Below are 48,790 nucleotides of genomic sequence, written 5' to 3'. Positions count from 1 at the left end.
GTTTTGTCTTTGCGGAATCGAAAATGCAATACGCTCATCCGCCAACCTGCCCACGCTGCCCAATTTGAGCTGCCCCTGCTGACTTCGCAACCCGCACGCCGTGCTGAGTACGCAGGGTCGGCTGATCTCCTAGGCCGTCAAGTTGTCCGCTATCAACCTCAATACCCTGCCAAGAAGGCCCTTCAAGCCACGGCCAAGCCATCCACAAAGACCTTCAACTCACCCTGCCGGAACTCGACCCAGGATTCGTCTCTGGTTAAGGGCTCGGTGACGATGACTGCAGCACGGTCGCCCGGTGATGTACAGGTCGTCCAGTCGATGCTGATGTCCTCGTCAGCCAGTGTCGATTGCCCGAACGGCGCCGACCGTTCTAGGTAGTGCAAGCGCGTGGAGGCATGAGCCCAAAGGGCTTCGCCGTTGGACAGCAAGAAATTGAAGGTACCGTGTTTGGCAATGCGGGGAGCTAGCTCGCGCAAGGTGATCGTGAGCTCTTCTACAGAGGGCACGTTCGCATGCGATTTCGCCAGTTCCTGCATGATCCAGCAGAAGGCCAATTCACTGTCTGTGCTGCCAACTGGGCGGAAATGCCCGTGCAGCCTGGGCGAGAAATCCTTCAGATCACCGTTGTGGGCGAAGACCCAATACCGACCCCACAGCTCGCGCACGAAGGGATGGCAGTTCTGCAGATTCACGGCACCTTGCGTGGCTTTGCGGATGTGCGCTATGACATTGCGGCTTTTGATCGGGTAGCGTCGGATCAGCTGTGCGACCGCTGACTCGGCTGCTGGCTCATGATCCACAAAGTGGCGCAGCCCACGTCCCTCAAAGAAGGCGATCCCCCATCCGTCTGAGTGATGATCGGTACGCCCGCCGCGCTGGGAAAAGCCTGAAAAGGAAAATGTCACGTCGGTCGGGACGTTGCAGTTCATACCCAGCAATTGGCACATGGATCAGTGGTCCTTTGGATTCTTGTTGTTCGTGGCGTCGGGCGCTTCGCGCAACTGCCAGGCCGCAGCCATGGCGAGCAGACACAAGGCTGCAAGCAGCATAAAGACTTCGTCGAAGGCCGCCACCCGGGCTGCGCTGGTGACGGGGTTGCTCAAGGAGTCGCCGTGGGCTGCCAGCCGCCATTCGAGCACGATGCCACACAGGCTGACGCCAGCAGCACCGCCGAGCATGCGCAAGAAATTGATGCTGCTTGCGCCTTGGGGAATCAAAGCCTTGGACAAAGGGCGCATGGCCCCCAGGTTCAATGAGGGAAGGATGAAGCCCAATCCCACTCGTCCGAGGACGGCCAGCAGGGCGAGTTGCCAAAGAGCAGATTCCAAGGTCAGCACCACCATCAACGCGAAGGACGCGGCCAGCAAAGCCAAGCCAATGCTGACCAGCCAGTAGGTGGGTTGTTTGTCCGCCATGCGCCCCACCACCGCAATGGTTCCCGCGAGAACAAAGCCGGCGGGTAGCAAGATGGTGCCGACGTGAGAGGCCGAAATGTGCAGCGCCAATTGCATGTAGACAGGCAGCAGGTAGGTGGATCCGAACAAGGCCGTACCGTAAATCACGGCCACAATGCTGCCCATGGCAAATTGCCTGTAGCTGAACAGATGAAGATTCATCAGCGCCTCGCCGCCGCGTTGGGCGATACGGCGTTCCCACCAGATGAACAGGAACAAGGAAGCCAGGGCGGCCAGTAGCAGCATGACGGCTTGCAGACCTGACCCTCCTCGCAGATCGACCAGCCCGTTGAGCAGACACAGCGTGCCCACACTGCCCAGAAGCAGGCCACGCCAATCCAATCCCGCACCACTGCGGTTGGCGGCAACCCCACCGGGTGCCGTGGTCGGCACGAAGCGATGGGCCATCCACAAAGAGGCCAGGCAAAACGGCACGACCATGAAGAAAATGGAGCGCCACCCAAAAAGGTCGACCAGAATCCCGCCAATGCTGGGCCCAATGGCCGGTGCCAGCACCACCCCCATGCCAAAGATGCCGCTGGCCCGTCCTTGCTCATGCGGCGCAAAGGCGCGCAAGATGATGATGGCCGGGATCGGTTGAACAATGCCCGCGGCCAGACCTTCTGCCACCCGCGCGCCCAACACCAATGGGTAGACCTGGGCAAAGCCGCCTACAACGCCGCCGACCAGCAGCAGAGCCACAGCACCCGAATAGGTCCTTCGGTAGCCATACCTTGCCAGCAACCAGGGCGTGGTCAGCATGGACACGGTCATGGCCACCATGAATCCTGAACTCACCCATTGAGCCCGTTCCTGGCCCAGTGAGAAATGGTGGCTCATGGCCGGAATCGCCACATTGACGATGGTGGACGACATGATCGATGCCATCGTGCCGATCATCACAGACAGCAGCAACAACCACCGATACCGTTCCCCATAGCGTTCGCGCAAGGCCTGGGTGTGCAGCTCGTCTGCACTCGCGAGAGGGGCCGACATCCTTACTTCCTGCCGATCAGTCGCGCGCTTCGGGTCTTGGTGATGATCCCATCCACAGCCTCGGCTTCTCCGCCCAAGACCTCTCCCCTCACCCGGGTGACTTTAGCCACCAGCTTCGTATTGGGATTGATGGTGCGGCCTTCCATCATTTCCACGTGATCAGTGGGCATCGTGTGAATTGCTTGGGTTTCGAAAGGCTCAAATCATAGAAGGAATGAAACACGCGGGTGATCCGCCTTTGCGATCCCTTAGCCCGGCGCCTCAGACGGGTCGATCGGTGCATCCACTTGCGGCTGCATATGTGCGCATCGCGCGCAAATGCAGCGCAAGCCTCTTTCTTCTGCAGGCAAGCGCGCAAGAACATCTGCACCGATCGGGGTGCTCATGCACCAACACGCAGAGGCATTGCCCTGGCAGGCGCCGCATTCGTTGGGCTGACCGCACAGAGGGCACAGGTCAGCGCGCAGGGGTTCGGGTGGCAGGCTCGCAGTCATCACCGCATTGTGCCCTTCTGATCGCCCGGCCTGCTGGGCTGCCAGGCCAAAAAAAAGGGGCACCGAAGGTGCCCCTATTGGCAGTTCACGCCCCCATGGGGCGAAAGGTTCAGGCTTGTGCCTTCACCTTGAGACGCCAGGCGTGCAGCAGCGGCTCAGTGTAGCCACTGGGTTGCACCAAGCCCTTGAACACCAGATCCAGAGCGGCCTGGAAGGCCGCGCCTTGCGGGTTGGCGGCCAGGCTGATGTAAAGCGGGTCGCCAGCGTTCTGGGCATCCACCACGGCTGCCATGCGTGTGAATGTCTCGCGCACCTGGGCTTCCGTGACCACGCCATGCAGCAGCCAGTTGGCGATGTGCTGGCTGCTGATGCGCAGCGTCGCACGGTCTTCCATCAGGCCCACGTTGTGGATGTCGGGCACCTTGGAGCAGCCGACGCCCTGGTCCACCCAGCGCACCACGTAGCCCAGGATGCCTTGAACGTTGTTGTCGAGCTCTTGCTGCTTGTCGGCTTCGCTCCAGTTGGCCTGGGCGGCCACCGGAATGGTCAGCAGGTCATTCATCAGCGATTCGGGGTCTTGGCCCGATTGCTCGATGTCGGACTGCACCTGCGCCACATTGATCTGTTGGTAGTGCAGGGCGTGCAAGGTGGCTGCGGTGGGCGAAGGCACCCAGGCTGTGTTGGCACCCGCCTTGGGGTGGCCGATCTTCTGCTCGAGCATCGCGGCCATCAGATCCGGCATGGCCCACATGCCCTTGCCGATCTGGGCGCGGCCACGCAGGCCACACTGCAAACCGATCAGCACGTTGCGGCGCTCGTAGGCGGCGATCCAGGCGCTGCCCTTGATGTCTCCCTTGCGCAGCATCGGGCCGGCCTGCATGGCGGTGTGCATCTCGTCACCCGTGCGATCCAGGAAGCCGGTGTTGATGAAGGCCACGCGGCTGGCCGCTGCGGCAATGCAGGCCTTCAGGTTGACGCTGGTGCGGCGCTCTTCGTCCATGATGCCCAGCTTGACGGTGCTGTCGGGCAGGCCCAGCAGCTTTTCGACGCGGCTGAACAGCTCGCTGGCGAAAGCCACTTCTGCCGGGCCGTGCATCTTCGGCTTCACGATGTAGACGCTGCCGGTGCGGCTGTTGCGGATGCCGTTGGCGCCATGGCCTTGCAGGTCGTGTAGCGCGATGGCCGTGGTCACCACCGCGTCCATGATGCCTTCCGGGATCTCCTGGTTGTTGCCATACAGGATGGCGGGGTTTGTCATCAGGTGGCCCACATTGCGCAGGAACATCAGCGAACGACCATGCAGGCGCACCTCACCGCCCTTGGCGCCGGTGTACACGCGGTCGGGGTTCAGGCCACGTGTGAAGGTCTTGCCGCCCTTGCTCACTTCTTCGGTCAGCGTGCCTTTCAGGATGCCCAGCCAGTTGCTGTAAGCCAGCACCTTGTCGTCGGCGTCCACGGCGGCCACCGAGTCTTCCAGGTCGAGGATGGTGGAGAGTGCGGCTTCCAGCACCACATCGCTCACGCCGGCCGCATCGCTCTTGCCGATGGCCGTGTTGCGATTGATCTGGATGCCCAGATGATTGCCATTGCGCTTGAGCAGGATGGCGCTGGGGCTGGCGGCATCGCCCTGGTAGCCCACGAATTGCGCGGTGTCCTGCAGGGGGGTGTCGCTGCCATTGCTCAGCTTGACCAGCAGTTGGCCATTCACCACCTGGTAGGCCACGGCATCCTTGTGCGAGCCATTGGCCAGGGGGGCCGAGGTGTCCAGCACCTGGCGGGCAAAGGCGATCACCTTGGCGCCGCGCACGGGGTTGTAGCCCGAGCCCTTTTCGGCGCCATCGGTTTCAGGAATGGCGTCCGTACCGTACAGAGCGTCATACAGGCTGCCCCAGCGTGCGTTGGCGGCGTTGAGCGCATAGCGTGCATTGAGGATGGGCACCACCAGTTGGGGGCCGGCCTGCAGCGCCAGTTCGGCGTCCACGTTGGTGGTTGTGGCCTTGGCCTGCACGGGCTGTGCAGCCAGGTAGCCGATCTTTTCCAGGAAGCCACGGTAGGCCGGCATGTCGGTGATGGGGCCCGGGTGGGCCTTGTGCCAGGCGTCCAGCTCGGTCTGCAGGCGGTCGCGTTCGGCCAGCAGCGCCACATTCTTCGGGGCGAGGTCGGTAACGATGGCGTCAAAGCCTTGCCAGAAGGTGTCGCTGCTGACGCCGGTGCCCGGCAGAACTTGGTCGTTGACAAAGTTGTACAGCGAGGTGGCGACTTGCAGGCCGTGAACGAGGGTGCGTGCGGTCATGGTGAGGTCCTTGGGTTGAAAGTGAACGAGAAACAAAAATCGGGTGCGTGGTATGCCAGGCCATCCGGCGTGTAGCGGGGCGTCAGCCTGACGGAAAAAACGACAGCACGGCTTGCAGGCTGGTGCCGGTCCGGGTGGGTGGGGGGCCAATCTGTTCCGCTGGCCGATCGTGGCGGTTCACCCACAGCGTGTTGTAGCCGAACCAGGTGGCCCCCAGGGCATCCCAGCTGTTGCCGCTGACGAACAGCGTGTCGCGTGCCGCCACCCCCGTGGCTTTCGGGCCCAGGGCATAGGCATCGGGGTGGGGCTTGTACCGGCGCACCGCATCCACACTGATGATGTGGTCCAGCCAACTTGCCAGCCCGGCACTGCGCACGGCCACCGCCAGCATCTCGGGGTCGCCATTGGACAGGATGCCTGTGACGACCCCCTGCGTCTTGAGCGCCTGCAGCACCTCCCGGTTTTCGGGAAAGGCGCTCAAGGCGCGGTACTGGTTCATCAGCCGCAACTCCTGTGCCTCACTCAGCGTCAGGCCCAGATGGGCTGCGGCATAGCGCAGCGCGGCCTGGGTCAAGGCCCAGAACGGTTGGTAGTGGGCTCCGCCGTCGCAGGTCAGCAGTTGCGTGTACTCAATCTGTTTGTCGCGCCACAGCCGGCTCAGGGCATCCCCTTTGCCGGCATACAGCTGCTCGGCCAGCAGACTCACGCTGTAGACATCGAACAAGGTGCCGAACGCGTCAAACAGCACCGCCTTGGGCGGGCCGAAGGCGGGTGCAGGTGAGGCGCGACGTTTGTCCATGCTCAGACTTTATTCCACACTTAGACAATCATTAATAACTTGAAAATAGATTTATTTGTGACAAATTAAGATGTAATCTGCGCGATGCCAGCCCCTTACCCACTCGGCAGGGCGGCGGATGCCACCGTCGCAGCGCTTGGCGTGGCTTGTTGCGTCAAATTCGAATCGAATTTGACGGTAATAAGGGTTTTATCGGCTGAGGCTTTGACTTTTTGTAACGTAATCTGAGGCCCATGGACAAACTCAAGCAGATGGAGTCATTCGTGTCGGTGGCCACCCGGGGCAGCCTGACCGCCGCCGCCAATGCCGAAGGGGTGGCGCCCGCCATCATGGGGCGTCGGCTGGATGCGCTCGAAGAGCGCCTGGGCGTGAAGCTGCTCATGCGCACCACCCGCCGCATCACCCTCACCCATGAGGGCAGCGCCTTTCTCGAGGACTGCCAGCGCGTGCTGGCCGATGTGGCCAATGCCGAGGCCAGCGTCAGTGCCGGCGGCGTCAAGGCCAGCGGGCATTTGCGCATCACCGCCCCGGCCGGCTTCGGGCGTCGGCATGTCGCACCCCTGGTGCCGCGCTTTCGCGCCCAGCATGCCGAGGTCACGATCTCCCTCAACCTCAGCGATCGGGTGGTCGACCTGGCCGGCGAGGGTTATGACTGTGCGGTCCGGGTGGGCGATCTGCCCGACTCCTCCCTGGTCAGCGTGCGCATGGCCGACAACCGGCGCCTGTGCGTGGCCACGCCGGACTACCTGCAGCGCCACGGAACACCCCAACACCCCTCTGAACTATCCCGTTTCGATTGCCTGACCTTGTCGAGCGATGCCTCGCAGACCCGCGGCTGGGCCTTTCGCCTGCCCAAGGACGGCGGCTTCGAGTTGGTGCACCTCAAGCCAGGGGGGCCCCTGGACTGTTCGGATGGGCAGGTTCTGCACGACTGGTGCCTGGCCGGCTACGGCGTGGCGTGGCGCAGCACCTGGGAGGTTGAAACCGAAATCGCCCAGGGTCGCCTGGTGACCTTGCTGGACGAGTTTGCAGCGCCGCCCAACGGCATTTACGCCGTCTTTCCACAACGTAAACACCTGCCGCTGCGCGTACGTCTTTGGATCGATTTCCTCAAGCACAATTACGGCCAGCCCGATTACTGGAAGGTGTCCTGATCTTCCCGCTGCCTGGCGCCCCCTGAGGCGCAGGCCGGCCCTGGGCTGGAGAAAGACCTTTCCATGACCCTCGAAGCCCTGCTGGCCAGCTTTCATCTGCTGGCCATCCTGACCCTGGTGGTGTTCCTGTCTAGCGAGGCCGCCCTGTGCCGCCCCGAATGGCTGAATGCCGCCGTGGTCGAACGCCTGCCCCGGGTGGATCTGTTTTACGGGCTCGCCGTCGCGCTGGTACTGATCACCGGGCTGGCCAGGGTCTTCCTGGGCATCAAGGGCGCCGCCTGGTATGGCCCGCAACCCTTGTTGCATCTGAAACTGGGCCTGTTTGCCGCCATGGGCCTGCTGTCCATTTCACCCAGCCTGGCATTTCGCCGCTGGCGTCGTGAGTGCCGAGCCACCGGGGTGTTGCCCGATGCGGCCGAAGTGCGCCGGGTGCGGCGCCTGGTGATGTGGCAGGCCCATCTGTTTCCCATCATCCCGGTGCTCGCGGTGTTCTGGGCGCGGGGTTGGTGAGTCCAGCATGAAGTCCGTCATTCTCTGTGCCGACGATTACGCCCTCAACGAGAGCGTGTCGCTCGGCATCGTCGCCCTGGCCGAAGCCGGGCGCCTCAGTGCCACCAGCGTCATGACGCTGTCGCCGCGCTGGGCCATGGACGCGGCCGTGCTGGCCCCCTGGCGTGGCCGCATCGATGTGGGGCTGCACCTGGACTGGACCAGCGAATTCGCCCTGGCCGCTGGACACGGGGCGCCGCTGGGCGCTCTGATGCGCCGCAGTTGCTGGCCCGGGCTGGCGCCCGCCCAGGTGCGTGCTGAGGTGCAGCGCCAGTTGGACTGCTTTGAACAACACTGGGGTGCGCCGCCCGATCACGTGGACGGCCACCAGCACGTGCAGCAATTCCCAGGCATTCGCCAGGCCGTGGTCGACATCCTGGCTCAGCGTTATCCCATCGGCCCGCGTCCCTATCTGCGTATTTCGCGTCCGGTTGCCCGGCAGGGCGGGCTCAAGGGGCGGGTGATTGCGGCCATGGGCGCCAGTGCCTTGCAGCGGCTGGCCCAGTCCCACGGGCTGGCTGCTGCCCCTTTTCTGTCGGGCATCGACGATTTCAAGTCTGATGTGGCTGGCTACGCCCAAAGCATGTCGCGCTGGCTGGCCGAGGCACCTGAGGCCTGTCTCATCATGTGCCACCCGGCCCAGGCCGCCGAGCCGGGCGACGAGATCGGCCCGGCCCGGCTGCGTGAGTGGAGCTACCTGTCCAGCCCGGTCTTTGCGGCGGCACTGCGGCAGGCCCAGGTGCAGCTCGCCCGAGGCCAGACTCTTTTTGCGCCCACGCCTTGAGCGCGGGCCCCATCCTCCCGGAACCTAACGTGACCGAACGACAAAAATCCTGGGCCGGGCTGGCCCTTTTTTGGGGCCTGCTGCTGCTGTTGGCCGCCCTGCGTCCATTGGCCGTGCCTGATGAGGGCCGCTATGGCGAAATCGGGCGCTGGATGCTGCAAAGCGGGGACTGGATCATTCCACGCCTCGATGGCATTCCCTTTTTCCACAAGCCGCCGTTGCTGCATTGGCTCAATGCCAGCCTGATGGCCGTGCTGGGGGTGCATGCCTGGGTGGCCCGACTGGGGCCGGCCCTGCATGCCGGCCTGATGTTGCTGGTGCTGTACCTGGTGCTGCGCCGAACCCCGCCCTTGCCCGGGCTCAGCAGTGAGCGATTGGCCCAGCGTGCCACCTGGGTGCTGGGCAGCAGCCTCGCCTTTCTGATTGGCGGTCAGTACGTCAACCATGACATGCTGGTGGCCTGCTGGATCGGGGTTGCCATCTGGGCATTTGCGTTGGCCTTTCTGCAATCCAGCGACCGTGTGCCCGACCCATGGCTGGCCCGCGCCGGCTTTGTCGCCTGCGGCCTGGGTGTGTTGAGCAAGGGGCTGATCGGTGTGGTGCTGCCGGGCCTGGTGCTGTTCCTCTGGCTGTTCCAGACCCGGCAATGGCACAAGGTGCTGCGCCTGCCCTGGCTCAGCGGTCTGGCCTTGTTCGGCTTGATCGCCGTGCCCTGGTTTGTGCTGGCCGAACGCCGGGCGCCGGGCCTGCTGGCCTATCTGTTCGGAGACCAGCAGTTCAACCGCTACACCGCCACCACCTTCAACAACGGGCGACCCTGGTGGTTCTACCTGGCCGGCCTGTTCCTGCTGATGTTCCCCTGGACCTTTCTGGTGCTGCCTCAGGTGCTGGCCTGGTTGCGCCGCCGGGCCTTGCCTTTGCCCGCCGGCTTGGGGCCCTGGGTCTCGCTGGCCTGGATCTGGCTGGTGGCCATCATCGGCTTCTTCTCGGTGCCACATTCCAAATTGATCGGTTACGCCTTGCCGGTGATGCCCCCCCTGGCCTTCCTGGCCGCCCTGGGGTTTGAGCAGACGCTGGCCCGCCGATCCCACGCCGGGCGCTATTTCGGGGGCCTGCTGGCCTTGGCGTTGCTGGTGGCGTGCGGGGTGGAAGTGGCTGCCGCCCGCTACACCGAACGCCGTGGCAGCGCCGATGTGGCCGCGGCGCTGGCCTGTCAGATGGCGCCTTCCGACACCGTGCTGGCTGCCGGCGATTTCCCCTATGACCTGCCTTTCGTGGCCCGGCTGCCGCAGGCCATGGTCGTGATCCAGGACTGGGAGTTGCAGCGCCGCGAGGCCGGGGACAACTGGCGCCGTGAGCTGTTCGAGGGGGCCGATTTCGACCGCCAGGCAGGCCAGGTTCTGCAGGGCCCGGACACCTTGGTCCAAGCCGCCCAGAAGCCGGGCCAGTGGCTGGTGGCCCCCCGTGGATTCGAGGTGACGGGCTTTGCGACTGTCTTTGAAGGGCGGGCCTGGGTTCTGTACCGCAGCCCGAGCACGGTGGCCGGTGCGGGTTTGCCGTCGTGTCGGAGATAGCCGGACCGCGAGCCCTGACTTCGTTCAGGCCTGAGGGGGCGGCAGCCCCTGGCCGTGTCGGGCCTTCATCAGGTAGGTGGGGCGGCGCTTCACTTCTTCGTAGATGCGCCCGATGTACTCGGCCAGCACACCAATCGACAAGATCTGAATGCCGCTGAGCAGCATCATGCCGGCGGCCAGCGTGGCGTAGCCCGGCACATCGATGCCGTACACAAAGTACGACACCACCACCCACAGGCCATAGCTGAGCGAGGCCAGCGAAATCAGCAGCCCCACCACCGCCAGGGCCCGCAAGGGCAATGACGAAAACGCCACCAAGCCTGTCAGGGCCAGAGAGGCCGCGCTGCGCAGGCCAAAGCTGCTTTGGCCATCGGTGCGTGGCAGGGGCTCGTATTCGAGGGCCGTGCTGTTGAAGCCCACCCAGGCATACAGGCCTTTCATGAAGCGGTTGCGCTCGGGCAAGGTCTTGATGGCTTCCACCACGGCCCGGTCCATGAGCCGGAAGTCTCCGGCATTGGGCGGAATCTTCACCCGGTTGTTGTGGTTCACCAGGGTGTAGAACAGGCCGGCCAGGTTGGCATGCAGCCGGGTCTGGTCGTCGCGGGTCTTGCGCACGGCGTACACCACGTCCATGCCTTCGCGCCAGCGCTGCAGCATCTGGGCCATCAGCGACACCGGGTGCTGGCCATCCGAATCCATGAGGATCACCACCTCGCCGCGGGCGGCCTCCATGCCGGCGGTCAGGGCGGCCTCTTTGCCAAAATTGCGTGACAGATCGATCAGTACCACTTCAGGGTGCTGGCGGGTCAATTCGATGGCCGCCGCTGCGGTCTGATCACGGCTGCCGTCGTTCACGATCACCACCTCCACCTGGGGTGACAGGGCGCGCAAGGCCTCCAGAACCTGGGGCACGAAGCGGCCCAGGTTGCCGGCCTCGTTGTAGGCCGGCATCACGCAGGAAATGGACGGGGTGGTGGTGGCTCGATCAAGCATGGCCGCGATTATCGATCAGCGGCGTGGCGGCCGGCAGCCCCCGCAGAGCGCAACCCCGGGGTCAGGACGCCTTTTTCGGCTTGCGCAGGCACTCGCTCATGAAGGCCTTGCGTTCGCTGCCCGGGCGACCCGTGGCCTTGAAGTCGGCGCTGCAGCGCGACATCCGGTTTTGCGGCTTGGCCTGTGCCCCATCGCCTGCCTCGGCTGCCTTGCCCTGGGCCAGTGCGGGCGTGGCGACCAGGCTCAGCGCCAGGCCTGCGCCCAGGGCGCAGGCGCGGAGGAGTGAAGGCCAGGCATGGCGGGCAGGTGACGGGGCCGGTGCGCCTGGAGCGGAGAACATCTTGGACATGGTGCAAACTCCCTTGGAATGGTGGGACGCCGGCGGCGCCCTGCCCAAGATTCGACGCTGAAACCACCTTGTTCTGGCCTCCATGCACCCAGGTGTCCGCGCCGTTCAGGCACCGCCCCGTAAAATCACCCCCATGCTTTCTGTCAAACACGATTTGCTCGCTGCGCTGGCGGCCGAGCTCGAGAAACTCTCCCCCGGTGCCGGTGCCAAGGCGGTCTTCGAGTCCCCCAAGGTGGCGGCGCACGGCGATTTCGCCTGCACCGCGGCCATGCAACTGGCCAAGCCCCTCAAGCTCAACCCGCGCCAGGTGGCCGAATCCCTCAAGTCGGCCCTGATGGCCACCCCGGCCTGGGCGCAGTGGGTCGACGCCATCGAGATCGCTGGCCCGGGCTTCCTGAACGTCCGCCTCAAGCCGGCGGCCAAGCAGGAGGTGGTGCGCGAGGTGCTCCAGGCTGGCGAGCAGTTCGGCTGGCAGTCGGCACGCAACGAGCGCGTGCTGGTCGAGTTTGTCTCGGCCAACCCGACCGGCCCGCTGCACGTGGGGCATGGGCGCCAGGCCGCCCTCGGCGACGCCATCTGCAACCTGTTCCAGACCCAGGGCTGGGATGTCTGGCGCGAGTTCTATTACAACGACGCCGGCGTGCAGATCCAGACCCTGGCCAACAGCACCCAGTGCCGTGCCAAGGGCCTCAAGCCCGGGGACGCCGGCTGGCCCGAGTCGGCCTACAACGGCGACTACATCGGTGACATCGCCACCGATTTCCTGGCCGGCAAGACCGTCAAGTCGGACGACCGTGAGTTCACCGGCAGCGGCGATGCCGACGATCTGGACGGCATCCGGCAGTTCGCCGTGGCCTACCTGCGCCATGAGCAAGACCTGGATCTCAAGGCCTTCCAGGTCAAGTTCGACAACTACTACCTCGAGTCCAGCCTGTACACCAGCGGCCGGGTGGAGGCGGCGGTCAACAAACTGATCGCAGCCGGCAAGACCTACGAGCAAGACGGTGCCCTGTGGCTCAAGTCCACCGATTACGGCGACGACAAGGACCGCGTCATGCGCAAGTCCGACGGCACCTACACCTACTTCGTGCCTGATGTGGCCTACCACATCACCAAGTTCGAGCGCGGCTTCGGCAAGGTGGTCAACATCCAGGGCACAGACCACCATGGCACCATCGCCCGGGTGCGCGCCGGCCTGCAGGCGGCCAATGTGGGCATTCCCCAGGGCTACCCCGACTACGTGCTGCACACCATGGTGCGCGTCATGCGCGGTGGCGAAGAGGTCAAGATCTCCAAGCGCGCCGGCAGCTATGTCACGCTGCGCGACCTGATCGAATGGACCAGCAAGGATGCGGTCCGCTTCTTCCTGTTGTCGCGCAAACCCGACACCGAATACATCTTCGACATCGATCTGGCCCTGGCGCAGAACAACGACAACCCGGTCTATTACGTGCAGTACGCCCACGCCCGCATCTGCTCGGTGCTGGCGGCCTGGGGCGGGGATGTGGCCTCGCTGGCCAGTGTCGATCTGTCGCCACTCGAAGGCCCTCAGGCCCAGGCGCTGATGCTGCAACTGGCCAAGTACCCCGACATGCTCACGGCGGCCGCGCAGGATTTTGCGCCCCATGATGTGACTTTTTACCTGCGCGACCTCGCGGCCAGCTACCACAGCTACTACGATGCCGAGCGCATCCTGGTCGATGATGAGCCGGTCAAGCTGGCGCGTCTGGCGCTGGTCGCGGCCACGGCCCGGGTGCTGCACAATGGTCTGGCTGTGCTGGGCGTATCGGCACCTTCGAAAATGTGAGCGACAACATGAAAAGACAAGGCGGCGGGACCTTTCTGGGTCTGGTGCTCGGGATCGTTCTGGGCTTGGGGGTGGCGTTGGCCGTGGCGGTCTATGTGACCAAGGTGCCGGTGCCTTTCCTGAACAAGGGCCAGACCCGCTCGGCCGACCAGGACGCCGCCGAGGCACGCAAGAACAAGGACTGGGATCCCAACTCCCCCTTGTACGGCAAGAACCCCGCGCGCCAGTCTTCGGGCGGCGCCGTGGGCGCCGATGCCTCTTCCGATGCGGCCAAGGCCGACGACAAGTCTTCCAAGCCGGACAGCCGGGCGGATGCCAAGCCTGACAGCAAGGCCGACGCGAAAGCCGATGCCAAGCCTGACAAGCCCGATGTGCGCGCCGACAAGGCCGATCGCCCGGATGTCAAACCCGTCACCAAGGGCAGCGACACCAAGGCCGCCACCTCGTCGGATCCGCTGGGTGATCTGGCCAAGGCCAAGGCGGCGGCCTCCAGCTCGGGTGTCGATCCTTTCGACTACTACGTGCAGGCCGGTGCCTACCGCACCAATGAGGATGCCGAAACCCAGAAGGCCAAGCTGGCCATGATGGGCTGGGAAGCCCGTGTCACCGAACGCGAGCAGGCTGGCCGCACCGTGTTCCGGGTGCGGGTGGGCCCCTTCTCCAAGCGGGATGACGCTGAACGCATCAAGGAAAAGCTCGACAACGCCGGCCTCGACACCACCATGGTGCGGGTGCAGCGCTGAGTTCGGGGCTGAAGGCGTCAACTTCCAAGCCGTGAACTTTTTGGTGTCCGCTCCTTCTGAGTGACGTGACCCCCCCCTTTTGAAAGAGGCTTTCTGATGAAACGTCGTGATTTTTCGCTGGCCCTGGCGGCCACTTCCACCGCCGCCGCGGGCCTGCTGGGCACCTCGTCGGCCCAGGCTCAGGCAGCCTTCAAGGCCGGCAAGGACTTTGTGGCCTTGAGCACGGCCGCCCCCGTCGATGCGCCGGCTGATCGCATCGAGGTGGTGGAGTTCTTCTCTTACAACTGCCCGCACTGCGCCCACTTCGAGCCCGAGCTGGAAGCCTGGCTCAAGAAGCTGCCCAAGGACGTGGTCTTCCGGCGCCTGCCGGTGCCCTTCCTGGCGGACTTCGAGCCCAAGCAGCGCATGTATTACGCGCTGGAGGCCATGGGCAAGGTCGACGAGCTGCAGCTCAAGGTGTTCAACGCCATCCATACCGAACACCTCAAGGTGGTGGGCGACGCTGCCATCATCGATTGGGTGGCCAAGCAAGGGGTGGACAAGGCCAAGTTCACCGAGTTCTTCAAGTCCTTCTCGGTCACGGGCAAGGCCACACGCGCCAAGCAACTCGTCGACGCCTACAAGCTCGACGGCGTGCCCGCCATGGGCGTGGCTGGCCGCTTCGTCACCGACGGCACCATGGCCGGTGGCATGACCCGCGCCTTGCAGGTCACCGATTTCCTGATCGCCGAAGCGCGCAAGTCGCGCTGAGCTGTCCACGGTCGCTGAAGCAGCCCGCCTCGTGCGGGCTTTTTCTTGCCCCTGTCGGCGAACCGGGCGCATGCATCGGTACAATCAATTGCAAGAACCATGCCTTTATGAAACCTGCTTTTGTATCCTCATTGCTGATCGCGTTGGCCTTTGGGCTGGCCCCGCAGGCCTGGGCCGAGCGCGCTGACCGCAGCAAGCCCATGAACATCGAGTCGGACATCCTGCGCCACGATGATCTCAAGCAGGTGAGCGTGTTCACGGGCCGGGTCGTCATGACCAAGGGCACCATCATCATCCGTGGCGCCCGCCTGGATGTGCGCCAGGACGCCGAAGGCTACCAGTACGGGGTGGTGACAGCCGAGCCCGGCATGCGTGCCTTCTTCCGCCAGAAGCGCGATGGCGGCGAGGAATACATTGAAGGCGAGGGCGAGACCATCGAATACGACGGCCGCGCCGACAACGTCAAGTTCATCAAACGCGCCGAACTGCGGCGCTACCAGGGCACCACCCTCAATGACCAGGTCACGGGCGATGTGATCGTCTATGACAACGTCACCGATGTCTTCAACGTGGACGGTGCCCGTCAGGCGCGCAATGTGAGTCCCGCCAACCCTTCGGGCAACCGAGTGCGGGCCATGCTGTCGCCGCGCAATGCGGCCGCCCAGGACGGTGCCCGGCCCGAAGCAGCCAGCCCGGCCAATGTGGCCCCAGCCCTGCGGCCCTCCGGCGCACTCTCGGGGGACAAGCCTTGAGCGCTGCGGACCTGACAGAAGGCATCACCAGCCGCCTGGAGGCACGCCACCTGCGCAAGGCCTACGGCAGCCGCAAGGTGGTCAAGGACGTGTCGCTCTCGGTTGACAAAGGTGAGGTCGTGGGCCTGCTGGGCCCCAATGGCGCCGGCAAGACCACCTCGTTCTACATGATCGTCGGGCTGGTGCGCTCCGATGCGGGCGAGATCCTCATGGATGGCCAGCAAGTGGGTCACATGCCCATCCACCGCCGTTCGCGCCTGGGCCTGAGCTACCTGCCGCAAGAGGCTTCGATCTTCCGCAAGCTGTCGGTGGCCGAGAACGTGCAGGCCGTGCTGGAGCTGCAACAGGACGAGGAAGGGCGCCCGCTGGGCAAGGCGGTGATCGCCGAGCGGCTTGACGCCCTGCTGCAAGACCTGCGGGTGGAGCACCTGCGCGATTCCCCCGCACTGGCTTTGTCGGGGGGCGAGCGGCGGCGTGTCGAGATCGCCCGGGCCCTGGCCACCCAGCCACGCTTCATCTTGCTGGACGAGCCTTTCGCCGGTATCGATCCGATCGCGGTGATCGAGATCCAGCGCATTGTCGGGTTTCTCAAGTCGCGCGGCATCGGTGTGTTGATCACCGACCACAACGTGCGTGAAACCCTGGGCATCTGCGACCACGCTTTCATCATCAGTGATGGCCATGTGCTGGCCAAGGGCACCCCGTCCGAGATCGTGGAGAACGCCGATGTCCGGCGTGTCTACCTCGGCGAGCACTTTCGAATGTGAGCATGAAACAGGGTTTATCGCTTCGCGTTTCGCAGCATCTGGCGCTCACGCCGCAATTGCAGCAGTCGATCCGGCTGCTTCAGCTTTCCACGCTGGAGCTGAGCCAGGAAGTCGACCAGATGCTCGACGAGAACCCCTTCCTGGAGCTCTCCACCGAAGAAGCCGCACGCGAGGAGTTCGGCCTGGCGCAGGCCGATGTACCGGCGCGTGACGACGAGGTGTCGTCCTTCGACGAGCTGCCGGCCTCGGCGCCCAAGGAGCAGGCGGCGGCCACCGAAACCAGCACCGCAGAGCTCGACCCGGCGCCCAGTGCCCTCGAAGACGAGCCCACCTGGGACGGTGACGGCCAGGTCGAGATGGCCCCCGACGACAGCGAATGGGGTGGTGATGCCCCCCCCAGCCGCAACAACCTGGGTGAAGACGGCGAAGTCGATGCCACCGAGCTGGCGCGCAGCCAGGAGTCATTGCAGCAGTTTCTGCACCGCCAGGCCCTGGCGCTGCGCCTGTCGCCCGAGGATTCGGCCGCGCTGCGCTTCCTGATCGAGTCGCTCAACGACGACGGCTACCTCGAAGACCCGCTGGAAGATCTGGCCCGTGGGCTGGCCGGTGACGATCTGGAGCAGGTGGAAGAGCTGGTGCACCACTTCACCGTGGCGTTGCGCCTGTTGCAAAGCCTGGAGCCTGTCGGGGTCGGGGCCCGCGATCTGCGCGAATGCCTGAGCCTGCAACTGCGCCAGCTCCAGTCCGATGAAGGCGGCGTGGACGACATCCTGCCCGACACCCTGGAGGTGGCCATCAAGCTGTGCGGGCAGTCCCTGGAGCTGCTGGCGCGGCGCGACATCAAGCGCCTGCAGCAGCTGTGCGGCGAAAGCGATGAGCGCATCCGTGCTGCGCTCAGCCTGCTGACCCGGCTGGAACCCAAGCCGGGCCGCCGCTTTGTCGATGTCGAGCGCAACATCATCGTGCCCGATGTCATCGTCACCAAGATCGGGCGCGGGGCCCAGGTGCGCTTCCGGGTGCAGCTCAATGCCGATGTCATGCCCCGTCTCAAAGTGCATGACATCTATGCCAGCGCCTTGCGCTCGCACAAGGGCGAAGGCCATGCGGCGCTGCAGCAGCGGCTGCAGGAGGCGCGTTGGTTCATCAAGAACATCCAGCAGCGCTTCGACACCATCTTGCGCGTGTCCAACGCCATCGTGGAGCGGCAGAAGAACTTCTTCGTGCATGGCGAGCTGGCCATGCGCCCGCTGGTCCTGCGTGAAATCGCCGACGAACTGGGCCTGCACGAGTCCACCATCAGCCGCGTCACCACGGCCAAGTACATGGGCACGCCCTTTGGCACCTTCGAGCTAAAGTACTTCTTCGGCTCGGCCCTGGGCACCGAGACGGGGGGCAACGCCTCCAGCACCGCGGTGCGGGCGCTGATCAAGCAATTCGTGGCCTCCGAGAGCGCGAAAAAGCCTTTGTCCGATAACCAGATTTCTGAAATGCTCAAGGAGCAGGGCATTGAATGCGCGCGCCGCACCGTGGCCAAATACCGCGAAGCGCTGCGCATCGCCCCTGCCAACCTGAGAAAAGCCCTCTGACCCTGTCTTGCGCACGGCGCGGCGCCTGGGTCAGCGTTCGTCGGTCGTGCCGGAGTGAAACACCGTGAACCAATTGCAACTTTTCATGCCCTGCGCCGCCGGCGTCGAGGGCTTTCTGGCCGATGAGGTCCACCGCATCACGGGGCTCACCGGGGAGGATCTGCTGACCGGTCGGGGCGGCGTGCTGGCGCGGGCCTCCTGGCGCGACGCCATGAAGCTCAACCTGCACAGCCGGCTCACCCAGCGTGTGCTGGTGCAACTGTCCCACACCGGCTACCGCAGCGAGCGCGACCTGTACGAGGCCGCCAGCAACGTGGCCTGGGAAATCTGGTTCACCACCCGGCAAACCTTCAAGATCGAGATCACGGCCCAGCACAGCCCGCTGACCAGCCTCAATTTTGCGGCGCTCAAGGTCAAGGACGCGATCGCCGACCGCTTCCGCCACAAGACCGGGGTGCGCCCTGACGTGAACACGCAGTGGCCCGATGTGCGCATCTATGTGCACCTGACCACCGACACCGCCACCCTGTACATCGACACCTCGGGCGAGCCCCTGTTCAAGCGCGGCTGGCGCGAGGACAAGGGCGATGCGCCGCTGAAGGAAACACTGGCGGCCGCCATGATCGCCGCCAGCGGCTGGGACCCGCTGGGTGACGCCCCGCTGCCCCTGTACGACCCCTGCTGCGGCAGCGGCACCATCGCCATCGAGGCGGCCCAGATGGCCTGCAACATGGCGGCGGGCGCCCAGCGCCGCTTTGGTTTCGAGAAACTGCTGCCCTTCCAGTCGCATGTCTGGAATGCCCTGCTGGGCGAAGCCCGGGCCGCCGAACGGGCGCCCACTGTGCCCGTGTTCGGCAGCGATGTGGCCTTCCGCATGGTCGACTTTGCCCAGCGCAACGCCGAGCGTGCCGGCGTGGCCCATGCCGTGCAGTTGCGCGGTGGCGATGCCTTGCAGCGCATGCCGCCTTGCGAGCAGCCCGGTGTGATGCTGCTCAACCCGCCGTATGGTGAGCGCATCGAGGCGGCCGGTGTGGCGGGGCAGCGCGCCAGCCAGCGCGCGCCGCGTGGCGGCCGCGAAACCGCCCAGACCGAAGATGGTGGCGAGTTCTTCGTGCAGTTGGCCAGCCATTGGAAGAAGAACTACGCCGGCTGGCAGGCCTGGATGCTGACCCCCGACCTCAAGCTGCCCGGCCGCATGCGGCTCAAGGAGTCGCGCCGGGTGCCCATGTGGAATGGCCCCATCGAATGCCGCCTGTTCCGCTTCGACCTGGTCCGCGGCAGCGTGCGCGACAAGCCCGCCCGCCCCGAGGCCTCCGGCCCTGCGGGTGACGCGCCACAGGGGGCCTGAAGTGGGTGAGCCCTGTGCACCGGCAGCCGGCCAGGTGGTGCTGGACACCAACATCGTGCTGGACCTGTTTGTGTTTGCCGACCCGGCCACCGCCCCGCTGCGCGCGGGCCTGGAGGCCGGCACCCTGCATTGGCACGCCACAGGCGCCATGCGCGACGAACTGGCCCGGGTGCTGGGCTACCCGCAGATCGTGCGCCGACTGAACTTCTACACCCGCACGGCCGAGCAGGTGCTGGCCGCATTCGATCGCCATGCGCAGTCGATCGAAGTGCCTGCCAAGGCCCCCTGGACCTGCAAGGATGCCGATGACCAGAAGTTCATCGACCTGGCCGTGGCCCTGGGCCATTGCACCCTGCTCAGCAAAGACCAGGCCGTGCTCTGCATGCGGCGCCGTCTGGCGGGCGCCGATGTGATCGTCAGCCCCGCCTGGGCTGACGCCTGCGCCGTCTGAGTCAGCACGGCCTCCGGCGCGCGGGCTTTGCAGCACGCCATCACAGTTCTTACGTGTTCACTGTGCAAGGTTGAACATTCATTCAAGTTCGCTGCCCGGGCCTTTCTCATGATCAGGTTTCTGGTGTGTTGCGGGCCTCCCCTGCTCGGTAGCGGGCCGTCCGCCGACGCACCGTCTCCGCCCCGATGCGCAGTGCATCGCGCGGTCACCGAGTTGCTGAAGGCTGCGAATGAATCACAACACCTCACCCTGCCTGGTCGCAGGCCAAGCTCCGCCCCTCCGGGCCCTGATGTCTGAACTGCCGATGCGTGGGCTTTCGTCGCAGAGGTCCCATGTTTGACGCCACCCAACGCATGCGTGACTTCACGCTCCAGGTCTATTCGAGCATGGGGGTGAGCGCCTCTGCCGCATTTGAAGCGGGCAAGCAAAGCCGCGTCATTTCCCGCAAGGCGGGCGACCTGATCTGGCGCACAGGCGCCCCCATCACCCATTGGCACCACATCATTGAAGGCATGGTGGCCGAGCAGGTCACCATGGACCAGGGCCTGAGCTACCCGCTGACCTTGCACAGCCGCAACAGCTGTTTCGCCAAGCACGATCTGCTCGGCGACGGCAAGGCCCAGGTCGACTACCTGGCCGTCACCGACGTGGAGCTGCTGACCCTGCCGGCCTCGGCCTACCTGGCCCTGGTGCGCAGCGATGCCGGCTTTGCGCAGCACCTGCTGGGCGAGCTGTCCTCCCAGATCCGGCAGCAGAACAACCAGTTGATCGTCAACAAATGCAGCAATTCGGCCCTGCGGGTGATCGGTGGCCTTGCCTTGTGCGCCGAGGGCCTGTGCCTGGCGGCTGAAGCCTCCGCGTCACCCCCCCCGCCCGAGGACGACAGCCTCATGCTGCCCTTGTCGCAACAGATGATTGCGCGCCTGTGTGGGGTCTCGCGCACCCTGTTCTCGGAGTACATCGGGCAGTTGGAGGAAGGCAACTGGGTGCGCCTGCAGTACCGCGGCGTCGAGTTGCAGAACCTGAGCGCCTGGCGCGGTGTCTTTGTGCGCCTGCACAGCCATCAGGTGTGGCGCCGCAACCCGCCGGTCGAGGCCTTGCTGAGCCTGCTGGCCGAATGCGCCGCCGACCGGCAGCCGCGCTACGCGTGACGGCCTAGGGCGGCGAAAAGCTGTTTGCCTGGGCCAGGGGCCAATATTCGCGGAACAGGTTCGGCAGGCCCTCGATCGGGCCCAGCAAGGCACCGGTGGGCACCTGCATCACCAACTGGCTCAGCAGGCGCACCTCGGTGTCCGACACCCGGCGAACAATGTGGTGGGCGGTGATGTCGTTCGGGTGGTGCAGGCCGGCGGCCTGGATCAACTCCTTCAGGGCGTGCAAGGTGCTGTGGTGCAGGTTCTTCACCCGGGTGGCCTTGTCGGGCACCACCAAGGCCTGTTGGCGCAGCGGGTCCTGGGTGGTCACGCCGGTGGGGCATTGGCCCGAATGGCAGGTCTGGGCCTGGATGCAGCCCAGCGCCATCATGAAGCCCCGGGCCGAGTTGCACCAGTCGGCGCCCAGCGCCATCATGCGCGCCACATCGAAGGCCGTGACCACCTTGCCCGCACAACCCAGGCGGATGCGATCGCGCAGATTCACGCCCTTGAGCGTGTTGTGCACCAGCAGCAGCCCCTCTTGCAAGGGCGTGCCCACGTGGTCGCTGAATTCCACCGGTGCGGCGCCCGTGCCGCCTTCGGCCCCATCGACCACGATGAAGTCGGGGGTGATGCCGGTCTCCAGCATGGCCTTGACCATGGCAAACCACTCCCAGGGGTGGCCGATGCACAGCTTGAAGCCCGTGGGCTTGCCGCCACTGAGCTCACGCAGGCGGGCGATGAAGTGCATCATCTCGACGGGCGTCGAGAACGCCGTGTGGGCCGATGGCGAGATGCAGGCCTCGCCCTGCGGTACGCCCCGGGCCTCGGCGATCTCGGCCGTGACCTTGGGGCCGGGCAGGACGCCGCCGTGGCCGGGCTTGGCGCCCTGGCTCATCTTCAGTTCGATCATGCGCACCTGGGGGCTGCGTGCGTTCTCGGCGAAACGCTCGGCATTGAAGCTGCCGTCGGGGTGGCGGCAGCCGAAATAGCCCGAGCCGATCTCCCAGATCAGGTCGCCGCCGTGCACCCGGTGGTGTTGCGAGATCGAGCCTTCGCCGGTGTCGTGGGCAAAGCCCCCCTGCTTGGCCCCCAGGTTGAGCGCCAGGATGGCGTTGGCCGACAGGGCGCCAAAACTCATGGCCGAGATGTTGAACACGCTGGCGCTGTAGGGTTGGGCGGTGTTGGGCCCGATGGTGATGCGGAAGTCGTGGCTGGGCAGTTCGGTGGGGGCCACCGAGTGGTTGATCCATTCGTAGCCGCGCTGGCCCACGTCGAGCAGGGTGCCGAACGGCCGGTTGTCGGGGTCGCCCTTGGCGCGCTGGTACACCAGGGTGCGCTGGGCGCGGGAGAAGGGGCTGGCCTCGTTGTCGCTTTCGATGAAGTACTGGCGGATCTCGGGCCGGATGTACTCCAGCACAAAGCGCAGATGGCCGATCACAGGGTAGTTGCGCAGCACCGAATGCCGTTGCTGCAGCAGGTCGTACACCCCCAGGGCAAACAGGGCCCCCGACAGCACGGCCCACTCGGGACCCAGGGCCTGCTGTTGCCAGGCGAACAGGCTCAGGGCCAGGGCCCCTGCGCACAGAGCGAAGGCGGTGTAGCGCACGGGGTAGATGGCGTTGAGCTGCTTCAGCATGGAGGCTCCTGAACGGGTTTGGCGCGTGCCCGGAGGGCAGGGCCGGTAAACTGCTGCACCAACGCGGTGTTTTGTCCCGGCCCCTTGGCCGACCGATCATACGGTCTGTCGCCGAGGATTCGGGCGCCGCCCGCTCTGTTCATCCTGATGCGTCTTGACGCCCCCCGACATGTCTTCTGACCCCCAAACCGATACCCCCACCGAAGCCGCTGCCGTGCCCGTCTACCCCGTGCCCGGCGAGCGCCTGCCGCCCGAGGCCTTTGATGAGCTGGACGCCATCCTGGACGACCTGCGCAGCCGCGAGGACGAGATTCCCCAATGGGAGTTCTGCGAAGGCTTCATGGCCGCGGTGATCTGCAACCGCCGCCCCCTGCCGCCGGCCGAGTACCTGCCCATGCTGCTGGGCGATGGCATCACCGCAGAAGACACCGATGCCGAGGGCATTCCGGCCCTGTCGGCCTTTGCCGATGCGGCTCAGCAAGCCCGTTTCATCAGCCTGTGGCAGGCGCGCTGGAACGAGGTTCAGACGGCCCTGGACACCAAGGTCGACAGCCTGGGCGACGAGCGTTGCTACGAACCCGAGGTGATGGACATGCGCGGCGCCATGGCCACGCTGTCGGAAGAAGAGTTGGCCGAACTGGGCGACCAGGAAGTGCCTTCCTTCGGCCAGATCTGGGCCCTGGGCTTCATGTTCGCGGTGGAGAACTGGCCCGAGGAATGGGCGGCTCCGCGGGACAAGGAAGCCGCCGAGTGGCTGGACGACGCGCTCAACCGTATCGTGGCCCTGACCGAAGACGACACCGGCAAGCCCGAGCTGTCGATGTTTGCCGAAGACGGCCCGCCCAGCCTGAGCCAGGCCCGGCTCGATGCCTTTGGCGACGCCATCTGGGCGGTGTACGACCTGCGCCAGCTCTGGAAGAGCTTCGGCCCCCGCGTGGAAACCATCCGCAAGGAAGCGGGCCCGGGGCGCAACGACCCCTGCCCCTGCGGCAGCGGCAAGAAGTTCAAGAAGTGCCACGGCGCCTGAGCACCGTCGCATGACGGAGCCGGTCAGGTCGGCCCGTCTCGGGCTCAGCCCAGAAACTTCTTGAGGTTGGCTGCTGCCGTGCTGCGCACCTTGCGCTTGAGTGAGGGCGACCAGCCCAGCAGCAGGCCCGGCAGCCCCAGGGCCTGGCGCGCCCAGCGCCAGAACCCGAAGCGGTCGCGGTGGCTGGCGATCAAGCCCTCCGGGGTGAAGGTGAAGCGCGCGTCGATGATGTTGTGCACCGGGCGGCCGGTGGCGCTGAACACGTAGTGCGCCTCCCAATGGGCCTGGCCGCCCTGGTCATCGGCCTGGACGTCGCTGAATTCGATCCGCCAGGCCCCGGGCTTGCTCTTTTGGGCGGCACTGCACAGCATGCGCCACATGCCCGCGATCTGGGCCTGGCCCTGCAAGGAAAACGCTTCGTCGTCAAAGCGGGCATCCGGCGCATAGCACTGCGCCATGGTGGCGTGGTCCAACTGGCTGAAGGCCGTGTAGAAGCGCTGCAGCGTCTCGGCGTTGCGGTGGGTCATGGTGCGGTTTCCTGTGGGTAGGCCGAAGGCTGGCGCGGCATCAGAACTGCCCGGGCATCTCGGCGGCAAGGAAATCGTACACCGTCCGGATGCGACGGCTGGTGCGGATCTCTTGGTGAACGGCCAGCCACATGGGCAGCGCAGGAATCGGCAATTGCGGCAGCACCCGCTGCACCCGCGCGTCCTGGCGCAGCAGGTACTGCGCCGTGAAGCCGATGCCCAGGCCCGCGCGCACAGCCTCCCAAGTGGCGATCAGGTCATCGGTGCGGAACGCGAAATGCGCCGGTGTCACCGGGTAGCCCATGGCCGCAAAGCCCTTGAGCAGCAGATCCTGCCGGTCGCTCCCGATCAACTCGTGGCCGAGCAGATCGGCGGGCTCCAAGGGCGTGCCACGCCGCTGCAGGTAGCCTTGGCTGGCGCAGGCACACAAGGGCACCTCGCCAATCAACTGGGCCACCAGGCTGCCCTGGTCGGGGCGCACCATGCGCAGCGCGATGTCGGCCTCGCGCCGCAACAGGTTGGACACCTCGTTGCTGGACACCAGTTCCACCTGGATCCCGGGGTGTTGCTGCCTCAGGCGCGCCAGCACGGGTGGCAACAGGTAGCAGGCCACCGGCTGGCTGGCCGTGATGCGCACCGTTCCCGAGATCATCTCGTCGGTGCGTGAGGCTGCCCGTGCCAACTGGTGGGCTCCGGCTTCCATCAGCCGGGCGGACTCCGCCAGTTGCCGTGCCGCCTCGGTGGGGCGCAGGCCGCGCCCGGTGCGCTCAAACAGCAGCACCCCCAGCTGCGACTCCAACTCGGCAATGTGCCGCCCCAGGGTCGGCTGGCTGGCCTGAAGCGCCCGAGCCGCACCCAGCAGGCTGCCGTGCTCCAGGGCCGCGAGGAAGGAGCGCACCAGGCCCCAGTCGAAGGAGGTATTCAAAATTGAATTCCTGTTATGAATCGATAGGCAATTGTGTGATCTCCTGGGGTTTTCAACAATCGCTCCATTCCCTCATCGTTTCTGGAGCGTTCACATGACCCGTCCTTCCACTGTTCTCATCCTGGGCGCCCGTGGGCGCCTGGGCCTGGCCGCAGCCCGCGCCTTTGCCCAGGCCGGTTGGCGCGTCTTGGGGCAGATCCGACCCGGCGCCACCGCGCCTGTCGTGCCCGGGGTGCAATGGTTGGCCCACGATCTGCAGGACACGGCAGGCCTGACCGCAGCGGCCCGCGGCGCCCGGGTGGTGGTGCATGCCCTGAACCCGGCCTACACCGTGGCTGCCTGGCGTGAGCAGGCGCCGCGCCTGATGGCCGCGGCGTTGGCGCTGGCGACCGAGTTGCGCGCCACGCTCATGCTGCCGGGCAATGTCTACAACTACGGTGAAGACATGCCGGCCGTGTTGCAGGAAAGCACCCCGCAGCGCCCCCGGCATGAGCTGGGGCGCATCCGTGTCGCCCTGGAGCAGCAGATGGCCCAGGCGGTCAAAGACTCGGGCGGCGCGATGCGGGCCGTGGTGCTGCGGGCCGGCAACTTCTTCGGTGCCAGCGAGGGCACTTTCCTGGACAAGATGGTGGCCCCGCAACTGCCGCGGGGAAAGGCCTCGTGGATGGGCGACCTGGACGTGAGCACCCCCTGGGCCTACCTGCCCGATCTGGCCCGGACCCTGGTGATGCTGGCCGAGCGCAACGATCTGGCGCCTTTCGAAACCTTCCATTTTGCCGGGCACCAGGTCAGCGCCCGCCAGTGGCTGGCGGTGCTCAGCCAGGTGGCGCAGGAGCAGGGCTGGTTGCAGCCTGGGCAGGCCCTGACGGTGCGTCGCGTGCCGGTGTGGTTCTTTCGCCTGTTCGGCCTGGCCTCGGCCACCCTGGCCACGATCGCCCAGACCAGCTACCTGTTCAGCACCCCGCACCGCCTGGACAACAGCCGGCTGGTGCAGCGGCTGGGGGCGGAACCCCGCACGCCCTTCGAGCTGGCCGTGCGCCAGTCGTTGGTGACGATGCGCTTGCCCCTGGCGGAGGCGCCTGAGGCCCTGGCGGCCTGAGCCCTGAAGGCGCGCAGCGGCTCAGCCGCTGTGGGCGCCCAGCAATTCCAGCAGGCGCTGCAAGGCATGGGCCACCGTGGCCTGCCGCACCGCCGCCCGGTCGCCATCAAAGCGCTGAACCTCGCTGTGGGTCTGGCCGTGCACTGAAAAGCCGAACCACACCGTGCCCACCGGTTTGGCCGCGCTGCCGCCGCTGGGGCCGGCCACACCGGTCACGGCCACCGATACCTGGGCCCTGCCATGGCGCAGAGCCCCTTCGGCCATGGCCCGGGCCACGGGCTCGCTGACGGCCCCGTGCTGGGTGATCAGCGCCTCGGGCACGTCCAGCAGTTCGGTCTTGGCCTCGTTCGAGTAGCTCACCATCCCGCGCTCGAACCAGTCGCTGGAGCCGGCCAGCTCGGTGCAGGCCGCCGCGATCAGGCCGCCGGTGCAGCTTTCGGCAGTGGCCAGCTTCAGGCCCTGCTGGCGCAGGATTTGGGCCAGCGCCGCGGTGGCGGCCTCGTGGTTGAAAGTGATCGGCGGTGTCATGCAAAAAACCTCCAGAGGGCGATGACCAACAGGGTGCAGAACGCCGCCACCAGATCATCGAACAGGATGCCGAAGCCCCCTTTGGGCCCGAAGCCATGCCACAGATTGTCGGCCCAGCCCACCGGGCCGGGCTTGGCGGCATCAAAGAAGCGGAACAGGGCGAAGGCCACCAATTGCCCGACCAGGCCGGTGGGCATGACCAACCACAGCACCAGCCAGAAGGCCACCACCTCGTCCCACACGATGTTGCCGGGGTCCAGGGTGTTGAGATGGCGCGCCGTGACGGTGCAGGCCCACCAGCCCACCACGGTGGACACGGCGATCAGCACCCCGATCTGCCCCGGCGTGAGCCACAGCTGCAGCAGCAGGTAGGCCGCCCAGGCCCACAGCGTGCCCACCGTGCCCGGGGCCACCGGGCTCAGGCCTGAGCCCAGACCGAGCGCAATGATGTGGGCCGGGTGCGACCCCATGAAGCGGGCCGTGGGGCGCACGGCGGCGCCGGGGTCAGGCGCTTGCCAGGCCTGTTGATTGGGATGGGATGTATTCATGGCGCAGTGGAGCGAGTCGGTGCGGGTCTCGAAGAGGTCGGGGCGTTTCAGGGCTGGGGTGGCAACAGGGTCTGAAACCACTGGCTCCAGTAGTTCAGGCAGGCCTGGATCTTGGGCAGGTGGTGGCGCTGCGGCATCAGCAGGGCATAGATGGGGAAATTCTGCACATCCACCCATTTTTCCAGCACGGGCAGCAGCTTGCCCTGGGCCACCAGGGGGGCGGCGATCAAGGTGTTGCAGCGGCAGATGCCCAGGTCATTGAGCACCATGGTCATCATGATGCCGGTGGAGTTGGCGCGGTAGTGGCCCTGCACCGGCCGCTCGATCGGGGCGCCGTCGAGGATGAAGGGCCAGCGGTTCAGGTGCTGGGCCGCGCTGTTGGTGATCAGGCGGTGGCTCAGCAGCTCATCGGGGTGGGTGGGGGTGCCAAAGCGGGCCAGGTAGGCCGGGCTGGCGTACAGCGCACGGCCGTGGTGACCGATCTGGCGCGCCATCATCGACTCGGTGTGCGGGGCGCCGCTGCGCAGCGTCAGGTCCACGCCCTCGAGCGCCATGTCGATCAGGCGGTCGTCGGAGTGCAGCTCGATCTGCAGGCGCGGGTGGCGCTCGTACAAGCCGGCCAGGCTGGGCACGATGATGAAATGGCCCAGTGCCGGGCTCACCGCCACTTGCACCGTGCCGCTGACCTCGCGCGTCTGGTGGGCGAATTCGGCCTCGAGCTCTTCCAGGGTGCCGGTGATGCGCTGGCAGTAGCCCAGGAAGGTCTGCCCTTCGGTGGTCAGCGACAGCCCCTGTGTGGAGCGTTGCACCAGGCGCACGCCGCACTGTTTTTCGATGCGGCTGAGCGAGCGGGACACCTGGCTGACCGGCACGTTGCGTTCGCGCGCCACGGCCGACAGCGTGCCACGTGTTGCCACGCGCACGAACAGGGCCATGTCATCAAAGTCCAGATCTTTCACGGCTCCGATGTTAGCCGGGGCTTTGTCATGCCCGCGCCGTGCTGGCAGACGCCGTGCGTGTTGCAGGGTTTGCAACACCGGTTTGCCCGGGCTGCTGTTTCGCTGGCGCCCCGGGCTCCCTAAAGTCGGTCTTCAAATTCATCCGCATCAGCGCTTGCGCGCCGAAAGAGACAAGCCATGACTTCCATGCACCTTCAGGTGGCACCCTTGCAAAACCCCGAGCGTTACCCCCTGCTGGCCCAGGCCCTGACCGATCTGGCCGAGCGCTGGCTGGGCGCAGCCCGGGAGACGGTCGTGGTTCTGATTGACGACCTGCCCGCAGCGCGCTGGTATGTGGCCGCACAGCCCGTGGACCGGCCTGCCGCCCAGTTGCACATCAGCCTGCCTGCCGGCCAGGCGGGCGACGGGCAGAAGACCGAGTTCATCACCCAGGCCCTGAAGGCCCTGCAGCGCCAACTCGGCCGGGGCGAGCCGCTGGCGGTGGGCAGCGGCGTGATCGTGCGCGAGGTGCCGCCTCAGCACTGGGGGCACTGCGAGGGCACGGCGGTGCAGGCCCAAGGCGTGGCCTGAGGCCCCGTGCGCTGGCCGCTTCACTTGAAGTGGTCGAAGCTTTCGTCGCGGCGGTCCATCAACTGACCACGGGCGTCGAGCAGGCGCAGGCCGGGCTGTTTTTCGATGCGTCCGATGCGGGTCACCGGGGTCAGGCTGTTGCGGCTGGCGGCCTGCACCGCTTCGCGGGCCGCGGCAGGGGCGGTGAACACCAGTTCGTAGTCATCGCCGCCCGCCAGCACCAGGCCCAGCGCGGTGTCATCGTCCAGACCGAGGTTCTCGGGGCCTGAACGGGCCGCCAGCAGGCTCAGGGCTCGCTCGGCGTCGATGCTGGCGCCGACGCCGGAGCGGCGCAGGATGTGGCCCAGGTCGCCGACCAGCCCGTCACTGATGTCGGCAGCGGCCGAGGCGATGCCGCGCAGGGCCTGGCCCAGGGCGACCCGGGGGGTGGGGCACTCCATGCGGGCCCGCGCGGCCTCAAAAGCCGGGCCGGGCAGGTTTTGCGTGCCGCGGAACACTTCCAGTGCCAGCCGGGCATCGCCCAGCGTGCCGCTCACATACAGGTCGTCGCCGGGGCGGGCACCGCTGCGCAGCAGGGCCTGGCTGCGCCCGTCGACCACGGGCACCTCGCCCATCACGGTGATGCAGAGGTTCAGCGGGCCCTGGGTGGTGTCGCCACCGATCAGCTCGCAGCCGTGCGCATCGGCCAGGGCCAGCAGGCCCTGGGCAAAGGGTTCCAGCCAGCGGGCGTCAGCACGCGGCAGGGCCAGGGCCAGGGTGAAGGCGACCGGGGTGGCGCCACAGGCGGCCAGGTCGCTCAGGTTGACGGCCAGGGCCTTGTGGCCCAGGCGCGCGGGGTCGACCGTGGACAGGAAGTGCCGCCCCTCGACCAGCATGTCGCTGGAGATGGCCAGCTGCGTGCCCGGCGAGGCCTGCAGCAGCGCACAGTCATCACCCACGCCCAGTCGAACCGGGCCACCCGCGCGGGGCGTGCGGGTGAAAAAACGGGCAATCAGATCAAATTCACCCATGCGGATTCCTCAAGAAGCCGCAAGCATAAGGGCTGGCCAGACGCCCCGAGCGCTGGTCGCCTTTTCTTCATACCCTATTTGCGGGATGGTCAACCGAGTGGATTTTTTTTAGCATTCCGTCCATGGTTGAACAATCGTTCGGCCGTCTGTCAGCTGTCACACCACAAGGTTGCTGTCAGGGAGGAAAGAAGAGTTTCAGGGTCAGGAAGACGCGCCTCTCGCGGGGAGTGAGATGAGCAAGGGATGGGAGTCGCGAGAGGCGCGTCGTTCTTGACCACGGAAACCACAGGCTCGGCCCCGGGGGCTGGCGCAAGTCAACACCCGGCGGCCCGTGTCCTGGCTCTGGCGGGCGCACTGCGCGCCCGTTTTCAATTCATCGGATCGACATCACCCGCCGCACCAGATCAACCTGGCGGTGCAGGGCCTGCTTGTTCAGTGCGCTCTTGACCTGGCTGCGCACCGTGTGGATGGACAGATGCGTCATCTGAGCAATGCGCTTGAGGGGGTGCCCTTCGGTGAGCAGCACGGCCACCCGGGCTTCGGCGGGGGTGAGCTTGAGCGTCGAGCAGATCTTGGACATCTGGTCGCTGCGATCGAGCAGGCTGGCGATCGAGGCCTGGGGGGCTTCGGGCCACAGCTGCTCGGCCGCCATCACCCGCTCGGTCACGTTTTCCACCTGCGACATCACCGATTCCACGCGGCCGCTCGGGTCGAGCAGGGCCGAGTTGAACCACACCGTGTGCAGCGTGGTTCCATCGACACGCTGCACGGTCAATTCGGAGCGGTTCTGCAGTTCCTGGCCACTCTGCAGCCGGCCCAGTGCCTCGCCCAAGGGGGTGTTGTCCCAGCGGGCGGGCAGCAACTCGGGCAGGCGGCGTCCGCGCACCTCGTCCAGGGCCCAGGCAAACCACTGGCTGGCGCGGCTGGAGCAATGCAGCAGGCGCAGGTTGGCGTCCATCTCCAGCACCGCCAGGGGGCTGTTTTCCATGTGCGAGGCCAGGCGTTGATTGGCCGCGCGCAGGGCATCGGCGGTGATCTTGAGCTCGTGCACACGCAGGGCGATGCTGACAAAACCGAGCACCTGGCCCTCATCGTCCAGCCAGGGGCTCAGGCTGACGTTGTGCCATTCAGCCTCGCCGGCCTGGGTGCGAATCTGCCGCTGGTAATGCGCGGTTTCGCCGCTCAGGGCCCGGTCGATGTGGCCCTGGATCTGGTCCAAGGCCTCCGCCCCCTAAAGATCGACCAGCGTGAGGCCGGTGACCTCGGCCGGTGTGCGCTGGAACCAGCGCGCAAAACTGGCGTTGACGTAGACGACACGCAGCGCGCTGTCCACCACCGACATCGGTGCATTCAGGGCGTGGGTGACCAGCGTCTCGACCTGGTCAGCACGAAGTCGCGGGGTGGTGGAGCGGGTAGGCGTTTGGGGTTGAGCAGACATGAGACTGGGCACAGCGTGACAGGATCTGTGCCTGCTCTATTGTGCCTTTGACATTTGGTTACATGGGCCAGAAGAAGCTGCCCGGGGCACTGCGCAAACGGGCCCGGATGGCCTGGTTGATGCGCTGGCGTTCCACCCGGCCCACGTTGTGCGCACGCAGCGCCAGCCGGAAGGCCAGGTAGAAGCTGACGGCCAGGTTCAGCGGGCCGATGGCGAACAGACCGGCGATGGCCCACCAGAACTCGGCGTGGCGCAGCACGTCCAGCCCCAGGGTGGCTGCGGCGGCACTCACCTGGCCGGTGGACAGGGTCACGTGACGCACCTCCAGGCCCAGCCCGAAAAAGGCCGCGAAGGCCGGGATCAGCCCCAGCATCATGCCCAGCGAGATGTTGGCCGCCAGGCCTGAGATGTTGCGGCGCAACCACAGGCCCCAGCGGCGCGCACGCAACGGTCCCAGCCAGCGGGTGAAGCGGGGGTTGTAGGTCAGGGCGGAGTCCAGCCGGTGCAGCACGAACCAGTTCTCCACCCAGCCGGCGATGATGCTGGAGGCAAACAGCAGCACCCCGGTGAAGGCGGCGAACAAGGCGGTCGGCCCGAGCAGGCTCAGGTCGTGCAAGGTGTGGTGCGCATGCTCGGCATCGACCATGGGGCCCAGGCCGGCGGCGTGCAGGCCGGCGCAGATCAACAGCACCCCCGGAATCACCAGGCCCAGGTTGCCCACAATGGCGGCGAACTGCGAGCGCAGCAGGTGGGCCACTTCGTCGACGAAGCGCTCGATGGCGTCGGGCGCACTCATGTCCTTGAGCTTGGCGGCCATGGCGGGGGCGGTGACGGCTGGCTGCTTGGTGGCCACCGTCCAATGCAGCAGCATCACCAGCACGAACGAGGCGGCGTAGTTCAGGCCCGCGGCAAATCCGCTCCAGAAGGCCGACAGGCCCAGGCCGTAGATGGCAAATTTGGCCCAGGTGGTCAAAGCGATGACCGAGCCGCCACCGGCTGACGCGCGCAGCATCTCGCGGTATTCGGTGGCATTGCGGGTGATGTAGTGCTCGCCACTTTCGGCGCTGCGTTCGGCCACCTTGGCCGCCGTGAGGTGCGAGCTGGCGGCGATCAGGGCGCGGATGCTGCGCCCTTCTTCGCTCACCAGCACCAGCCGGGCCAGCAGTTGGGCCAGATCGGCCGAGGGGGTTTCGCTCTGCAGGCAGCTCAGCAGATCGCGGATGCGCACCACACGCTCGCGCAGCTGGCGCAGGCGGAACACGATGCCCACCGAGATCCCGTGCTCTTCGAGGTGGGTGTAGACCGTCTGGGCGGCACGCCGGCAGGCCTCCAGTTGCTGGCGCAGCACATCCGCCGCCTGCAGTGCGGCCTCGCTGCGCGGCCCTTGCTGCAGCACGGCCTGGCGCAGGCGCTCGAAATGCGCCGGCAGTTCGTGAAAGGGGCGCTCGTTCTGCGCCTGATCCGACATGCGCTGGCGGATCTCGGAGGCAAAGCCCGTGGCGCTGACCTGGCCCACGCTGTAGGTCAGGGCATCGAGCAGCAAGGACTGGCCGCTGCCCAAGGGTGGGGCGAGGCTGTCTTCGCTGGGGGCGGGGGCTGTGAACAGCAGGCGCTGCACGCGCAGCAGGGTGTCGGGGTCGATGGCGCGCAGCCACTCGGCATCGAAGGGGGTGGGGGCGAGCAACTCGAACAGCTCGCCCAGGTCGGTGGTCTCGGGGGTCTGCGGCAGCAGCTTCTTGCGCAGCCGGTTGCCCAGCTCGCTCATGAAGGCCGGCCTCGGGGCAAAGCCGTGATCGGCCAGCAGTGAGGTGGCATCCACCGCGCCCAGGAAGTTGGCCCACCACAGCTGCCAGTCGGCCTGCCAGGTGGGGCGTAGCTGGATGGCGTCGAGCATCAGCCGCAGGCGGGCCACGGCGGCCGGCGCATCGTCTGCCCGACCCCGTATCCACTGCAGCAGGCTCATCAGCCACAGGTGCCGCTGCACCAGTGAGGCATGTGGGTTGAGGGCGTCGAGGATCTGGGGCAGGTCAGGCGTGGTTGGATTCATGTGTACGTGGTGAAGCCGGCCGGTGGCACCGAGTCAGCTCAGTGCAGCACGCGGGTCGGCGCATGGGCGCTGGAGGTGGCCTCCAGCAGAAACAGCGGGATCGGCACGTCAAAGCGCTCGCCGTCCTCCGCCACGAAAAAATAGCTGCCATTCATGGTCCCGCTGGGGGTGCGCAGGCGGCAGCCACTGGTGTATTGAAAGGCCTCGCCCGGTTTGAGCAGCGGTTGCTTGCCCACCACCCCCAGGCCTTTGACCTCTTCGCGGTGGCCGGTGGCATCGTGGATCTGCCAGTGGCGCGAGATCAATTGGGCCGGCACGTCGCCGGTGTTGGTGACCGTCACGGTGTAGGCAAAGGCATGCACGGACTGCTCCGCATTGGACTGGTCCGGCAGGTGTTGAGGCTCTACGTGAACGTGAATTCGATAACTGGGCATGGTGGATGGACAAACAGTAAGAAGGCCGAGGGGCTTTGAAGTTCCCGCATTCTGTCATTCGTGACGCGCTTGTGCAGGGTTTGGCATTTCTGACGGGTATTGGCCCCGTTGGCTCCAGGGACGGCGCTGCTGCGACAATTGGCACCATGAAGACCTCCGCTCCCACCCCCTACCGCATTGCCCCCTCGATCCTTTCGGCCGACTTCGCACGGCTGGGGGATGAGGTCCGTCAGGTGATCGCCGACGGCGCCGACTGGATCCACTTTGACGTGATGGACAACCATTACGTGCCCAACCTGACCTTCGGCCCCATGATCTGCCAGGCCCTCAAGCCCCATGCCCGCACGCCCGATGGCGAGGCCGTGCCCATCGATGTGCACCTGATGGTGCAACCGGTGGATGCCCTGGCCGCTGCCTTTGCCGAGGCCGGTGCCGACTACATCAGCTTCCACCCCGACGCTTCGGGCCATGTGCACCGCAGCATCCAGGCCATCAAGGCGCAAGGCGTGAAGGCCGGCCTGGTGTTCAACCCGGCGCAAACGCTGGATGTGCTGGACTGGGTGATTGAAGACCTGGACCTGATCCTCATCATGAGCGTCAACCCCGGCTTTGGCGGCCAGAGCTTCATTGACTCGGCACTGCGCAAGATCGAGGCCGTGCGCCGCCGCATCGACGCCAGCGGCAAGGACATCCGCCTGGAAGTGGATGGCGGCATCAAGGTCGACAACATCGCCCGTGTCGCCGCCGCCGGGGCCGATACCTTTGTGGCGGGCAGTGCCATCTTCGGCAAGCCTGACTACCGCGCCGTCATCGACGCGATGCGCGTTCAGCTGGCCGGCTGAGCGATCGGGGCCGTCCGGGCGCGGCCTTTGTCATCCTGGCGCGCGGCGCCGCTCACGGTGCTTCGGGTCGGTGCTTCAGCGCATGCTGGGCTTCGCGCCAACGCTCTGCCTCTGAGTCGGCCTGGCGGTGCAGGCCCAGTTCCGCATGGGTCTGGGCCAGCAGCAGTTGCAGGTTGGCTTCCGGGTGGTCCTGCTCAGCGGCGCGCTCGAACCAGGCCCGGGCTTCCATAGGATCGGCTTTCACGCCCTGGCCATGGAGCAGCATCTGTCCCAGCAGGAACTGGGAGTCGGCCCAGCCTGCCTCGGCGGCCCGCCGCATCCAGCGGGCTGCCGCCTCGGGGTGAGCCGGGGTCTGGGGGCTGCCGTTCTTCAGGATCAGCGCGATGTAGTGGGCCGCCGCCTCCTGGCCCTGATCGGCCGCCTGCTTCAGCCAGGGCAGGGCCCGGTCGGCATCGGCCGGCAGGCCGGGCGCCCCCTTGAACCACAGCTTGCCCAGTTGCAAGGCGGCCGTGGTGTCGCCAGTCTGGGCGGCGCGCTGCAGCCAGTCGCGGCCTTCGGCGACCGAGCGGGCATCCCCGCGTTGCACCAGCACCCGCCCCAGCAGCGGCATGGCCGGTGTCAGCCCATTGCGCGCCAGATTGCGCAGCACGGTGGTGGCGTGTTCGTCGCGGGCCTGTGCCTGGGCACCCCAATGGATCAACTCGGCCTCTGACGGGGCCGTGTCGACCTGGCCGAGCAGGCCCCAGACCCCCCAGGCCGCCAGTAGCAGGGGCAGTCCGGCCACGGCCCAGACCCGCAGCGGGGTTGACTGGGCCGATGAGGGCGCTGGGGAGGGCGCTGATGAGGCCGCAGACAGCGTCAATGCGGCGTTCATTTGCTCAGGTCGATCGCGTAGTCGGCCAGGTTCTTGCCGCTGCCGTCATCGCTGTTGATCGCGCTGATGCCGGTCAGACCGGCGGCTGTGGCCAGGGCCAGTTTGCCGGGGGCCGATTTGAAGGTGACCCGACCGGCCGTGCTGACCGGTGTGAAGCGCCAGCTGCGGTCGCTGCCATTGCTGGCCCGGGTGATGGTCTTGGTGGTCTTGATGTAGTTGATCAGCACATCGCGGTTGGCGTCCGGCGAGGCGTAGATCGTCTTGCTGCCGTCCAGGCCCGGGAAATTGCCGCCACCGCTGGCGCGGTAGTTGTTGGTGGCCACGATGAAGTAGGCCGCCGGGTCGATGGCCTTGCCTTTGTAGCTCAGGTTCTTGATGCGGCTGCCCTGGGCCTGGGTCACGTCGATCTCGTAGCGGATGTCGGGCGAGGTGAACATGTCGAAGTTGTAGCCGGGGTAGCTGCTCACCAGGGCCTGATCGGTGCTCAGGGTGGGATTGATGCGGTTGAAGCGGGTGGCGGCGGTTTCGAGCCAGGCTTTGATGTCGCTGCCCTGCACCCGCACGGCGTACACAGTGTTGGGGTACAGGTACAGGTCGGCCGCGTTGTTGATGGCCACGTTGCCGCTGGCCACGTCGGTGAAGTCGCTGCCGCCGGCAAAGCCGCTCTTGAAGGGGGCGCTGACCGAGAGCACCGGCAGCGAGGCGTACTGCGGCAGGTTGGCCGCCACATAGGCCGCCACATACGAGGCCTGGGCCTGGTTCACCACCTCGATGGCGCCGGGGTCGCCCACGTCGGCGAAATAGGACGCCATGTTGAAGTCGGTGCTGCCGATGGGCGTCTTGACGTACTGGATGGTGGCGGCATGCTCGCTGGCGATGGCGCTGGCCACGGCAGGGTCGACGGCCACGTAGCTCTTGTCGGCGTTCTGGGTGCTGCGGGCTTCGACGGTGGTGCCGGTGGTGTCCACGGTCCACTTGCTGCCGTTGTGCACCAGTTGCAGTTTGATCACCCCCAGGTGCTTGCCCCAGAAGTTGGCCATCACGGTGGGCACGCCGTTGACCGTGCCCTTGACCTTGTCCACGCCGGGCAGGTTGAACTGGGCCACGGTGCTGGTGGCACTCGGGAAGATCTGGTGCGAGTGGCCGATCAGCATGGCGTCGATGCCGGGCACCTTGGAAAGGTGCCAGTTGCCGTTTTCCATCGTGGGGTCATAACTGCTGTTGTCCAGCCCGCCGTGCGAGATGGCCACCACCAGATCGGCCCCCTTGCTGCGCATTTCGGGCACGTATTTCTGGGCGGTTTCGACCAGACCTTCGGTGTAGACCTTGCCGTCCAGCCAGCGCTTGTCCCAGGACAGGATGGTGGGCGGGGTGAACCCGATGATGCCGATGTTGACCGGGACCTGCACCGTGCTGCCGTCGGGGGCGGTGGCCGTCAGGGTCTTGGTGATGATCTGGTAGGGGTTGAACAGCGGGGCCTTGGTCTTGGCGCTGTACACATTGGCCAGCACCTGCGGGAAGTTCGGGCCGGCACAGCGTGTGCTGCCATTGCTCACGCCGTCGACCTGGAAGGCGCTGCCGGTGACCTGGTTCAGGTAGGGCAGGCCGTAGTTGAACTCGTGGTTGCCGATGCCGCCGCCGTCGTACTTGCTCTGGTTCATGACCTTGTAGATGGCCAGCGACTGGTTGCAGGCCACCGGGTTGATCAAGGCCTGGTAGTCGGACAAGGCGGTGCCCTGGATGGTGTCGCCGTTGTCCAGCAGCACCGTGTTGGCGAATTCGGCGCGGGCCTTGTTGATCAGGGTGGCCACGCGCTCATAGCCGAGCGAGGTGTCCTCGGCCAGCTTGAAGTAGTCGTAGCTCATCACGTTGGTGTGCAGGTCGGTGGTCTCCAGCAGGGCCAGGCTGGCCTTGGTGTTGGCTGCCACCACGGGGCCGCCGCTGGAGCCGCCGCAGGCGAGCAGGGCCAGGGTGCTTGCGCCCAGCAGGCCTGCGGTGCAGGCGTGGCGCATCGAATGAGCAACAGGTTTGTACATCTCGCATCCCTCCGGGTTTTGTATCCAGTGCGTAAAGAACTGGACTGTGGTGGGTCTGCGTGACATGGCTTTGACGGGCCGATGACACGGGCCGAATCAGATGACCGTTTCGGCCGGCCGTGTCGGGCCTGTCGCACAATGGCTGCTTTGCTTGCGCCTGAGTGGGCGCCTCGATGCCGTGTCTTCTTCTCTTCTTTCATCCACGCCGTTTGAAGCCGCCATCCTCGACCTGGATGGCACCTTGGTGAACACCCTGGGCGACTTTGCCGAGGCCCTCAACCGCATGCTGGCCGAGTTGCAGCTGCCCGCCATCGAGGCGCAGCGCATTGAGCACATGGTGGGCAAGGGCTCGGAGCACCTGCTGCGCACCGTGCTGGCCCATGTGCTTGGTGAGGGGCCGGCCGGCGCTGGCCAGGTCGAGTCGCTGTACCCGGCCGCCTGGAGCAGCTACCAACGGCATTACCTGGCCATCAACGGCTCGTATTCGAGCGTCTACCCGGGTGTGCTGGCGGGCCTGGACGAGTTGCGGGCGCGGGGCTGGCGCCTGGCCTGCCTGACCAACAAGCCCTTGTCCTTTGCCCGCCCCTTGTTGCAGGCCAAGGGGCTGGACGGTTATTTCAGCGAGGTGTTTGGCGGCGACTCCTTCGAGCGCAAGAAGCCGCACCCGCTGCCGCTGCAGAAGACCTGCGCCGCCCTGCGCAGCGAGCCGGGCCGCACCCTGATGGTGGGCGACTCGAGCAACGATGCCCAGGCGGCCCGTGCTGCAGCATGCCCTGTGGTACTGGTGACCTACGGCTACAACCACGGCGAGCCCATCCGGGCTGTTGACGCGGATGGGTTTGTGGATGCTCTGGACCAGTTGAGCGCCTTGTTGGGCTGAGGCCTTGCTCGCGCAGGCCGCCCTGGCTCAGAAGCTGGTCCAGTCCTCGTCGCCACCGGAGGCGGTCTTGGTGGCCGCTGCAGGTTCGCTGGCCGCAGCCTTGCTGCCGGTGGGGGTGTCGCTGTTGCGCGCGGTGGATGCTGACGGGCCGGCGGCGCCGGTGCGGCGATCCGAGTCGGGCTGTTTGCGGCGCTCCTGACCCAGGTAGGGGGTGCTGGGGGGCACCGCCGAGCGGGTTGCCCGGGGCGTGCTGACCTCGATGGCCCGTCCCTGGTGGGTGCTGAGCTTGAACACGGCCACGGCGTCCACCAGCAGGCTGGCCTGGTTGCGCAGGCTGGCGGCGGCGGCGGCCGATTGTTCGACCAGGGCCGCATTTTGCTGGGTGGCCTGGTCCATCTGTGTCACCGCCTCACCCACCTGGGCCACGCCCGAGCTTTGTTCGGAGCTGGCGGCGCTGATCTCGCCCACGATGTCGGTCACGCGGCGGATGGCCGAGACCACCTCGGTCATGGTGGCGCCCGCCCGGTCCACCAGGTGGCTTCCTTGCTCCACCCGCTCCACGCTGGCGCCGATCAGGCTCTTGATCTCCTTGGCGGCGTCGGCGCTGCGCTGGGCCAGGCTGCGCACCTCACTGGCCACCACGGCAAAACCGCGGCCTTGCTCGCCAGCACGCGCGGCCTCCACCGCTGCATTCAATGCCAGGATGTTGGTCTGGAAGGCAATGCCGTCGATCACGCCGATGATGTCGGAGATCTTGCGTGAGCTTTCGTTGATGCCTTTCATGGTGTCGACCACCTCGGCCACCACCTCACCGCCCTGGGTGGCCACGGTGGAGGCGTTCACTGCCAACTGGTTGGCGGCCCGGGCGTTGTCGGCGTTCTGGCGCACGGTGGAGCCCAACTCTTCCATCGAGGCTGCAGTCTGTTCCAGGGCCGAAGCCTGGTGTTCGGTGCGGGCCGACAGGTCATGGTTGCCTTGCGCGATCTCTGCGCTGGCCGTGGCCACCCCTTCGGCATTGCGGCGCACGTCGGCCACCAGGGCGGCCAGTCGGCCTTGCATGTCGGTCAGGGCCCGCAGCAGCTGGCCGGTTTCGTCCTGTGCCCCGGTCGGAATCTGATGCGCCAGATCACCGTGGGCAATGGCGGTCGCCGCATCCACCGCTTGCTGCACGGGGCGGGTGATGGAGCGGGTGGCGGTCCAGGCCATGAAGGCACCCAGCACCACGGCCAGTGCGGCGGCGGCCATCAGCAGGATGCGGCTGGTCTGGGCCAGTGCGGCATTGCGTTCCTGCCCTTGGGTCAGTTGGCTGGCCATGCGCTTGCGCAGACCATCCAGTTTGGCCAGGTAGCCGTCGGCCATCGGGTGCAGCTGCGAATCGATCATGCTGTTGATGTCTTCACCCATGGACTGCAGCTTGGCCAGTTCGACCCGCTTGTTGCGGTAGGCCTCCCGAACCTGGCGGATGTCAGCCAGCTGGGCCTTGCCCTCGTCGTCCTGCAGCAGTTCTTCCAGCCGCTTGATCTTGCCGGCCGTGCCGCTGGAGGTGGCTTCGATCTCCTTTTTGAGGCGCTCGATGTAGGTGCTGTCCACGGCACGCAGTTGGGCTTCGGTGCGGGCCCAGTTGATGCGGATGTCCGAGGCCCAGTCGTCCACCAGGGTCTGCTGCTCCATCTCGACCGTGGCGACGTGCTCGCCCGCTTGCTGCAAGGCCGTGATGCGTTGCACGCCAAAGCCCGCCACCAGCAAGGTGATCAGCAAGATGGTGGCAAAGGCGATGGCCAGGCGGGCGCCGATTTTGAGGTTGTTGTAGTTCATGGTCTGACAGCGGTAACGGGCAAAGAGACGAGCGAAGTGATGGGTTCAGACGGCGGGGATCAGGAAGGCTTGCCCAGGAGCGCATCCTTGAGTTTCCAGTCGGCCGGGTTGGGCCCCAGCCAGATGCGCAGCAAGGCATTGAAGAAGGCGGCCTCTTTGAACGGCGCCCCTTGGACCTTGCCGCGCACCGTGAGGGTGGCGCCGCTGTCGGGCAGCCAGTCGACCGTGAAGGTGTCGCCCGCGGCGAGCTTCTTCTGCTCGCCAAAGATCTCGCCCATGCGGATCAAGCCGGGGATCAGGTGCGACATCTCGCCCTTGGGGGCGTTGTCTTCCACGCCGCGGGTGAACAGCTTGCCCAGTTCGTTGGCATCGATCTCACGCAGCATGGTGATGCTGATGCGCTTGGCACCAGGGGCGGCCAGCACCTCTTCGGGGCTGCTGGCTTTGCGTTCCAGGTACAAGCCCATGGCATAGACCTTGAAGACGGCCTTGTAGCGGGCCCCAGCGCCATTCAGGCTCAGTTTGTGCCCTTGCAGTTCAATGGGGTCGTCGAAACTGACGCCCTGCACCGTGGTGGGGGCGGCCTGCAAAAGCAGCGGCCAGGCCAGGCAGGCGCTCAGGGCGATGGTGTGGAAGCGGAGGCTCATGGGTGTTGATGACGGAAGATCAGCCCGGATCGGTGGGCCTGATCGCTGAGTTTGCAGTCTCCCAGCGCCGGTCGGTTTGACGCAACAGGGTTTTCGATGGGAACGGGCGTCGCCTGAGCGACTGGCGCGCCGGAGTGGCTGGCAGGTTTGCTACACTCTGCCGACATGTTCATTCACCGCACGTTCATCACAGGTTGCAGCGACCGGGGAGCCTGGCCCTGGCGCAAGCCATTTCACGTGCACCACTGACCAAGCATGTCCGGGCAGCGCCGGCATGCGCCCGGGGGCTCCTTTTGGCGGAGCCTGTTGAGATGAATGAACGCGGCACCTTTCCTTTGAACTGCGGTGCCGCCAGAGCTGGAGGCTCATTGCCGTGATCACCGAACTTGAATTCAAAAGCCTTGCCTTGCAGGGCTTCAACCGCATCCCTTTGATTGCCGAGGCGTTTGCGGATCTGGAAACCCCCCTGTCCCTGTACCTGAAGCTGGCCCATGCCCGTGACGGAGGCCGCTACAGCTTTTTGCTGGAGTCGGTGGTGGGGGGCGAGCGTTTCGGCCGCTACAGCTTCATCGGCCTGCCTGCCCGCACCTTGCTGCGGGCCAGCGGCTTTGGCGATGAAGCCAAGACCGAGGTGGTGCGCGATGGCGTGGTCATCGAGACCGCCCAGGGCAACCCGCTGGATTTCATTGCCGAGTACCAGAAGCGCTTCAAGGTGGCGCTGCGCCCTGGCTTGCCGCGTTTCTGCGGTGGCCTGGCGGGGTATTTCGGCTACGACGCGGTGCGCTACGTCGAGAAGAAGCTCGAGAAGACCTGCCCGCCTGACACCCTGGGCACGCCCGACATCCTGCTGCTGCAATGCGAAGAGCTGGCCGTGATCGACAACCTGTCGGGCAAGCTGTACCTGATTGTCTATGCCGACCCGGCCACCCCCGAGGCCTTTGCCAATGCCAAGAAGCGCCTGCGGGATCTGAAGGATCAGCTCAAGTACTCCGTCAGTGCCCCGGTGGTGAAGGCCACCCAGGGTTACCCGGCTGAGCGCGACTTTGCCAAGGCCGACTACCTGGTGGCCGTGGAGAAGGCCAAGGAACTGATTGCCGCCGGCGATTTCATGCAGGTGCAGGTGGGGCAGCGCATCAAGAAGCGCTACACCGAAAGCCCGCTGTCGCTGTACCGTGCGCTGCGTTCGCTCAACCCCTCGCCCTACATGTACTACTACCACTTCGGAGATTTCCATGTGGTGGGCGCATCGCCTGAGATCCTGGTGCGCCAGGAGCGCGTCGAGATCGATGGCCGCGAAGAGCAGAAGATCACCATCCGCCCTTTGGCCGGCACACGCCCACGGGGCGCCACGCCCGAGAAAGACAAGGCGGCCGAGGTCGAACTCATCAACGACCCCAAGGAGCGCGCCGAGCACGTGATGCTGATCGACCTGGCACGCAACGACATCGGGCGCATCGCCAAGATCGGCTCGGTCAAGGTGACCGAGGCCTTCGTGGTGGAGCGCTACAGCCATGTGATGCACATCGTGAGCAATGTCGAAGGCACGCTGAACGATGGCATGGGTGCCATTGACGTGCTGAAGGCCACCTTCCCGGCGGGCACCCTCACGGGGGCGCCCAAGGTGCACGCCATGGAGTTGATCGACCAACTCGAGCCCACCAAGCGCGGGCTGTACGGCGGTGCCTGTGGCTACATCAGCTATGCCGGCGACATGGATGTGGCCATCGCCATCCGCACCGGCCTGATCAAGGACCAGACGCTGTATGTGCAGGCTGCGGCCGGCGTGGTGGCAGATTCGGTGCCCGAGATGGAATGGAGAGAAACAGAACACAAGGCCCGTGCACTGTTGCGCGCGGCTGAACTCGTTGAAGAAGGCCTGGAGTGAACGCCATGACGAACAAGATCAAGCTCCTCATGGTGGACAACTACGATTCGTTCACCTTCAACATCGTGCAGTATTTCGGCGAATTGGGTGCCGAGGTCGAGGTGTTCCGCAACGACGAGATCACGCTCGAGGGCATTGCGGCCCGGGCGCCGGACCGGCTGGTGATTTCGCCAGGCCCGTGTTCGCCTGCCGAGGCGGGTATCTCGGTGGCTGCGATCCAGCATTTCGCCGGCAAGCTGCCGATTCTTGGCGTGTGCCTGGGTCACCAGGCCATCGGGGCGGCCTTTGGCGGCCGGATCATCCGGGCTCAGGAGCTCATGCATGGCAAGACCAGTGTGATCACCACCACGCAAGAAGGCGTGTTTGCCGGGCTGCCCGAGAAGTTCACGGTGAACCGTTACCACTCGCTGGCCATCGAGCGCAGCAGCTGCCCGGCCGACCTCAAGGTCACCGCCTGGACGGATGACGGCGAGATCATGGGGGTGCGCCACCAGTCGCTGGACATCGAGGGCGTGCAGTTCCACCCCGAGTCCATCCTGACCGAGCATGGGCACGCCATGCTCAAGAACTTCCTGGTGCGGTCATGAGCGCCTTGGTGCGGTTGCGGCGCCGCAGCCGCTGCGCTCTGGCTGCCATGCCGGGGCGCGACCGCGTTCAACGCTGAAACGGGAGCAGTGCCATGCCGGATTCCCATCACCTGCTGCTGTTTGTGCTGGCCGGCTGGCTGCTGAACCTCACGCCGGGGCCCGATGTGCTGTACATCGTCTCCCATGCCCTGCGCTCCGGGGTGCGTGCCGGGGTGGTGGCCGGCCTGGGCATCACCGGGGGCTGCTTTGTGCACATTGCCGCGGCCTCGGTGGGGGTGGGGGCCTTGCTGGCCACCTCGGCCACGGCCTTCACCTTGCTCAAGTGGCTGGGGGCGGGCTATCTGCTGTGGATGGGCTTGCGCATGCTACTGGCCCGGGCGGTGGATTCGAGCCTGGTGCAGAAGGCCGATGCCGCTTCACCCGAGCGCGCCACCCAGAGCCTGAGACAGGTCTTCATGGGCGGTTTCTGGACCAATGTGCTCAACCCCAAGGTGGCGATTTTCTTTCTCGCCTTCGTGCCGCAGTTCATTGCGCCAGGCACCGACAACAAGGCGCTGGCGTTTGTGCTGCTGGGGGTGTTGTTCAACCTCAACGCCATTCCGGTCAACCTGGCCTGGGCGCTGGCCGCGGCCTGGATGGCCCGCCGCCTGGGCGCTGTGCAGCGTGGCTTGCAGTGGCTGGATCGCGTGGCCGGAGCGATGTTCATCGGCTTCGGCCTCAAGCTGGCTTTTTCGGATCGTCCCGCGCCTTGAGCGCGATACGCCATGACCTCTCAGGAGATTTCCATGCCCATCACCCCTCAGGAAGCGCTGCAGCGCACCATCGAGCACCGCGAGATTTTTCACGATGAGATGCTCGATCTCATGCGCGCCATCATGCGTGGCGAGTTGTCGCCGGTGATGACGGCGGCCCTCATCACCGGGTTGCGTGTGAAGAAAGAAACCATCGGCGAGATCACCGCGGCCGCGCAGGTCATGCGTGAGTTCTCGACCAAGGTGCATGTGGCCGACAAGACCCACCTCGTGGACATCGTCGGCACGGGGGGGGATGGTTCGCACACCTTCAACATCAGCACCTGCTCGATGTTTGTGGCCGCCGCCGCGGGGGCCAAGGTCAGCAAGCATGGTGGGCGCAGTGTGTCGAGCAAGTCGGGCAGTGCCGACGTGCTGGAGGCGCTGGGCGTCAACATCAACCTCACGCCAGAGGCGATTGCCCGCTGCGTTCAGCAAACCGGCATCGGCTTCATGTTTGCCCCCAATCACCACCCGGCCATGAAGAACGTGGCGGCGGTGCGCAAGGAGCTGGGCGTGCGCACCATCTTCAACATCCTCGGGCCACTGACCAACCCGGCCGAGGCGCCGAACATCCTCATGGGGGTGTTCCACCCTGATCTGGTGGGCATCCAGGTGCGTGCCTTGCAGCGCCTCGGTGCCGAGCATGCCGTGGTGGTCTACGGGCGCGATGGCATGGACGAGGTCAGCCTGGGCGCGGCCACCCTGGTGGGCGAACTCAAGGACGGCGAGGTGCGTGAGTACGAGATCCATCCCGAAGACTTCGGTCTGCCCATGGCCAGCAACCGGGCCCTGAAGGTGGACACGCCAGAACAATCCCGTGAGTTGCTGCTCGCGGTGCTGGACAACAACCCGGACCCGGCCGTGCGTGCGGCGCGCGATATCGTGTTGCTGAATGCGGGCGTGGCGCTCTATGCCGCCAACGTGGTGCCTTCGATGACCGAGGGCCTGCAACGCGCCCGTGCCGCGCTGGAGTCGGGCGCCGCGCGCACCAAGCTCAACGAGTTGGTGGCCACGGCCAAGGCCCTCACGCCTGCCCTCTGAGGCCCGAGCGATGCGCCTGTGGCAAGACCCCGGCACCTGGATCGCTCTGGGTGTTTCAGCGCTTTTTGTGGGCGTCGGCTGGGCTTTGCACCGCGTGTTCCTGAAAATTTTGAAAAACGGCTCTCAGAGCCCGCAAGAACATGAGTGATATTTTGAACAAGATCGTGGCCGTCAAACGTGAGGAGGTGGCGGCCGGCCTGAAGAAGGTGTCCTTGGCCGCCATGCGTGCCGATGCCGAGAGCCGGGTGTTGACGCGCGATTTCGTCGGCGCGATGCGAGCCAAGGTGGCTGCCGGTCAGGCTGCGGTGATTGCCGAGATCAAGAAGGCCAGCCCGTCCAAGGGCGTGCTGCGGGCGGATTTCATTCCGGCCGACATTGCGCAAAGCTACGCCGAGCATGGCGCAGCCTGCCTGTCGGTGCTGACAGACAAGCAGTTCTTCCAGGGCAGCGTGGATTACCTCAAGCAGGCCCGGGCTTCCTGCGCCTTGCCGGTGCTGCGCAAGGATTTCATGATCGACGCCTACCAGGTCTACGAGGCCCGGGCGATGGGGGCCGACTGCATCTTGTTGATTGCCGCCTGCCTGGACGATGCCCAGATGGCTGACCTGGAGGCCATCGCCCGCAGTCTGGACATGGCCGTGCTGGTCGAAGTGCACGACCGCCCCGAGCTGGAGCGTGCCTTGCGCCTCAAGACCCCGCTGGTGGGTATCAACAACCGCAATCTGCGCACCTTCGAGGTCAGCCTGGACACCACCTTGGGCATGCTGGCCGATGTGCCGGCAGATCGATTGCTGGTGACGGAGTCGGGCATCTTGGGGCCTGCGGACGTGCAGCGCATGCGTGAGGCCCAGGTCCATGCGTTCCTGGTGGGCGAGGCTTTCATGCGGGCCAAGGACCCCGGCGAGGCGCTGGCGCATCTGTTTGCCTGATGGGCACTGGGAGAACGGTATGTCGGAGTTGATCGACGCCGCCGAGCGGCCTGCACCCGACCAACTGGGGTCGGCCAACCCGGCCGATTGGCCTGTGGCAGACGGGTGGCAAGCGCTGGTGAATGAGTTCTTTGCTGCGCCTGCTGGCGTGCAATTGCTGAGCTTTCTGCAGCAACGTCTGCAAGAGGGTGCCACGGTGTTCCCGCCCCAGCCATTGAGGGCGCTGCTGCTCACACCGCCAGAGGCGGTGCGTGTCGTCATCCTGGGGCAGGATCCTTATCACGGGCGCGGCCAGGCGGAGGGCTTGGCCTTTTCGGTGGCCCCAGGCGTGCCCTTGCCGCCATCGCTGCGCAACATCTTCAAGGAACTGCAACGCGATCTGGGAACCCCGTTTCCGGCGTTTCCGACGCCGGGTGGCAGCCTGGTCCGTTGGGCGCAGCAAGGCGTGCTGTTGCTCAACACCTGCCTGACGGTGGAGGAGGGTCAGCCCGCCAGCCATGCCGGTCGAGGCTGGGAGCTGCTGACCGATGCCGTGATCCGGCATGTGGCGCAGGGGCCCCGCCCGGTGGTCTTCATGCTGTGGGGTGCCCACGCGCAGAGCAAGCGGCCCATGATCGATGCTTCACGCCACCTGGTGCTGTTGTCCAATCACCCGTCGCCGCTGTCGGCGTTGCGGCCGCCGGCACCTTTCATCGGTTGCGGGCATTTTTCTCAGGCCAGGGCCTGGCGCGACCAGCACGCCAGTGGCAGCTGACAGCCGTCTGCCCGCCACTCAAGGTTTGGGCAGGCGCAGCGTGGCACGCAGCCCCACATCGTCAAAGTGGCGTTTCAACCAATGTTTCGCGGCGTCCTGCCCCATCTGGAAGAGGCGTTCGATCATGTCGCCATCGGCGGCCACCTTGCTGGAGGCCGGAAGGTTTTCCAGGGCCTGGCCGCCATCGATGCGGTGCAGTCGGATGCGCCGGTAGTCTTCCCCTTCCTGCATGCGGCCTCGTTCGATCAATTGGTTGATGAATTCCACGTTCCGCATCTGGTCGAGCAGGCTGGCATTGAAGGTCAACTCATTCACCCGATCCAGGATGTCCTGCTGTGAGTGCGGCGTTTCGTGGCGTTGCAGGGGGTTGATCTGCACGACCAGGATGTCTTGCGCGTCACATTGCTTGATCAGCGGAACCAGCGGGGGGTTGCTCGAATAGCCGCCATCCCAGAATGGCTCGCCGTCGATTTCGACGGTCCGGAACACCATGGGCAGGCAGGTCGATGCCATGACGGCCTGCAAGTCGAGCTGTCGGCCAGAGAAGACCTTGGCCAGCCCTGTGCGCACATGGGTTGCAGATACAAATACACGGGGTGAGTGCAGCCGTGCCAGACCTTCGAAGTCGATGTGGGTCGCCAGCAACTTGCGCAGCGGGTTGATGTCCATCGGGTTCATCTGCGATGGCGACATCCACGGGGCCATCGCGCTTTGCAGCATGTGCCCACCCATGCTGGTGTTGAGCATCATGTGCATCACACTCTGGGTCAGGGCGCCGACGCTGCCCAGTGCCACCACGCCCTCCCAGACCCGCCGCAGCGTCTGCCGGGCCGAGGCGCGGATGGCTTGGCGCTCACCGTCGCCTGGCGGGTGGCCCAGATAGCCTTGGGCGAGCGCAATGGCATTGATGGCGCCGGCACTCGCCCCGCTGATGCCGTCGAAATCGAAGCGGCCATCTTCGAGCAGCGCATCCAACGCGCCCCAGGTGAAGGCGCCATGAGCCCCTCCGCCTTGAAGTGCAAGACTCAGGCGCTTGGGCGGCTCCGCAGGAGTGGGGAAGGTATACATGCGGTCATGCTGACACGATTTGTGCACTGCAGCATAAAAAGTTGGGCTCAATTGAAGAAATTTGTTCGGAATGCCCAAAAGGGCCCGAAAAAAAGGCCATAATCATGGTCTCGCAAGTTCATCAGGACATGCGGCTCGAACAGAAAGTAAGGCGGCCTAAAAAACTGTGTTATAGTTCGAGATTCGCTGGAGGGGTGCCCGAGTGGCTAAAGGGGGCAGACTGTAAATCTGTTGGCTTACGCCTACGCTGGTTCGAATCCAGCCTCCTCCACCAGCGAGTGAATTGATGTGAGTGGCGATCAAAAGCGCCGGTAGTGTCGGGAGAAATCCTGTCATTGTTTGGCGGGAGTAGTTCAATGGTAGAACCCTAGCCTTCCAAGCTAATGACGCGGGTTCGATTCCCGTCTCCCGCTCCAACATCAGTTTGCGAGAGTAGTTTTTTTGAAGTGCCTGGTGGCCTTCAGATGCCCATGTGGCTCAGTGGTAGAGCACTCCCTTGGTAAGGGAGAGGTCGCGGGTCCGATTCCCGCCATGGGCACCACGTTCTTCAGCGCCCCCTGTCAGGGGGCGCTTTGACCCTTGTTGTGTTGATTTAGGTATTTTTTTTCGGAGTCGAAAAAATGGCAAAAGGCAAGTTTGAACGTACCAAGCCGCACGTGAACGTCGGCACCATCGGTCACGTTGACCACGGCAAGACCACCCTGACGGCTGCGATCGCTACCGTTCTGGCAGCCAAGTTCGGCGGCGAAGCCAAGGCTTACGACCAGATCGACGCAGCGCCCGAAGAAAAGGCCCGCGGCATCACCATCAACACCGCTCACGTTGAGTACGAAACCGCCAACCGTCACTATGCTCACGTGGACTGCCCCGGTCACGCTGACTATGTGAAGAACATGATCACCGGCGCTGCCCAGATGGACGGCGCTATCTTGGTGTGCTCGGCTGCTGACGGCCCGATGCCCCAAACCCGTGAACACATCCTGCTGTCCCGTCAGGTGGGCGTGCCTTACATCATCGTCTTCCTGAACAAGGCTGACCTGGTGGACGACGCCGAGCTGCTGGAACTGGTTGAAATGGAAGTGCGCGAGCTGCTGTCCAAGTACGAATTCCC

48 protein-coding genes, 3 tRNA genes and 1 pseudogene are annotated in these 48,790 nt (G+C 65.6%); 29 read left to right on the top strand and 23 right to left on the bottom strand.

The features are described from left to right. Nucleotides 1-182 precede the first annotated feature (182 nt). The 6 genes from L880_RS0123150 to L880_RS0123130 form a co-directional block, all read right to left on the bottom strand. The gene (locus tag L880_RS0123150; protein ID WP_027477689.1) at nucleotides 183-947 is read right to left on the bottom strand and encodes a class II glutamine amidotransferase; all 765 of its coding nucleotides are present in this window, start codon (nucleotides 945-947) and stop codon (nucleotides 183-185) included. A gap of 3 nt (nucleotides 948-950) precedes the next feature. Then, complete coding sequence (locus tag L880_RS0123145; RefSeq protein WP_027477688.1) at nucleotides 951-2,450, bottom strand: MFS transporter; 1,500 nt, start codon at nucleotides 2,448-2,450, stop codon at nucleotides 951-953. Between the two features lie 2 nt (nucleotides 2,451-2,452). Next, on the bottom strand, nucleotides 2,453-2,620 hold the full coding sequence (locus L880_RS35860) for a tautomerase family protein (RefSeq protein WP_157463037.1): 168 nt from the start codon (nucleotides 2,618-2,620) through the stop codon (nucleotides 2,453-2,455). 78 nt (nucleotides 2,621-2,698) lie between these two features. Continuing rightward, on the bottom strand, nucleotides 2,699-2,944 hold the full coding sequence (locus tag L880_RS35175; RefSeq protein ID WP_084461573.1) for a cysteine-rich CWC family protein: 246 nt from the start codon (nucleotides 2,942-2,944) through the stop codon (nucleotides 2,699-2,701). A 109-nt stretch (nucleotides 2,945-3,053) separates the two neighbouring features. Further along, nucleotides 3,054-5,237 (bottom strand): malate synthase G, encoded by a 2,184-nt coding sequence (locus tag L880_RS0123135; RefSeq protein WP_027477687.1) that lies wholly within the window; start codon nucleotides 5,235-5,237, stop codon nucleotides 3,054-3,056. Nucleotides 5,238-5,319: 82 nt separating this feature from the next. Beyond that, a complete protein-coding gene (locus L880_RS0123130; RefSeq protein ID WP_027477686.1) occupies nucleotides 5,320-6,036 on the bottom strand; it encodes a haloacid dehalogenase type II in 717 nt (238 codons plus the stop codon). A gap of 233 nt (nucleotides 6,037-6,269) precedes the next feature. On the opposite strand from L880_RS0123130, the gene L880_RS0123125 reads away from it, so the two are divergent. The 4 genes from L880_RS0123125 (at nucleotide 6,270) to L880_RS0123110 (ending at nucleotide 10,097) form a co-directional block, all read left to right on the top strand. Then, nucleotides 6,270-7,190 carry a LysR family transcriptional regulator gene (locus L880_RS0123125; protein WP_027477685.1) on the top strand — a complete coding sequence of 307 codons (921 nt, stop codon included), beginning with the start codon at nucleotides 6,270-6,272 and terminating at the stop codon, nucleotides 7,188-7,190. A gap of 63 nt (nucleotides 7,191-7,253) precedes the next feature. Then, a complete protein-coding gene (locus tag L880_RS0123120) occupies nucleotides 7,254-7,700 on the top strand; it encodes a DUF2214 family protein (RefSeq protein WP_027477684.1) in 447 nt (148 codons plus the stop codon). A 7-nt stretch (nucleotides 7,701-7,707) separates the two neighbouring features. After that, nucleotides 7,708-8,523, top strand: coding sequence for a ChbG/HpnK family deacetylase (locus L880_RS0123115; RefSeq protein ID WP_027477683.1), 816 nt, complete (start codon nucleotides 7,708-7,710; stop codon nucleotides 8,521-8,523). 29 nt (nucleotides 8,524-8,552) lie between these two features. After that, nucleotides 8,553-10,097, top strand: a complete 1,545-nt coding sequence (locus L880_RS0123110) for an ArnT family glycosyltransferase (protein WP_027477682.1) — start codon at nucleotides 8,553-8,555, stop codon at nucleotides 10,095-10,097. A 24-nt stretch (nucleotides 10,098-10,121) separates the two neighbouring features. Here the strand turns inward: L880_RS0123110 and L880_RS0123105 are convergent, their stop codons facing one another. Both L880_RS0123105 and L880_RS33250 read right to left on the bottom strand, forming a co-directional pair. Then, complete coding sequence (locus tag L880_RS0123105; RefSeq protein WP_027477681.1) at nucleotides 10,122-11,090, bottom strand: glycosyltransferase family 2 protein; 969 nt, start codon at nucleotides 11,088-11,090, stop codon at nucleotides 10,122-10,124. Nucleotides 11,091-11,151: 61 nt separating this feature from the next. Next, complete coding sequence (locus tag L880_RS33250; RefSeq protein WP_043330342.1) at nucleotides 11,152-11,439, bottom strand: PsiF family protein; 288 nt, start codon at nucleotides 11,437-11,439, stop codon at nucleotides 11,152-11,154. Between the two features lie 133 nt (nucleotides 11,440-11,572). Here L880_RS33250 and argS point away from each other — a divergent pair, with 133 nt between their 5' ends. The 9 genes from argS (at nucleotide 11,573) to L880_RS0123055 (ending at nucleotide 20,794) form a co-directional block, all read left to right on the top strand. Next, nucleotides 11,573-13,246, top strand: a complete 1,674-nt coding sequence (gene argS, locus L880_RS0123095; protein WP_027477680.1) for an arginine--tRNA ligase — start codon at nucleotides 11,573-11,575, stop codon at nucleotides 13,244-13,246. 8 nt (nucleotides 13,247-13,254) lie between these two features. Then, entirely contained in the window at nucleotides 13,255-13,989 is a 735-nt protein-coding gene (locus tag L880_RS0123090; RefSeq protein WP_031256771.1) for an SPOR domain-containing protein, read from the top strand. 96 nt (nucleotides 13,990-14,085) lie between these two features. Further along, nucleotides 14,086-14,739, top strand: a complete 654-nt coding sequence (locus L880_RS0123085) for a thiol:disulfide interchange protein DsbA/DsbL (protein WP_019578072.1) — start codon at nucleotides 14,086-14,088, stop codon at nucleotides 14,737-14,739. A 107-nt stretch (nucleotides 14,740-14,846) separates the two neighbouring features. Continuing rightward, nucleotides 14,847-15,491, top strand: a complete 645-nt coding sequence (gene lptA / locus L880_RS0123080) for a lipopolysaccharide transport periplasmic protein LptA (RefSeq protein WP_027477679.1) — start codon at nucleotides 14,847-14,849, stop codon at nucleotides 15,489-15,491. Beyond that, nucleotides 15,488-16,258, top strand: a complete 771-nt coding sequence (gene lptB, locus L880_RS0123075) for an LPS export ABC transporter ATP-binding protein (RefSeq protein WP_019578070.1) — start codon at nucleotides 15,488-15,490, stop codon at nucleotides 16,256-16,258. The genes lptA and lptB overlap by 4 nt, the downstream gene beginning before the upstream one ends. A gap of 2 nt (nucleotides 16,259-16,260) precedes the next feature. Continuing rightward, complete coding sequence (locus L880_RS0123070) at nucleotides 16,261-17,844, top strand: RNA polymerase factor sigma-54 (RefSeq protein WP_027477678.1); 1,584 nt, start codon at nucleotides 16,261-16,263, stop codon at nucleotides 17,842-17,844. A 64-nt stretch (nucleotides 17,845-17,908) separates the two neighbouring features. After that, complete coding sequence (locus tag L880_RS0123065) at nucleotides 17,909-19,192, top strand: THUMP domain-containing class I SAM-dependent RNA methyltransferase (protein WP_051107598.1); 1,284 nt, start codon at nucleotides 17,909-17,911, stop codon at nucleotides 19,190-19,192. 1 nt (nucleotide 19,193) lies between these two features. Next, nucleotides 19,194-19,643: a PIN domain-containing protein gene (locus L880_RS0123060; RefSeq protein ID WP_019578067.1), complete on the top strand. Its 450-nt coding sequence runs from the start codon at nucleotides 19,194-19,196 to the stop codon at nucleotides 19,641-19,643. A gap of 332 nt (nucleotides 19,644-19,975) precedes the next feature. Beyond that, complete coding sequence (locus L880_RS0123055) at nucleotides 19,976-20,794, top strand: Crp/Fnr family transcriptional regulator (RefSeq protein WP_019578066.1); 819 nt, start codon at nucleotides 19,976-19,978, stop codon at nucleotides 20,792-20,794. Nucleotides 20,795-20,798: 4 nt separating this feature from the next. Here the strand turns inward: L880_RS0123055 and L880_RS0123050 are convergent, their stop codons facing one another. Beyond that, entirely contained in the window at nucleotides 20,799-22,415 is a 1,617-nt protein-coding gene (locus L880_RS0123050; protein WP_027477677.1) for an FMN-binding glutamate synthase family protein, read from the bottom strand. A 169-nt stretch (nucleotides 22,416-22,584) separates the two neighbouring features. On the opposite strand from L880_RS0123050, the gene L880_RS0123045 reads away from it, so the two are divergent. Continuing rightward, nucleotides 22,585-23,442, top strand: a complete 858-nt coding sequence (locus tag L880_RS0123045; RefSeq protein ID WP_027477676.1) for a UPF0149 family protein — start codon at nucleotides 22,585-22,587, stop codon at nucleotides 23,440-23,442. 44 nt (nucleotides 23,443-23,486) lie between these two features. Here L880_RS0123045 and L880_RS0123040 read toward each other — a convergent pair whose 3' ends face one another. Next, complete coding sequence (locus L880_RS0123040; RefSeq protein WP_027477675.1) at nucleotides 23,487-23,969, bottom strand: nuclear transport factor 2 family protein; 483 nt, start codon at nucleotides 23,967-23,969, stop codon at nucleotides 23,487-23,489. Nucleotides 23,970-24,009: 40 nt separating this feature from the next. Then, entirely contained in the window at nucleotides 24,010-24,894 is an 885-nt protein-coding gene (locus L880_RS0123035; RefSeq protein ID WP_043330339.1) for a LysR family transcriptional regulator, read from the bottom strand. Nucleotides 24,895-24,988: 94 nt separating this feature from the next. On the opposite strand from L880_RS0123035, the gene L880_RS0123030 reads away from it, so the two are divergent. After that, on the top strand, nucleotides 24,989-25,993 hold the full coding sequence (locus L880_RS0123030; protein ID WP_027477673.1) for an NAD-dependent epimerase/dehydratase family protein: 1,005 nt from the start codon (nucleotides 24,989-24,991) through the stop codon (nucleotides 25,991-25,993). A gap of 21 nt (nucleotides 25,994-26,014) precedes the next feature. Here the strand turns inward: L880_RS0123030 and L880_RS0123025 are convergent, their stop codons facing one another. The 3 genes from L880_RS0123025 to L880_RS0123015 are packed head-to-tail and all read right to left on the bottom strand — an operon-like array spanning nucleotide 26,015 to nucleotide 28,028. Further along, the gene (locus L880_RS0123025; protein WP_157463036.1) at nucleotides 26,015-26,521 is read right to left on the bottom strand and encodes a CinA family protein; all 507 of its coding nucleotides are present in this window, start codon (nucleotides 26,519-26,521) and stop codon (nucleotides 26,015-26,017) included. Continuing rightward, a complete protein-coding gene (locus tag L880_RS0123020) occupies nucleotides 26,518-27,069 on the bottom strand; it encodes a phosphatidylglycerophosphatase A family protein (protein WP_051443536.1) in 552 nt (183 codons plus the stop codon). The genes L880_RS0123025 and L880_RS0123020 overlap by 4 nt, the downstream gene beginning before the upstream one ends. Before the next feature lie 47 nt (nucleotides 27,070-27,116). After that, nucleotides 27,117-28,028, bottom strand: coding sequence for a LysR family transcriptional regulator (locus tag L880_RS0123015; protein WP_027477670.1), 912 nt, complete (start codon nucleotides 28,026-28,028; stop codon nucleotides 27,117-27,119). A gap of 177 nt (nucleotides 28,029-28,205) precedes the next feature. Here L880_RS0123015 and L880_RS0123010 point away from each other — a divergent pair, with 177 nt between their 5' ends. Further along, entirely contained in the window at nucleotides 28,206-28,598 is a 393-nt protein-coding gene (locus L880_RS0123010) for a tautomerase family protein (protein ID WP_084461568.1), read from the top strand. A 20-nt stretch (nucleotides 28,599-28,618) separates the two neighbouring features. Here the strand turns inward: L880_RS0123010 and thiL are convergent, their stop codons facing one another. The 4 genes and pseudogenes from thiL to apaG all read right to left on the bottom strand — a co-directional run bounded on the left by thiL (nucleotide 28,619) and on the right by apaG (nucleotide 33,527). Further along, complete coding sequence (thiL, locus tag L880_RS0123005) at nucleotides 28,619-29,608, bottom strand: thiamine-phosphate kinase (RefSeq protein WP_027477668.1); 990 nt, start codon at nucleotides 29,606-29,608, stop codon at nucleotides 28,619-28,621. 373 nt (nucleotides 29,609-29,981) lie between these two features. Continuing rightward, a pseudogene (locus tag L880_RS36740) lies at nucleotides 29,982-31,046 on the bottom strand (PAS domain-containing protein). A 58-nt stretch (nucleotides 31,047-31,104) separates the two neighbouring features. Next, nucleotides 31,105-33,093, bottom strand: a complete 1,989-nt coding sequence (locus tag L880_RS0122995; RefSeq protein ID WP_027477667.1) for a site-specific recombinase — start codon at nucleotides 33,091-33,093, stop codon at nucleotides 31,105-31,107. 38 nt (nucleotides 33,094-33,131) lie between these two features. Then, complete coding sequence (gene apaG, locus L880_RS0122990) at nucleotides 33,132-33,527, bottom strand: Co2+/Mg2+ efflux protein ApaG (RefSeq protein WP_027477666.1); 396 nt, start codon at nucleotides 33,525-33,527, stop codon at nucleotides 33,132-33,134. 146 nt (nucleotides 33,528-33,673) lie between these two features. Between apaG and rpe the strand changes: the two genes are divergently transcribed. Next, nucleotides 33,674-34,369, top strand: a complete 696-nt coding sequence (gene rpe, locus L880_RS0122985) for a ribulose-phosphate 3-epimerase (RefSeq protein WP_027477665.1) — start codon at nucleotides 33,674-33,676, stop codon at nucleotides 34,367-34,369. 52 nt (nucleotides 34,370-34,421) lie between these two features. Here rpe and L880_RS33240 read toward each other — a convergent pair whose 3' ends face one another. Next, a complete protein-coding gene (locus L880_RS33240; protein ID WP_157463035.1) occupies nucleotides 34,422-35,243 on the bottom strand; it encodes a tetratricopeptide repeat protein in 822 nt (273 codons plus the stop codon). Next, nucleotides 35,240-37,255, bottom strand: a complete 2,016-nt coding sequence (locus L880_RS0122975; protein WP_043330336.1) for a bifunctional 2',3'-cyclic-nucleotide 2'-phosphodiesterase/3'-nucleotidase — start codon at nucleotides 37,253-37,255, stop codon at nucleotides 35,240-35,242. The genes L880_RS33240 and L880_RS0122975 overlap by 4 nt, the downstream gene beginning before the upstream one ends. 124 nt (nucleotides 37,256-37,379) lie before the next feature. Between L880_RS0122975 and gph the strand changes: the two genes are divergently transcribed. Beyond that, complete coding sequence (gene gph / locus L880_RS0122970) at nucleotides 37,380-38,159, top strand: phosphoglycolate phosphatase (RefSeq protein WP_245615319.1); 780 nt, start codon at nucleotides 37,380-37,382, stop codon at nucleotides 38,157-38,159. Between the two features lie 27 nt (nucleotides 38,160-38,186). On the opposite strand, the gene L880_RS0122965 is transcribed toward gph, so the two are convergent. Both L880_RS0122965 and L880_RS0122960 read right to left on the bottom strand, forming a co-directional pair. After that, the gene (locus L880_RS0122965) at nucleotides 38,187-39,974 is read right to left on the bottom strand and encodes a methyl-accepting chemotaxis protein (protein WP_027477662.1); all 1,788 of its coding nucleotides are present in this window, start codon (nucleotides 39,972-39,974) and stop codon (nucleotides 38,187-38,189) included. Nucleotides 39,975-40,033: 59 nt separating this feature from the next. Then, complete coding sequence (locus tag L880_RS0122960) at nucleotides 40,034-40,621, bottom strand: chalcone isomerase family protein (protein ID WP_027477661.1); 588 nt, start codon at nucleotides 40,619-40,621, stop codon at nucleotides 40,034-40,036. 373 nt (nucleotides 40,622-40,994) lie between these two features. On the opposite strand from L880_RS0122960, the gene trpE reads away from it, so the two are divergent. The 7 genes from trpE (at nucleotide 40,995) to L880_RS0122925 (ending at nucleotide 46,611) form a co-directional block, all read left to right on the top strand. Next, nucleotides 40,995-42,506, top strand: coding sequence for an anthranilate synthase component I (gene trpE, locus L880_RS0122955; RefSeq protein WP_027477660.1), 1,512 nt, complete (start codon nucleotides 40,995-40,997; stop codon nucleotides 42,504-42,506). 5 nt (nucleotides 42,507-42,511) lie between these two features. Further along, the gene (locus tag L880_RS0122950) at nucleotides 42,512-43,093 is read left to right on the top strand and encodes an anthranilate synthase component II (protein ID WP_031256759.1); all 582 of its coding nucleotides are present in this window, start codon (nucleotides 42,512-42,514) and stop codon (nucleotides 43,091-43,093) included. A 92-nt stretch (nucleotides 43,094-43,185) separates the two neighbouring features. After that, nucleotides 43,186-43,845, top strand: coding sequence for a LysE family translocator (locus tag L880_RS0122945; protein ID WP_027477658.1), 660 nt, complete (start codon nucleotides 43,186-43,188; stop codon nucleotides 43,843-43,845). A gap of 33 nt (nucleotides 43,846-43,878) precedes the next feature. After that, nucleotides 43,879-44,928 (top strand): anthranilate phosphoribosyltransferase, encoded by a 1,050-nt coding sequence (trpD, locus tag L880_RS0122940; protein WP_027477657.1) that lies wholly within the window; start codon nucleotides 43,879-43,881, stop codon nucleotides 44,926-44,928. A gap of 10 nt (nucleotides 44,929-44,938) precedes the next feature. After that, a complete protein-coding gene (locus L880_RS35855) occupies nucleotides 44,939-45,076 on the top strand; it encodes a hypothetical protein (RefSeq protein WP_157463034.1) in 138 nt (45 codons plus the stop codon). Then, nucleotides 45,069-45,857, top strand: coding sequence for an indole-3-glycerol phosphate synthase TrpC (gene trpC / locus L880_RS0122930; protein WP_027477656.1), 789 nt, complete (start codon nucleotides 45,069-45,071; stop codon nucleotides 45,855-45,857). Before L880_RS35855 ends, trpC begins: the two co-directional genes overlap by 8 nt. A gap of 19 nt (nucleotides 45,858-45,876) precedes the next feature. Beyond that, on the top strand, nucleotides 45,877-46,611 hold the full coding sequence (locus tag L880_RS0122925; RefSeq protein ID WP_043330335.1) for a uracil-DNA glycosylase: 735 nt from the start codon (nucleotides 45,877-45,879) through the stop codon (nucleotides 46,609-46,611). A gap of 18 nt (nucleotides 46,612-46,629) precedes the next feature. On the opposite strand, the gene L880_RS0122920 is transcribed toward L880_RS0122925, so the two are convergent. Continuing rightward, nucleotides 46,630-47,679, bottom strand: a complete 1,050-nt coding sequence (locus L880_RS0122920; protein WP_027477654.1) for a patatin-like phospholipase family protein — start codon at nucleotides 47,677-47,679, stop codon at nucleotides 46,630-46,632. 188 nt (nucleotides 47,680-47,867) lie between these two features. On the opposite strand from L880_RS0122920, the gene L880_RS0122915 reads away from it, so the two are divergent. The 4 genes from L880_RS0122915 to L880_RS0122900 form a co-directional block, all read left to right on the top strand. Continuing rightward, nucleotides 47,868-47,953: transfer RNA gene (locus L880_RS0122915), tRNA-Tyr, on the top strand. Between the two features lie 68 nt (nucleotides 47,954-48,021). Further along, nucleotides 48,022-48,095 (top strand) — tRNA-Gly (locus tag L880_RS0122910). A 50-nt stretch (nucleotides 48,096-48,145) separates the two neighbouring features. Further along, nucleotides 48,146-48,220: transfer RNA gene (locus L880_RS0122905), tRNA-Thr, on the top strand. Nucleotides 48,221-48,299: 79 nt separating this feature from the next. Beyond that, nucleotides 48,300-48,790: GTP-binding protein (locus L880_RS0122900; RefSeq protein WP_027477406.1), on the top strand; the 491-nt coding region annotated here is incomplete at its 3' end.

Source organism: Curvibacter gracilis ATCC BAA-807 (genome assembly GCF_000518645.1).
GTDB lineage: Bacteria > Pseudomonadota > Gammaproteobacteria > Burkholderiales > Burkholderiaceae_C > Curvibacter > Curvibacter gracilis.
This window is presented reverse-complemented; position numbering and strand designations above follow the sequence as displayed.

Excerpts from the sequence above, each read along its gene's own strand:
- L880_RS0123070 (WP_027477678.1), top strand. The coding sequence starts at position 16,261 with ATGAAACAGGGTTTATCGCTTCGCGTTTCGCAGCATCTGGCGCTCACG.
- L880_RS0122995 (WP_027477667.1), bottom strand. The coding sequence starts at position 33,093 with ATGAATCCAACCACGCCTGACCTGCCCCAGATCCTCGACGCCCTCAAC.
- gph (WP_245615319.1), top strand. The coding sequence starts at position 37,380 with ATGACCGTTTCGGCCGGCCGTGTCGGGCCTGTCGCACAATGGCTGCTT.
- argS (WP_027477680.1), top strand. The coding sequence starts at position 11,573 with ATGCTTTCTGTCAAACACGATTTGCTCGCTGCGCTGGCGGCCGAGCTC.
- L880_RS0122945 (WP_027477658.1), top strand. The coding sequence starts at position 43,186 with ATGCCGGATTCCCATCACCTGCTGCTGTTTGTGCTGGCCGGCTGGCTG.
- L880_RS0122920 (WP_027477654.1), bottom strand. The coding sequence starts at position 47,679 with ATGTATACCTTCCCCACTCCTGCGGAGCCGCCCAAGCGCCTGAGTCTT.
- L880_RS0123030 (WP_027477673.1), top strand. The coding sequence starts at position 24,989 with ATGACCCGTCCTTCCACTGTTCTCATCCTGGGCGCCCGTGGGCGCCTG.
- L880_RS0123130 (WP_027477686.1), bottom strand. The coding sequence starts at position 6,036 with ATGGACAAACGTCGCGCCTCACCTGCACCCGCCTTCGGCCCGCCCAAG.
- L880_RS0123145 (WP_027477688.1), bottom strand. The coding sequence starts at position 2,450 with ATGTCGGCCCCTCTCGCGAGTGCAGACGAGCTGCACACCCAGGCCTTG.
- lptA (WP_027477679.1), top strand. The coding sequence starts at position 14,847 with ATGAAACCTGCTTTTGTATCCTCATTGCTGATCGCGTTGGCCTTTGGG.
- L880_RS0123025 (WP_157463036.1), bottom strand. The coding sequence starts at position 26,521 with ATGACACCGCCGATCACTTTCAACCACGAGGCCGCCACCGCGGCGCTG.
- thiL (WP_027477668.1), bottom strand. The coding sequence starts at position 29,608 with ATGGGTGAATTTGATCTGATTGCCCGTTTTTTCACCCGCACGCCCCGC.
- L880_RS0123090 (WP_031256771.1), top strand. The coding sequence starts at position 13,255 with ATGAAAAGACAAGGCGGCGGGACCTTTCTGGGTCTGGTGCTCGGGATC.
- L880_RS0123055 (WP_019578066.1), top strand. The coding sequence starts at position 19,976 with ATGTTTGACGCCACCCAACGCATGCGTGACTTCACGCTCCAGGTCTAT.
- L880_RS0123020 (WP_051443536.1), bottom strand. The coding sequence starts at position 27,069 with ATGAATACATCCCATCCCAATCAACAGGCCTGGCAAGCGCCTGACCCC.
- L880_RS0123150 (WP_027477689.1), bottom strand. The coding sequence starts at position 947 with ATGTGCCAATTGCTGGGTATGAACTGCAACGTCCCGACCGACGTGACA.
- L880_RS0123045 (WP_027477676.1), top strand. The coding sequence starts at position 22,585 with ATGTCTTCTGACCCCCAAACCGATACCCCCACCGAAGCCGCTGCCGTG.
- L880_RS0123105 (WP_027477681.1), bottom strand. The coding sequence starts at position 11,090 with ATGCTTGATCGAGCCACCACCACCCCGTCCATTTCCTGCGTGATGCCG.
- L880_RS0122950 (WP_031256759.1), top strand. The coding sequence starts at position 42,512 with ATGACGAACAAGATCAAGCTCCTCATGGTGGACAACTACGATTCGTTC.
- L880_RS0123050 (WP_027477677.1), bottom strand. The coding sequence starts at position 22,415 with ATGCTGAAGCAGCTCAACGCCATCTACCCCGTGCGCTACACCGCCTTC.
- L880_RS0122925 (WP_043330335.1), top strand. The coding sequence starts at position 45,877 with ATGTCGGAGTTGATCGACGCCGCCGAGCGGCCTGCACCCGACCAACTG.
- L880_RS0123120 (WP_027477684.1), top strand. The coding sequence starts at position 7,254 with ATGACCCTCGAAGCCCTGCTGGCCAGCTTTCATCTGCTGGCCATCCTG.
- L880_RS0123135 (WP_027477687.1), bottom strand. The coding sequence starts at position 5,237 with ATGACCGCACGCACCCTCGTTCACGGCCTGCAAGTCGCCACCTCGCTG.
- L880_RS35860 (WP_157463037.1), bottom strand. The coding sequence starts at position 2,620 with ATGCCCACTGATCACGTGGAAATGATGGAAGGCCGCACCATCAATCCC.
- L880_RS0123115 (WP_027477683.1), top strand. The coding sequence starts at position 7,708 with ATGAAGTCCGTCATTCTCTGTGCCGACGATTACGCCCTCAACGAGAGC.
- L880_RS35175 (WP_084461573.1), bottom strand. The coding sequence starts at position 2,944 with ATGACTGCGAGCCTGCCACCCGAACCCCTGCGCGCTGACCTGTGCCCT.
- trpD (WP_027477657.1), top strand. The coding sequence starts at position 43,879 with ATGCCCATCACCCCTCAGGAAGCGCTGCAGCGCACCATCGAGCACCGC.
- L880_RS0123010 (WP_084461568.1), top strand. The coding sequence starts at position 28,206 with ATGACTTCCATGCACCTTCAGGTGGCACCCTTGCAAAACCCCGAGCGT.
- L880_RS35855 (WP_157463034.1), top strand. The coding sequence starts at position 44,939 with ATGCGCCTGTGGCAAGACCCCGGCACCTGGATCGCTCTGGGTGTTTCA.
- trpC (WP_027477656.1), top strand. The coding sequence starts at position 45,069 with ATGAGTGATATTTTGAACAAGATCGTGGCCGTCAAACGTGAGGAGGTG.
- L880_RS0123040 (WP_027477675.1), bottom strand. The coding sequence starts at position 23,969 with ATGACCCACCGCAACGCCGAGACGCTGCAGCGCTTCTACACGGCCTTC.
- rpe (WP_027477665.1), top strand. The coding sequence starts at position 33,674 with ATGAAGACCTCCGCTCCCACCCCCTACCGCATTGCCCCCTCGATCCTT.
- L880_RS0122975 (WP_043330336.1), bottom strand. The coding sequence starts at position 37,255 with ATGCGCCACGCCTGCACCGCAGGCCTGCTGGGCGCAAGCACCCTGGCC.
- L880_RS0122965 (WP_027477662.1), bottom strand. The coding sequence starts at position 39,974 with ATGAACTACAACAACCTCAAAATCGGCGCCCGCCTGGCCATCGCCTTT.
- apaG (WP_027477666.1), bottom strand. The coding sequence starts at position 33,527 with ATGCCCAGTTATCGAATTCACGTTCACGTAGAGCCTCAACACCTGCCG.
- L880_RS0123085 (WP_019578072.1), top strand. The coding sequence starts at position 14,086 with ATGAAACGTCGTGATTTTTCGCTGGCCCTGGCGGCCACTTCCACCGCC.
- L880_RS0122960 (WP_027477661.1), bottom strand. The coding sequence starts at position 40,621 with ATGAGCCTCCGCTTCCACACCATCGCCCTGAGCGCCTGCCTGGCCTGG.
- L880_RS33240 (WP_157463035.1), bottom strand. The coding sequence starts at position 35,243 with ATGAACGCCGCATTGACGCTGTCTGCGGCCTCATCAGCGCCCTCCCCA.
- L880_RS33250 (WP_043330342.1), bottom strand. The coding sequence starts at position 11,439 with ATGTCCAAGATGTTCTCCGCTCCAGGCGCACCGGCCCCGTCACCTGCC.
- L880_RS0123125 (WP_027477685.1), top strand. The coding sequence starts at position 6,270 with ATGGACAAACTCAAGCAGATGGAGTCATTCGTGTCGGTGGCCACCCGG.